We start from the raw sequence: 57,671 nt of genomic DNA, 5'->3' as shown, positions 1-57,671 counted from the left end.
CCATGCAGCAGAGGGCCGGCGGCCGACTCCGTGCTAGCGACTGGCCAGCAGGGCGGCATGCTGCTCGGTGGTGAGCCCGAAGTGGCCGGGATAGGCCAACCAGACCGGCATGCCTTCCTTGGGTAGCCAGAGGTGGCGGCCCAGCTCGGTCCAGTTGGACGGAAAGTGAAAATCCGATCCCACCGAGATGTAGAGGTCGTGATCCTTCGCCCACTGGCCCAGGTTGGCCCGCTCCTGCGGGCTCTGCTGGGGCAGTGACACCTCCATGGCATCGCCACCGGCCGCCTTGAAGGCCACCAGCAACCGCTTGATCCACTTGGCGGTGAGATCGTAACGGCTGGGATGGGCCAGTACCGCCAACCCGCCTGCGGCGTGAATGGCAGTGATGGCCTCGCTCATCTCGGGCCACTCGGCCGGGGCATAACCCTTGTTGCCTCGGCTCAGGTACTTTTTGAATACCTTCTGCATGTTGTCCGCCACCCCGCGCGCCACCAGCACACGGGCAAAGTGGGCCCGGGTCACGGCGGCATCACCGGCCAGCGCCTTGGCCTCTTCATAGGTGCCGGGGATCAGGCACTTCTCCAGACGGCGCCCTATTTCCAGTGCGCGCGCCTCGCGGCGAGCACGCTGCCCCGCCAAAAACGCCACCAGCTGCGGATTTTTTTCATCCACCCCCAGCGCCACGATATGAATTTCGTGATGCTCCCAGCCGGTGGAGATCTCGACCCCGCTCACCAGCCGCAGCGGCAGTTGCTCGGATGCTATGGTTCGGCGCACCTCATCAAGCCCATCAAGGGTATCGTGGTCAGTGACTGCTAACACCTCGACCTGTTTTTCGGCGGCGCGGCGCACCAGTTCGGCCGGGCTCAACACACCGTCGGAGGCAGTGGTATGACAGTGAAGATCGAATCTCATCAGGTTATTCCGCTCTCATGATCAGGTCACCATCGGTGAAAGAAGGCTAAAAAGCGACTTGACTTGGCCGCGGCTTTATCGTTTTCTGTAGGCACTTCATTGCAAACAAAATTTTACAGGACTCTATCATGCAAACGACTTCCATCCTGACCATCTGGTGGTGGCACACTCCCTGACATGCGGGCGTGTGGTCGTTGCTGTATCTGTAATCTGACAGCAAATTAAGAACCCAAAGAAAAAGCCCGCTGACCCCAGCGGGCTTTTTTATTATCCGGCAAATGGACCTGTGATGAAACCGAGAATTCAGACAAGAACACTGACCTGGCGATGGCACCCCTACTGAAACCGCCTAAACCAATTTAATTTCCAAGGAATTCAATGTCATGAACATCGGTAAAAAGCATCACACGCAAGGGAACGCACTATGACCGTCAATACGACTCGCTTGCCCCTGGGTGAATTCGATACCCTCAAGCTCAACGCCCCCTATGTGGCCGACCCGCTGGCGCTCTACACCCGACTCTGCCAGGGTCGCCCCAACAACCTGCTGCTGGAATCGGTGGAGATCGACTCCAAGGCGGGCAAGCAGAGCCTGCTGCTGGTCGATGCCTGCCTGCGCATCGAATGCCGGGGCCGCACAGTGCGAGTGCGCACTCTGAACGACAACGGTGCCCAGTTGCAGAGCCTGCTGGCCGAACGCTTGCCCGCCGTTATCAACCAGACCCTGGTGGATGGCGAGCTGCAGCTCGACTTCCCGGCCTCCGATCGGGAACAGGATGAAGACTCTCGCCTCAAGGGGAGCAGCGTGCTGGACGTGCTGCGCACCCTGCAACAGGAGCTGCAGTGCCAGTTGGGCAAAGAAGCATTGTTTATGGCGGGCAGCTTCGCCTACGACCTGATCGCCTCCTTTGAAGATTTGCCGCAGGTGCCGGAGGGGAGCAACAACTGCCCCGACTACTGCTTCTATGTGGCCGAGACCCTGATCACCATCGATCATATCGAGCGCACCACTCAACTGCTGGCCTGCATCTTTGGCGGCGACAGCGACGAGAGCCAGGTGGAAGACAGATATAGCCGCCTGAGCGATCGGCTCACCGACTTCAAACAGATTTGCCAACAAACCCTGAGCGCCGAGCTGGCCACCCAGCCCCTCACCGGCGGCATGAGCGTGGACAAGGGCGACAAGCAGTTCTGCGCCGAGGTGGAGAAGCTCAAGGGCTTCATCCGCCGTGGCGACATCTTCCAGGTGGTGCCGTCCCGCTGCTTCTCCCTGCCCTGCCCGAACCCGCTGGCCGCCTATCGCCGCCTCAAGCAGACCAACCCCAGCCCCTACATGTTCTACGTGCAGGATGAGGGCTTCACCCTGTTTGGCGCCTCGCCGGAGAGCGCGGTCAAGTTCTGCGCCGCCAGCCGCGATGTCGAGATGTACCCCATCGCCGGCACCCGTCGCCGTGGCCTGAACCCGGACGGCAGCATCAACCGGGATCTGGATGGCCGCATCGAGCTGGAGCTGCGCCAGGACGAAAAAGAGGTGGCCGAGCACCTGATGCTGGTGGATCTGGGCCGCAACGACATAGCCCGCATCTCCGAGCCCGGCACCCGTTACGTCAAGGAGTTGCTGAAAGTTGATCGCTACAGCCATGTGATGCACCTGGTCTCCAAGGTGGTGGGCACCTTGCGTTCAGACCTTGACGCCCTGCACGCCTATCAGGCCTGCATGAACATGGGCACCCTCACAGGTGCCCCCAAGATCCGCGCCAGCGAGCTGATCCGCATGGTGGAGGGCAAGCGCCGCGGCAGCTACGGCGGCGCCGTCGGCTACATCAACGGTGCAGGCGAGATGGATACCTGCATCGTCATTCGCTCGGCGTTTGTCAAAGATGGGGTGGCCCATGTGCAGGCCGGCGCCGGTGTGGTCTATGACTCCAAACCCCAGGCCGAAGCGGACGAGACCCGCGCCAAGGCGGCCGCCGTGCTGGCCGCCATCGCCGCCAGCCATGGCACCTCACTGCAAGCCCTGAGCGCCCAGCAGGAGCAACATAAGGACGTGAGCCATGACTAACATCTTCCTGCTCGATAACTTCGACTCGTTTACCTACAGCACCCAAGCCGACCAGTTCCGCACTTCGAAGGAGCAGCATCATGACTAATATCTTCCTGCTCGATAACTTCGATTCATTTACTTACAACCTGGTGGATCAGTTCCGCTCCCTCGGTTATCCGGTGCGGATCTACCGCAACAGCCTGCCAGCGAGCCGCATCATGAGCGAGATCGCCGCCTGCGAAGGGGATGCCGTGCTGGTGCTCTCGCCGGGGCCGGGCGCGCCTCACGAGGCGGGTTGCCTGATTGATCTGATCAAGCTGGCTCGTGGTCAGGTGCCCATCCTCGGCATCTGCCTCGGCCATCAGGCCCTGTGCGAAGCCTACGGCGGCACAGTCGGCGCGGCGGGTGAAATCGTCCACGGCAAGCGTTCCCTGATTGAGCACAACGGCCACGGCGCCTTCGCCGGTCTGCCGAGCCCGCTGCCGGTGGCGCGCTACCACTCGCTGGTGGCCACCTATGTACCGGAAGAGCTGACTGTGATTGCCCACTATCAGGGCATGCCCATGGCCATAGAGCAGCAGGACGACAGGGTGCTGGGCTTCCAGTTCCATCCCGAATCCATCATGACCTCGGAAGGGGCCCGCCTGCTGACCCAGGCGCTCGCCCATATCACCCGTCCAGTTAGCAGTGTGCGGTAAGGAGACCAACATGCATCATCATCTCAACACCCTCTATCAGGGTCAGTCTCTGAGCCGTGAAAGTACCCGCGACGCCTTCGGCCAGGTGGTACGTGGCGAAGTGGATCCCATAGTGCTGGCGAGCCTTCTGACCGCCCTCAAGATCAAGGGAGAGACCCCGGAGGAAATCGCCGGCGCCGCCGAAGCCCTGCTGGCGGAGGCGCGCGACTTCCCGCGTCCGGACTACGAGTTTTGCGACATAGTCGGTACCGGTGGCGATGGCCTCAACACCATCAACGTCTCCACCACCTCGGCACTGGTGGCCGCCGCCTGCGGCCTGAAAGTGGCCAAGCACGGCAACCGCTCGGTCTCGAGCAAGTCGGGCTCGAGCGACTTGCTGGACAAGATGGGCATCAAGCTCGACATGAGCCCGGCGCAGGCGCGCCATTGTCTGGACGAGCTCGGCATCTGCTTCCTGTTCGCCCCCCAGTACCACGCCGGAGTGCGCCACGCCATGCCGGTGCGCCAGGCCCTCAAGACCCGCACCCTGTTCAACGTGCTGGGGCCGCTCATCAATCCGGCCCGCCCCACCTATCAGCTGATGGGCGTCTATGCCCCCGAGCTGGTGCGCCCCATCGCCGAAACCCTGCTGGCACTGGGTCTGAAAACCGGTATGGTGGTTCACGGTGCCGGGCTCGACGAGATTGCCATCCACGGCCCGACCCAGGTGGCCCAGATCCGTGACGGCGAGATCCGCGAATTCATGATCACCCCGGCGGACTTTGGCCTGGAAACCTATCCGGTCAGCGCCATTCAAGGGGGCGAGCCTGAAGAGAACCGCGCCATCACGGCCGCCATTCTGGCAGGGAAAGGCACTCCGGCTCACAACGCCGCCATCGCCGCCAACGTGGCCCCCCTGCTGCTGATGGCAGGCAAGGCCGCAGACCTCAAGAGCGCGGCGGCCCAGGTGCTGGCGGTGCTGGCGAGCGGCAAGGCAGCGGAGCTCGCCGCCCGGCTCGCCACCCTGAGCCATCAGGAGGCATGATGTCAGCCACGAACCAGCACGGCACTCACCCAGAACGCCCTCAGGGCAGTACCCAGTTTCGCAAGGATAACGAGATGTCAGACCTTATTGCCCCCCATGCCTTCCTGAACATGGCCTCCATCAACCAGACCATTCTCGGCAAGATAGTGGCGGCCAAGCAGGAGTGGGTCGCCGCCCGCAAGCTGGCTCAGCCTCTTGAAAGTTTCAAGGACGAACTGACCCAAAGCGATCGGGATTTTGTCGGTGCGCTCAAGGCCGGTTCCACCCGCTTTATTCTGGAGTGCAAGAAGGCCTCCCCCTCCAAGGGACTGATCCGCGACGATTTCAGCCCGGAGGCGATCGCCGACATCTATGGCAAATACGCCACCGCCATCTCGGTACTGACCGACGAGAAGTTCTTTCAGGGGGATTTCGCCTTCCTGCCGCGAGTGCGCGCTAGGGTCAGCCAGCCGGTGCTCTGCAAGGATTTCATGATTGACCCCTATCAGCTCTATCTGGCCCGCCACTATCAGGCGGACGCCATACTGCTGATGCTCTCCGTGCTCACCGACGAGGGCTATCAGGTCCTGTTCGCGGTGGCCAGGGAGCTGGGTCTCGGCGTGCTGACCGAGGTGAGCAATGAAGAGGAGCTGACCCGCGCCATCGCGCTTGGCGCCCCCGTGATTGGCATCAACAACCGGGATCTGCGCGACTTGAGCGTGGATCTGAACCGCACCAAGCAGCTGGTCGCCCGCATCCCGGCGGATCGGGTAGTGATCAGCGAATCTGGCATCAAGGATCGCACCCAGGTGGCCGAGCTGCGCCACCATGCCAAGGGCTTCCTGGTGGGCTCCTCCCTGATGGAGGAAGCCGATCTGGAGGCCGCGGTACGCAAGCTGGTGCTGGGTCAGAACAAGGTATGCGGCCTGACCCGTGCCGAAGATGCCGCCGCCGCCCATCAGGCTGGCGCCGTGTTCGGCGGCCTCATCTTTGTGGCGAAAAGCCCGCGCTACGTGGATATTCCCGCCGCCCGCACCGTGATGGCTGGTGCGCCGCTCTCTTACGTCGGGGTATTTCGCAACGCCCAGCAAGAGACCATTGCCAAGACGGTGGAGGCGCTCGGGCTCGCCGCGGTGCAGCTGCACGGGGAGGAAGATGCCGCCTATATCGACAACCTGCGCACGCTGCTGCCGGCGACTTGCCAGATCTGGAAAGCCGTAGGCGTCTCTCTCGGCAAAGAAAGCGGCGAACCCCTGCCCGCCCTCGACTTCCCGGTGGATCGCCTGCTGCTGGATACAAAAGTCGGCAGCCAGAGCGGCGGCACGGGTCAGGCGTTCGACTGGGCCATGCTGGCCGATCTCGATAAAGCCAAGCTGATGCTGGCAGGCGGGCTCAATCCCGACAATGCCCTGCAGGCGGCGCAGGTCGGCTGCCTCGGCCTTGATTTCAACTCCGGGGTAGAGAGTGCCCCGGGCCAGAAGGATGCACACAAGCTGGCGGCCGCCTTTGCCGCCCTGCGCAACCTGTAACGCAACCCTTTTTGATGTTTCGATTTAGCTAATACAAGGAAGAAGCCATGACCCTGCTCAACCCGTTTTTTGGTGAATTTGGCGGCATGTATGTGCCCCAAATCCTCATCCCCGCGCTGCTCCAGCTGGAGAAGGCCTTTGTCGATGCCAAGGAAGACCCGGCCTTTATCGCCGAATTTCAGGAGCTGCTGACCGAGTATGCCGGTCGCCCGACCCCGCTCACCCTGACCCGCAACCTGACCAAGGGCACCAAGACCCGCCTCTATCTGAAGCGTGAAGACCTGCTGCACGGCGGCGCCCACAAGACCAACCAGGTGCTGGGTCAGGCGCTGCTGGCCAAGCGGATGGGCAAAACCGAGATCATCGCCGAGACCGGCGCCGGTCAGCACGGCGTGGCCACTGCACTGGCCTGCGCCCTGCTCGGCCTCAAGTGCCGGGTCTACATGGGTGCCAAGGATTGCGAGCGCCAGAAACCCAACGTGTTTCGCATGAAGTTGATGGGCGCCACCGTCATTCCGGTGCACTCCGGCTCCAGCACCCTCAAAGATGCCTGCAACGAGGCGCTGCGCGACTGGGCTGCCAACTACGACAACGCCCACTATCTGCTGGGTACGGCCGCCGGTCCGCACCCCTTCCCCACCATAGTGCGGGAGTTCCAGAAGATGATCGGCGAAGAGGCCAAGGCCCAGTGCTTCAAGAAAGAGGAGCGGCTGCCCGATGCGGTGATCGCCTGCGTCGGCGGCGGTTCCAACGCCATCGGCATGTTTGCCGACTTCATCGACAACCCTGAGGTGCGCCTGATCGGGGTCGAGCCGGGTGGTCACGGCATAGAGAGCGGCGAGCACGGTGCGCCGCTGGGTCACGGCAGCAAGGGGGTCTTCTTTGGCATGCACTCCTACCTGATGCAGGACAAGCAGGGGCAAATTCAGGAGTCCTACTCCGTCTCGGCGGGGCTCGATTTCCCCTCTGTCGGCCCGCAGCACGCCCACCTGGCCTCCATCGGCCGCGCCGAGTATGTCTCCATCACAGACCGGGAGGCGCTGGACGCCTTCCAGGAGCTGGCCAAATCCGAGGGGATTATCCCGGCGCTGGAGTCCTCCCACGCGCTGGCTCACGCCCTCAAGATGGCCCGCAGTGAACCGGAAAAAGAGCAGGTGCTGATCGTCAACCTCTCCGGCCGTGGCGACAAAGATATCTTCACCGTTGCCGACATCTTTGAAAAAGAAGGAACCTTGTCATGAACCGTTACGCACAACTCTTCTCCCGTCTGGATGCGGTCAATCAGGGCGCCTTTGTGCCGTTCGTGATGCTGGGTGACCCGACCCCAGAATTGTCGCTGGCCATTGTCGATGCGCTGGTCGAAGGGGGCGCCGATGCCCTCGAGCTCGGCATTCCCTTCTCCGATCCGGTAGCGGACGGCCCCACCATTCAGGGCGCAGCCCTGCGGGCGTTTGCCAGCCACACCACCCCGGACGACTGCTTTGAGCTGCTCGGCCGCATCCGCGCCAAGTACCCGCAGCTGCCCATTGGCCTGCTGGTTTACGCGAATCTGGTTTATGTGCGCCACATCGACGGCTTCTATGAGAAGTGCCAGCTGGCAGGCGTGGATTCGGTGCTGGTGGCCGACGTGCCGGTGCAGATGTGCGCCCCCTACAAGGCAGCGGCCGACAAGTTCGGCATCGACAGCATCTTTATCGCCCCGCCCAACGGTGACACCGAGACGCTCAAGGCAGTTGCCGAGCTTGGCTCTGGTTACACCTACCTGGTGAGCCGCGCCGGCGTAACCGGTGCCGAGACCAAGGCCGGCATGCCGGTGGATGGCCTCATCAACACCTTGCGCGAGTTCAATGCCCCCCCCGCCCTGCTCGGCTTTGGCATCAGCGAACCGGCCCAGGTGCGCGAGGCCATCAAGGCCGGCGCCGCCGGTGCCATCTCCGGCTCCGCCGTGGTGAAGATCATCGAGACCCACCACAAAAACCCGGAGCATATGCTCACTCGCCTGAAAGAGTTTGTGGAAGGGATGAAGGCCGCGACCAATCGATAGGGAATGGCATTGGCCAAATGCCATTGGCCATGTCTGCAAAAAGGGAGCCTGATAGGCTCCCTTTCTATTTCCTGCTTGTTGCCGCTCCCTGCGTCTTTGTCCCCTCTCCCCTTGGGAGAGGGCCAGGGTGAGGGAACCCATAATCCCCCAGCGTTATCGAATCGTAGGTTCGAATAGCGCAGCGTATTCGGACGTTCGCGGATTGGATGTGATGGTGCGGCTTCACCGCGCAACGCCCTCGAAGGGGTTTCGCCCGCCCTTCGGGCGTGGGCGAGTGACTTTTCTTTGCGTGGCCAAAGAAAAGTCACCAAAAGAAAGGCCACCCCCGCCAAGCCGCCCGCCTGCGGCGGATTCCCTCATCTCGATCTCTGGGTCGGACGGTTCACCGCAGATGGTACATCCCTGTACCAACTGCGGCTGCGCCGTCATCCCTGACGGCGCCCCTGACCCATTGAGCACGACTCGGCGGCTTGGAGGGGGATCAAAACCGAGCCAATCCTCGGCCTCCCATCTAACCGTAGACAAACACCCTCTCCCTTCGGGAGAGGGTTGGGGTGAGGGGTATTTCCACACAATCCACTAACCCAACAGCTCACTTAAACAGCAGCTTCTTACTAATTAGTTGAACCGGTTCAGATTTCTATCAACGCCCTCTTTCAATGTCTCAGTCAGGCCCCTTATGATAGCCAAACGACAATCCATCTCTCAGGAACGCGTAATGGCAGTGATTGTTGATATCTCGCAGGTTAAAAGCAGCGGACTGGGGGTTGTCACTCAGGGGCGGTAGCGTGGTTTTTTGTAGGTTGGCGCAGAGCGTAGCGAAGCCCAACAGGCGAGCATTATTGCGCCAACCAGATCGGGATAAACAAGGATGTGGCAGATCCGTAAAACAGATTTTCAGATATATTCGCGGTAAATGTTGGTCTTCACTTCGTTCAGCACCAACCTACGATTTTTAGCCCAACATACGTGATAATCACTGTTAGCCCATTTTAGAGGAAAATTTGATGTCCTATGTAGGTCGGTCCGAAGGGAATATTCTCTCGCATTGTTGGTTTTATGAGTCTGCAAGACGCTCTATTCTAAATGAAGAGTTGGGAGAAATATGTGGTGGTATCACGGTCTTAACTCTAACCGCATTCATGGTTGAGAGTTACATCAATTACTGCTGCGAGAGTGTTTTTGATATAAAGACAAGGGTCAATGAAGTATTAGACGATGACGGCAATGAAGTTTTCGAACGAATCGATAATCTCCCGAAGGATCTAAATTTAGAAGAACGTGTTGCTATTGGCTATGGTTTCAAAGGGCAATTTGATGAATTAGTTTCAAACCTAAGCGGGAAATTGCACGGCAATAAAAAGGCTAAGTTTGAAAAGTTGCTAGCAAATGAGTCAAGTGAAAATATTACTTTTAACTCCATCGATGATGAGTTGCGTTTTTCTCCAATTGCGAAGTTTGATGCAGTAAGCAGTGTCATTTATACGGATGAAATATCGAGATTAAAACATCTTGAAATAGTAAAGAATTTATTTAAGTCCAGGAATTTACTTGCGCATGGTAAGTCAGAGTTCTGTACTCAAGAATTCCGTATAAGTAGTGATAAACCTCTTGAACCTAAACATATCCCTTTATTGAAATCTTCTTGGCAAGAGCAATGTTCTCTTCGTAATGCCAAAGAGATCCATGAGTTAAGTTGTGATATCATCCGCTACATAAGTAAACAAGCTTTTAAAAATTCAAGACCTTTCAGTATGCCTTGCCAACTTACTGCAGTTACAATGGGCTAACAAACTGTTTAAGAATGATTCGTATACTATGCTTCGGTTTTTGTGATTATGGTGTTATACGGTAAGTTGGTAGTGGTGCTGGCGACCCCTTAAGCGGACGTTAAATGACGAGGAATAATTTTGAAGTTTTTACGACCAAAGTATTTAGGTAGTTTCCTGTTTATAGTGTTCATTGGGATGTGGCTTACAAAAGTGTACCAATGGCTAACTGTGCCACTGCTTGGTTCTTTTATCTTATTGATGATCGCAATATTGGAGTCAAAGCATGAGCGATTTGTGAAAGGAACGTCTCTTATTTTATTTGGGATCTTCTTTGGGATATTCCTTCCTGAGACTTTAATTCCAAATCCGGACATTGCCAAGCAATTGCCACCAGATATGGTTGGGAATATAGAAATATTCAAGAACCTTGCAGTATTTTCGTGTTCTGGTGCAGGGGGAAGTATTATTGCTGGTCATGCTGAGCGTTTCTTAGCCGATGTTGAAAAATCAGAACCTCAAAAAATTAGTACGATCGATCATTCAAGTCAAATACAAGCACTACATATAGAAATAATGAAGCTTAGGCGTTATTTTTTTATTTTTCTGGGGTTGTGGTATTTCTGTTAACATCGCTACTAGTTGTAAATGTCATTTAAAAAACTATTCAGGAGGAATTCGTAACGCGTGGGATTTTTACCATGCATTAGTTCAAGTGATTAAGGTGGTATGCGGTGGCTTTGGTATTGTGTTGCTCATCCCTTAACAAGGCGTTAGCTTTTTAATTGAGTTTGGTAGTAAATGATAAAAAGAGACTTTGATTTTATAGCAATTTTAGTCGCTGAGTTTTTTCAGCAAAAACATATTACAAAGCGCCTAGAATTGATTAAATCAAAAACGATTACTGGTTGGGAAGTTTGGCTACAAATTGAGTTTTCAGTATTTCTAGAAGCTCATTTAGAGGTTGCATATTGGGAGCGAGAATTTCAATACTCTATCGATCGAAGAAAAGCTCGACATCGTGAGCACATGGCTATTGACTTTATTATTCGTAAAAAGAACGCAGTACGAGGTCAGTATATTGCTCTTGAAATAAAACAGAACTCCAGTGTCAAATCGTGTATTCGTGGTATGATGGAGGATACGCATAAGGTAGCTTTAGTTAAGGGATCTCACGATAACTTAAGGAGTATGTGGACGTTGGGTATCCATCCAAACATCGACGAAGGCATGCTCAAAGATATTGTGTATCAATATGCAGAATGCCTTAATGTAAGGCTTATTTCAAGTTGTGTAGTTACACAACCGATAGGTATGACAAAGCTTGCTTACACGCTCTTCTAAAACTAATAAGCAGTTCCAGAGGGATTCGCAACGTGTGGTATTTTTACTATGCATGGCGTTTAGTGTTTACGGTAGTATGCGGCGGCACCGGTATTTCATTGCTTACACTTTAATAGCGCGTTAGGCAACAGAGGAAATATGAACCAAATCTGGAACACCCACCTTTCTGGGCAAGGCGTAGCATAGCCAACATTCAAAATGATGGGTGTCCCAGCGCTGCTGCATCTCAGCCCCAAAAGTTAGCGTTGGAAGATTTGAGAAGTTGCATGACAGAAATCAGCCGAAAAACAAAACAACTGGCCACACTCTGCTTTTCCCTGTTTCTGATCAGACTCGGATTTCGTGCATTTGGCTATGACCTGCTTTATCACAATCCGAATGATCCCTACGGCATATCGGATTTGATTGAAGGAGTGTTAACCCTCATTTATCTGGTAAGCCTGGGTCTTTGCATAGTACATGTGTTGCGGGTATTGCTACGGCACTGGGATCAAGGTGCCTTGGGGGCCTCAACCCTGCTCGCCTGCTCGCCCTCTGCGCAGTGCAGTGGCACAGCTATGACTATCTTCATCACCTGGCCACCAGTCTCAGCATTCACTGACGACCCCGGCCCCACACCCGCCATCCCATCAACACCAGCATTAATACAACCCCCGGTAGCCAGACCCAGTAGAGCTCGGAGAGGATCACTGCCTCACCTCGGGCGGTCAGATAGGCCTCCAGCTTGAAGGGGGCGACCCGGATCACCTGCCAGGGAGCGAAGAAACGCTCGTCACGCCACGGCCAGAGCCAGCCAACCCCTTTGCCACCGGTGGTGAGCGAATCGAGCAGGCTGTGGGAGAGTAGCGAGACCAGCAAAAACGACCAGACGGTGGCGGCGCTGGCCCGAAATTGGCGATGAAACAGCATGGCCAATGTGGGCAGGGCAAAGGCGAACAACAGGGAGTGGGTAAAGCCGCGATGGCCAAAGACATGGCCGTAGGCGACCCCCAGTTTAAAGGCAAGCACGTCGGCATCGGGCAGCATGGCGATGGCGACACCAGCCAACAGCAGGCGCGGCGGGATAATCCGGCTGCCAAGCCCCAGCCCAAGGCAGAGAGGGACGGCGGCGTGGGTGACGATAGTGGGCATAGGATGAAGCTCCAACTGCAAACGTGCGTCTACCCTCCCCCCGCTCGGTGAAGTGAACGTGAAGTGCACTACGGCTCTGCAAGCGAGTCCATCCCTGCCCCTCGGCCATCCTCCAGATCATCCCTCACCACCTTTTTCTCTAAAAAGTGAACCTCTCTACACTTTTCTCTAGCAACCAACACCGAGACCATCAAAAGTGCAGTATCGTACACTTTTGATTGTTGTTTGCCCTTACCATGAGTTAAGGTGTAATAACCTACACTTTTTTCGTGTTCATGATGACAGACGCATCGTTGAAAACCACCCCGAAAGCACTGGATCCCGCCTCGCTGGGGCTGGCGATCCGCGAGAGACGCAAGGCCGCCAAGATGACACAGGAGGTGACGGCCTCACTGTGCGGCATCTCCAAGAAGACCCTGATCAAGATCGAGAAGGGGGGAGATGTCTACCTCTCGACCCTGCTGCAGGTGATGAACGCACTGGGACTGCGCTTGCAACTGGTACAGGAAGCGGGATCACAGGTAACGAGCGACAGCAGCCAATCAGAGGTCGGTGATGATGAGTGGTTCTGAGCACCATCAGCTTGAACTTCGGCTGGGTAACCAGCTGATCGGTCATCTTGAATATGACTCCCAACGGGATACTTTTCAGCTCGGCTATACACCTGCATGGCAAGCACGCGGATTCCCGCTCTCACCACCGCTGGCGCTGGATGGCTCGGCCAGCAGCGCCCAGATCCGGGCATATCTCGGCAACTTGCTGCCAGAAAATCGCGGGCTGGAGCACCTGATTGAGGCGCTCTCCGTTTCGCGCAGCAATCTCTTTGCCCTGATCCACGGCATTGGCCGCGATGTATCCGGAGCTGTCACCTTTACCCTGTCCGCAGAGTCCGACATTCCCACCCACTTTCGCCCCATCACCCCAAAGGAGTTGATGCTGCGACTCGATCAGCCCGAGATCTGGCCGCTGGAAGTCTGGGATGGTCGCCCCCGACTCTCGGTTGCGGGTGTGCAGGCCAAGCTCAACGTGCTGCGACTCGAGGGGGCGCTGGGATTTGGCGAGGGCGAACTCTGTTCCACCCACATCCTCAAGTTCGAGCATCACCCTCATCTGGTGATCAATGAATTTGTGACCATGCGGCTGGCCGCGTTGCTGGGCATGCCGGTCGCACAGGTTGAACTGCACACATTTGGTCAAGATGAGAAGTCCCACCGAGGCTTGCTGGTGGAACGGTTTGATCGGCGTCTTGATGAAGATGGCTTGAGGGTTCGCCGTCGCCACATGATCGACGCCTGTCAGGGGCTGGGGTTCCCCGTCACGCGAAAATATGAACGCAACTTCGGTGACGGGCGGGATGTGGCCCATATTAGGGAAGGGGTGAGCCTGCCACGACTGTTCAGCCTCAGCGCCCTTTGTGTCAATCCGGCGCAAGCCAGATTGAACATGCTGCAATGGCTGCTCTTCAACCTCTGCGTCAACAACCATGATGCCCACGGCAAGAACTACAGCTTCTTCGTCTCGCGGGCAGGGCTGACGCCCACCCCCTGGTACGATCTGGTCAATGTGGGGCTTTACTCCGAGTTCAACCAGCATCTGGCCATGGCCATAGGCGACGAGTTTACCCCCGAGGCGGTCAACGCATGGCAGTTGCTGGAGATGGCCGAGGCGTGTGATCTGCCCAAACGCCTGTTGCAACAGACCTTGCACAAGATGACCAACGACATCCTCCTTCATCTGGATGCCGCCATCGCCCTGGATGAGGCAGACAATCCCGCCGAGCTGGCTTATCTGGCACGCTACCGAGATGACGTTGAGCGTCGCTGCCGCCATTTTCAGGAACAGGCTGCGCTGTTGCCCGACCTACAGCTGTAACCAACGCAACGAAAAAGGCCCCCTCTTGCCATTGGGCAAGAGGGGGCCTTTTGTTCGGGCCGCCGACTAACCGGCTATTGCATCAAGCTATCAGGCCAGCGAGACAAAGATCCCGGCCAGGGTGGCGCTCATCAGGTTGGCCAGGGTCGCCGCCAACACAGCCTTGAAGCCCATATTGGCCACATCGTGGCGGCGCTCCGGCGCCATGGTGCCGATGGAGCCAAGCTGCACCGCAATGGAGCCCAGATTGGCGAAACCGCACAGCGCGAAGGTGATGATGATCTGGGTGTGGGCGCTCAAGCCCTCCTTGATGTTGGCAAAGTCCAGATAGGCGACGAACTCGTTCATGATCACCTTCTGGCCGATCAAGGATCCTGCCGCCATCATCTCGCTGGCGGGCACACCGATAAGCCAGGCGACAGGCGCAAACAGATAGCCCAGCAGCTGCTGCAGGGAGAGATGGGCCCAGCCTAACCACTCGCCTACCGTGGTGAGACCGGCGTTGATCATGGTGATGACGCTGACAAAGGCCAGCAGGATAGTGCCGATGGCCACGGCGATCTTCATGCCGTTCATGGCGCCGCCCGCCAGCGCATCGATGGCGTTGCTGTAGTCGCTCTTGTCGAGGGTGATCTCGGCCTGATCGCTCACCTGTTGCTGCTCCGGCACCAAGAGCTTGGCCATCAAGAGGCCCCCCGGCGCCGCCATAAAGGAGGCGGCGATAAGGTATTTAAGATCCACCCCCAGACCGGCGTAACCGCCCAGCACGGAGCCAGCCACCGAGGCCATGCCGCAGGTCATCACCGCAAACAGTTCGGAGCGGGTCATGCCGGCGAGGAAGGGGCGAATAAGCAGCGGCGACTCCCCCTGCGAGAGGAAGATGTTGCCGGTGGCCACCAGGGATTCGGCGCGGCTGGTGCCGAGCAGGCGATGCACCGCGCCGCCCAATACCCGGATCACCCACTGCATGATGCCGAAGTGGTAGAGCACGGCGATCAGCGCGCTGATAAAGATCACCAGCGGCAGCACCCGCACGGCGAAGATAAAACCGTTGCTGGCCAGATCGCCAAACACGAAGCGGATGCCACTGTCGGCAAAGCCGAGCAGGGCGGAGACGCCATTGCTCATGGCACCGAGCATGATTTGTCCGGGGGGGAAATAGAGCACCAGGGCGGCAAAGCCGGTTTGCAGGGCGAGCGCCCCCAGCACGGTTCGCCAGCGGATGGCTCGGCGGTTTTCACTGGCCAGCCAGGCGATAAACATCAGGGCCAGCATACCGACCAGACTCAATAACAGTGTCATCTTGCACCTATGAAGAGAGGAATTTCATATGGCAAGTCTGCAGACAGGCGTCGCGGGGGAACCGGCGGGAGAGGTGCCGACCCACGCGACACGCAGACCACAAACCTACAGGTTAGTGGCGGGTCCCATCCTGGGGTCATTCACGTTCCGGGTGACAGCATGTATCGGGTGACGCCAGCGCCGTCGCAGGGGGAGATGCGGTCGGGTGGCAGGTCGGGCGGCGATGCTACAGTGATCGCCGTCACAGAAAAAGCGGTAAAACGATTGGCTTAGGCAACTTTTTCACCCCGGACAGGGGCTCGCCCGAAAACGCGGCAGGATTGACCCGCAAGTGAGCACAAGCCCAATGAGCGCCAGCCAGCAGGGTCCAGCAGCTCGGCAGACGGCACAGGAGAGAGGCACAGACCCCATCCCCGGATAACCGAATCGGTTCACGTTTTTTTCATCTGAAAAGGAGTAGAGTAGGCAATCACCAAGTTTATGTTTTTATTGGAAAAGCCCCTACGGGTCATGCAATGGCATAGCGCCCTTAACCCCAAGTGGAACGCCATGATGAAGAAAACCGCGATTGCCCTGACCCTGGCCAGCCTGTTGGCTCTGCCAGTGTTTGTCTCCACCAATGCCTGGGCTGCTCCGGTGCGCTCCCTGCAAAAGGAGCAAAACTACGACCAGTACATCAGCAAGCGCCAGGTGGTGGATCAGCTGCTGGCGGATGCCTGGCAGATCTTCAAGTCGCCGGCCCGCATCTCCACCGCCGGCTTCACCGCCAAGATGCCGAGCAACATGGAGCAGGTCACAGAGCTGCTGCTGCAGGCCTATCAGCTCGAACCCTATCGCACCGACCTGCTGATCTCGGCGGCCAACGCCCAGATTTACAACGGCAACGTGGACAAGGCCATAGGCCTGTTCGAGCAGGCGCTCAGCACGGCGCCGGACGACATAGATCTGCTCACCTACCTGGCCACCTGGCAGACCTTCAAGCAAAACCCCGGCGCCGCCCAGGCATACCAGAGCAAGCTGGCGACCCTCAATCCCGGCCGCGCCGCCGATCTGCAGCGCATCCTGGATACGGTGGCCCGCGTCAACGCCACCCCGCTGAAAGAACAGGGGGAGCGTTCACCCAAGCCGGGCAACCGGGCCATCGTCACCCTGGGCTATGCCCTCAACCCCGATGGCAGCATGCACGACATACTGCTGGGCCGGCTGGAAACCACCCGCTCCCTGGCCCAGGCCAACCCGGCGGCGCTCATCATACTGACCGGCGGCGTGCCCCAGAACCGCCAGACCGAGGGCAAGCTGATGGCGGACTGGCTGGTGAAGAAGGGCATAGATCGCTCGCGCATCATAGAGGAGAACTACGCCACCAGTACGGTGGAGAACGCCCTCTACAGCGGCTACGCCCTCGCCCGCCACCAGATCCAGTACGCCACCCTGGTGAGCTCCGCCAGCCATGTGCGCCGGGGCCAGACATTGCTGGAGATCGCCTGCTGGCAGAGCGGCCCGGCCGGGATCCAGATAGACAGCGTCAGCTACCCGGACAAGTCGCTCTCGACCCTGGCCAAGGTGAGCGACAGCGAGTTGCTCGGCATCTACCGCGATGCGCTGCGCACCTATGGGCTGTGGAGCTACCGCTCGGCCCCGCTGATCGAGCGCTGATTAGCGCACCAGAGCCTTCACCGAACATCAGACCCGCCAATATGGCGGGTCTTTATTATTGCCAGCAATATGACTCCTTCAATATTCATAAACCGGGCAAGCATAGCCATAAACCTGTATTGGATGCTGACAATATCAGCCTGCCATTGCCAAGCGGCGAATATCAACCCCTCATATTGAGATATATAAATAACCGCATTGCGTTACCGTTCTTTTTCTAAGAACCATAACTCATCACCCATATATTTTTATTCTTTCATTGTCGCCCGGATAAATGGAAATACTGCGGCTCCATTACCCCGATACGGAGCAGTACCATGACAGGAAAAGGATATTCCCTCTGGCTGGCGGCCCTCGCCATCATCAGTTTGCAGGCCAACGCCGTCGAGGTGACTGTGGCCTATCAGACCTCCGCCGAGCCGGCCAAGGTGGCCCAGGCCGACAACACCTTTGCCCGCGACAGCGGCGCCGAGGTGAAGTGGCTCAAGTTTGACAGTGGCGCCAGCGTGGTGCGGGCGCTCGCCTCCGGCGACGTGCAGATAGGCAACATAGGCTCCAGCCCGCTGGCGGTGGCCGCCAGCCAGCAGGTGCCCATAGAGGTGTTCCTGCTCGCCTCCAGGCTCGGCAACTCGGAGGCGCTGGTGGTGAAACCGGATCTCTCCTCCCCCCAGGCACTGGCCGGCAAACGCATCGCCGTGCCCTTTACCTCCACCACCCACTACAGCCTGCTGGCCGCCCTCAGACACTGGGGCCTGGATCCGGCCAGCCTGCAGATAGTAAATCTGCAGCCACCGGCCATCATAGCCGCCTGGCAACGGGGTGACATAGATGGCGCCTACGTCTGGGCACCGGCCCTCAATGAACTGACCAGGGAGGGCAAGGTACTGACCGACTCGGCCCAGGTGGGCGAGTGGGGCGCCCCCACGCTCGATGTATGGGTAGTCCGCAAGGAGTTCGCCAAGGCTCATCCCGAGGTGGTGCAGGCCTTCGTCAACAGCACCCTGGCGGCCCAGCGCGGCTATCTGGAAAACCCGGCAGGCTGGCTGGCACAGCCGGACAACCTCGCCAAGCTGGCAAAGCTGAGCGGCGTACCCGCAGCAGAGGTGCCCGGGCTGGTCAAAGGCAACACCTACCTGACTGCCCGCCAGCAGAGCGACGAGCTCGCCGCGCTGGTAAACCGGACCATAGTGGACACGGCCCGCTTCCTCAAGGAGCAGGGCAAGGTGCAGACCGCCGGCAGCGATTACAGCCAGTACGTGACCGACCGTTTCGTCAAGGCCCAGGCCCGCTGAACGACCCCAAATGACCAGGAGGCCGCCATGCTGCAACTCACTCACCTTTGCGCCGACTACGACGGCAGACGGGTGCTCGACAACATCAACCTGACGCTGGACGCGGGGGAGCTGATGGTGGTACTCGGCCCTTCCGGCTGTGGCAAGACCACCCTGCTCAACCTGATCGCGGGCTTTCTCACCCACCATCAGGGCCAGATCAGCCTGCTGGGCAGGCCGGTGACCGGCCCCGGCGCCGAGCTGGGTGTGGTGTTCCAGCACGAGGGGCTGCTGCCCTGGCGCAACGTGCTGGACAACGTGGCCTTCGGGCTGCAGCTGGCCGGCCTGCCGCGCCCCGAGCGCGAGGCCAGGGCGCGGGCCATGCTGCGCAAGGTAGGGCTGGAGGAGGCCCACGCCAAGCCCATCTGGCAGCTCTCCGGCGGCCAGCGCCAGCGGGTCGGCATAGCCCGCGCTCTTGCCACCCAGCCGCAACTGCTGCTGCTCGACGAACCCTTCGGCGCCCTCGATGCCTTCACTCGCGAGCAGATGCAGACCCTGCTGCTGCGCCTGTGGCACGAGCAGCGTCGCCAGGTGCTGCTCATCACCCACGACATAGAGGAGGCGGTATTCATGGCCACCGAGCTGGTACTGCTCTCCCCCGCCCCGGGCCGGATCACAGAGCGGCTGACCCTGGATTTTGGCCGCCGCTTCGCCGCCGGTGAGTCGTGCCGCAGCATCAAGTCGGATCCGGCCTTCATCGAGCGGCGCGAATACGTGCTCGGCCGGGTCTTCGCCGAGCGGGAGGTGTTTGCATGACGGCCGCCCTCTCCTCCTCGGCGGTCCCCGCCAACGTGCGCCTGCGCTGGCCCCTGCCACGCAGGCTTGGCTTGAGCCTGCTTAGCCTGACCGCCCTGCTGGCCCTCTGGTGGCTGGTGGCCCGGCTCGGGCTGATAAGCCCGCTGTTTTTGCCGCCCCCCGAGCAGTTGCTGCACCAGTTCATTACCATAGCCGGGCCGCAGGGCTTCATGGATGCCACCCTGTGGCAACACCTCGCGGCCAGCTTGCAGCGCATCCTGATCGCGCTGACGGCGGCGGCCCTGTGCGGGGTGACTGTGGGGATTGCCATGGGGCTGAGCCCCACGGTGCGCGGCATGCTGGATCCGCTGATCGAACTCTACAGACCGGTGCCGCCGCTCGCCTATCTGCCGCTCATGGTGATCTGGTTTGGCATAGGCGAGACCTCCAAGGTACTGCTCATCTATCTCGCCATCTTCGCACCGGTCGCCATGGCAACCCTGGCGGGGGTACAGAGCGCCCAGCAGGTGCGGCTGCGGGCCGCCCGGGCACTGGGCGCCACCCGCTGGCAGGTGTTGTGGCACGTCATCCTGCCCGGCGCCCTGCCGGAAATCTTGACCGGGCTGCGCATCGGGCTCGGGGTCGGCTGGTCCACCCTGGTGGCGGCCGAGCTCATCGCCGCCACCCGCGGCGTGGGCTTCATGGTGCAATCCGCCGGCGAGTTTCTCGCCACCGACGTGGTGCTGGCGGGCATTCTGGTGATCGCCCTGATCGCCTTCATTCTGGAACTTGGTTTACGTGCGCTGCAGCGTCGCCTGACGCCGTGGCATGGAGAAGGACTATGAGCAATACCCTGCACATCACCCCCCTTGGCACCCATATCGGCGCCGAAGTCAGCGGCATCCGTCTGGCCGGATCCTTGAACGAGATCCACTTCGAGCAGCTCCATCAGGCCCTGTTGATCCATCAGGTGCTGTTCTTTCGGGATCAGCCCATCACCCCCCTGGCTCAGCGGGCGCTGGCCAACCGCTTCGGCGATCTGCACATCCACCCCGTCTATCCCCATGCGCCGGAGGCCGAGGAGATCATAGTGCTCGACACCCACCACGAGAATCCGCCGGACAATGACAACTGGCATACCGATGTGACCTTCATAGAGACGCCACCGGCGCTGGCCATCCTGGCCGCCAAGCAGTTGCCGCCGGTTGGCGGGGACACCCTGTGGGCCAGCGGCATCGCCGCCTTCGAGGGGCTCTCCCCCAGGCTGCAACAGCTGCTGGCGGGACTGGAAGCCGAGCACGACTTCAGCAAGTCGTTCCCGGCCCATCGTCACAACGGCAGCCCGGCGGAATATGGACGCTGGCAGGAGGCGGCGGCCCGCCCCCCCCCCTGCGCCACCCTGTGATCCGAACCCATCCGGTGAGCGGCCGCCAGGCCCTGTTCGTCAACGAAGGCTTCACCACCCGCCTGCCCGATCTGCCTGCGCGGGAGAGCGAGGCGCTGCTGGCCTTCCTGTTCGCCCACATCACCAAACCCGAGTATCAGGTGCGCTGGCGCTGGCAGGAGAACGACATCGCCATCTGGGACAACCGGGTCACCCAGCACTATGCCAACGCCGACTATCTGCCGGCCCGGCGGGTGATGCACAGGGCCACCATACTGGGAGACAAACCCTTCTGGCGGGCCTGGTGAGCACGCGGGTATAACCGGCACTCCCTTCATGCCACATGGCCTGTTTAGCGACATTTATTGATCCCGATAAAAATAACGGGGCGCTATGCGGGCCATTATTTTCAAACAACCCAGTTAATGACGCCAAATTATTTTCACCGACATACATTGAAATATTTCCATACAATTACCCACTGCTATTTTTTTGAGTCCATCACGTAACATGCCCGGGTTCAGGCAATATGATGGAAACAAAAAAATGAAATACACGCTGATGATATCTTTGCTGGCGCCGGCTCTGCTGGCGGGCTGCGATCTGGAAAAGAAAGAGGAAGCTCCCTTCAAGGCGCGGCATATCACCGCCGCTTATGACACGGGCAACATCTGCCGCCAATTGCGGCAGGGGTGGCAGGAGGATGGCGTCGCCGTACCCGCCAGCCAGGTCAGTTGCCACTACCTGACGGTGCCGCTCGATTACGACAAGGAGTGGGTCCAGATCAAGGAGACCAAATGGGAGAAACGCCCTGCCCCCGCCCCGGCTGCCACTTTCCTCTCTGGCAACACAAGCCGCTTCTCGACCCCCTCCTGGTCAGGCAACCCCATCCGGGGCGAGATCAAGCAGGAGACCCGCACGGTCAAGGGGGACACCATAGACCTCTTCTATGTGCACTATCGCGCCACCGGCGACTATCGCGGCACCCTCTTCTACAACCCGGGCGGCCCCACCTCGGCCACCCCGGATCTGGGTATCCTGCTCGACATGCTGCGCAGTGCCAACCCCGCCATCCTGGCGCACTACGACATAGTCACCCTGGATCCTCGCGGGGCCGGTTACAGCGCGCTCGGGCATGAACTGCGCAGCTGCCTGCTGACGGACAAGAGCGGCATCCGGCCGGACATGACCCCGGCGCAGCTCGCCCAGATCTTTGCCAGCCGGGACAAGGGCGCCCTGCCGGCGCTCGAGAGCGGTGACGATCAGGGCAAGGCCTTCGGCACTGCGCTGCGGGAGCGCTGCGACGAGCCGTTGAAGCTGCATGCGCCGCACCTGGGCTCGCGGGCCGTGGTCGAGGACATGGAGCGACTGCGCCAGCATCTGGGGCACGACCGCATCACCCCCATCACCTTCTCCTACGGCACCCGCCTCGCCGCCCTCTATGCCGCCCGCTACCCGAGCCACGTGGCCAACCTGGTGGTCGACTCGCCGATGTCCCCTGCCGAGAGCCGCTACCCGGCCATCTTCCGCGGCGATGCCGAGAATGCCAATCGCATCCTTGCATGGCGCTTCGGGGCCGAGGCGCTGCAGCGCAGCATGGCGGTGACCCGCCAGGTGCGCGACAGCGGCCGCTATGTGGACAACATGGGCAATGTGCTCGACCGCGCCCACTGGGAAGCTGTGATGAGCGATGCCATCAGCGGCAGCCAGCACTATGATCAGCTCGCCTTCTGGCAGCAGGATGATGCAGGCCCCCTGCTGACCCGCCTCGCCAAGGAGCAGGCCGACGAGACCCCCTACCAGGATCTGCTGGAAATGCCCTTCTTCAGCGCCATCCACTGCACCGACAACAGCGAGCCCTATGGCTGGCAGGCGCTGGACCCGGAAGATGCCGCCTTCCAGGGGGCCGGCGCCCTGCTGCTGGCCAAGAGCTTCAACACCTGCGCCGACTGGCCTTATCCGCGCCAGCCCATCACCACCTACGGCGCCGGCGAGATAAAGCTCCCGAATGATGCCAGGGCCCTGGTGCTCGGCGCCGAGTACGATCCCAATACCCCCTTCGCCGGCGCCCGCCAGATGCAGGCCGCCTTTGGCAGCGCCGCCCGTCTGGTGCGGGTGGAGCAGAGCAACCGGCACGGCCAGCTGCACTCCTCACAGTGCGCCAGAGACGCCCTCAGCACCCTGCTGCTGGGCGATGCCGCGAGCCTGCCCGCCGAGCAGCCCTGCCTGGCCGACTGAGCTCGCCCCTACTGAACACAGTCCCGCTGAGCACAATCCAACTGAATACTGCCCAACAAAAAGCCCGCCGAATTGGCGGGCTTTTGCATGCTGGCAGACGCCGTTAGACGGCGACCAGCCGCTCCAGATCGCTGCGCGTGAGGCGCTTGCTGTCCACCTTCACATAGAGCGAATGCTCGGCTGGCGCCAGCAGCACATCGCTCACCCCGTCACAGGCGCGGATCTTCTGCTCCAGCGCCGGGCTCGCCTCGACCCCTGCCGGCAGCACTATGCGCAGGCTGCTCACATAGGGGGGCTCCTGCATGGTGAGGCTGACCCCCAGCCAGGCCAGGGCCAACAGGGCGCAACTGCCAAACACCAGCACGCCGCCGCCTAGGCTGTAGAGCAAACCACCCAGGCTGCCGCCTATGGCCACCCCGATGAACTGGCTGGTGGAGTAGACCCCCATGGCGGTGCCCTTGTAACCCGGTGGCGACTCCTTGCTGATGAGTGACGGCAGCAGCGCCTCCATCACGTTGAAGCCGATGAAGAAGAGCTGCAGCCCGGCGAGCAGGCCCCACAGCTGCAACCCGGCCTGCCACAGCACCACTTCGGCGATGAGCATCACCAGCACGCAAGCCTGGAATACCCGCTTCATCTGGCGGCGTTTTTCGGCATAGATGATGAAGGGCACCACGCTGACAAAGGCGACCAGCATGGTGACCAGATAGGCCTGCCACTGGCTGTCACGGGGCAGACCGGCCTGCTCCAGCAGCGGCGGCAGCGCCACGAAGCTCGACATCAGCAGGGTGTGCACGCAGAGGATGCCGAGGTTGAGTTTGAGCAGGCGCGGGTTGGTGAGCACTGTGCGCATCCCGCCCCTGACCATGCTGGACTCGCGATTGAGCAGGTGACCGGTCGGGGTCGGCACCAGCCAGAGGGTGATGGCTATGCCCCCCAGCGCCAGCAGGGCGATGAGCCAGAACAGACCGGACAGCCCCAGCGCGTGGGTGATGAGGGGGCCCGTCACCATGGCGATGGCGAAGGTGATGCCAAAGCTCACCCCGATGAAGGCCATCGCCTTGGTGCGGTTCTGCTCGCGGGTGAGATCCGAGAGCAGCGCCATGACGGCCGCCGAGATGGCGCCGCTGCCCTGCAGGGCACGGCCGAGGATGACGCCCCAGATGGAGTGGGTCAGCGCCGCGATCACGCTGCCCAGCGCAAACATCAGCAGGCCGCCGACGATGAGCGGCTTTCTGCCGATGCGATCGGAGAGCAGGCCGAACGGGATCTGGAACAGCGCCTGGGTCATGCCATAGATGCCGATGGCAAGGCCGATCAGGGCTTCGGAGGCGCCCGCCAGAGACATGCCATAGGTGGTCAGCACCGGCAGCACCATAAACATGCCGAGCATGCGCAGGGAGAAGACGGAGCCGAGCGCCCAGGTCGCGCGGCGCTCGCCCCTCGTCATGGTGAAATCATTCATGATGGCCTCGATAGGTCAAAGAGAAGGGAGACGCAAGGGGTGGATGACGCAAGGCGCGTCACACCCGAACAGCGGGAAAAGTGCCCCGCAGGGCGGCCCCATAATAACAGAGCCGGGAAGGTTCCCGGCTCTGGATTTCATGCATTTAGGGGTGCAGTTCACACTATCAGGGCAGCATGCTCACCAGCACGGGAGTCGCGTCCGGCTGGAAGTCCACCGACATCATCACGCTCAGGCAGGTGATGGTGACGATGGAGAACATGTCCGCGTCAGGATCACGGCAGCATGCTCACCAATACCGGCGTCGCGTCCGGCTGGAAGTCCACCGACATCATCACACTCAGGCAAGTGATGGTGACGATGGAGAACATGAACAGCTTGCGGGCCCAGAGGGAGTCATCGACCGCCTGCTTGTAACCCGACAGCGCCATGCCCAACCACCAGACGCTAACCGCAGTGGCGACGATCAGATACTTGTAACCGGCGTAACCGCCGAGGAACAGCATCAGGGTCGGCACCATGAAGGCCAGTATGTAGAGGGTGATGTGGTGTTTGGCCACGACAATCCCCTTCACCACCGGCAGCACGGGTATGTTGGCGGCCTGGTAATCCTTGAAGCGGAAGATGGCAATCGCATAGGAGTGCGGCATCTGCCACAGGCTGAAGATCGCCAGCAGGATCAAGGCACCCGAGTCGAACTGACCGCTCACGGCGCAGTAACCGATGACGGGTGGCGCGGCGCCGGAGAGGCTGCCGACCAGGGTGCCATAGACGGAGTGACGCTTCATGTAGAGGCTGTAGACCCCCACATAGACCAGGAAGCCCAGCACTGCCAGCAAGGCGGCCAACGGATTGGCCGCAAAGTAGAGCAGTGCAATGCCCGCAACGCCCAGCGCGCTCGCATACCAGAGCGACACACCGGGGGCGATCAGCCCCTTCACCAGGGCGCGGTTCTTGGTGCGCTCCATGATGCAGTCGATGTCCCGGTCGATGTAGTTGTTGAACACACAACCGGAGGCCACCACCAGGGAGACACCCACCATGGTCAGGATGAACAGGGGCACGTCCAGGCTCCCCTTGGAGGCCAGCAGGAATCCCCCGATAACCGAGATGAGGTTACCGAAGATGATGCCCGGCTTGGTCACTTGCAGGTATTGCTTCATCATCACATCAAGCCGCTCAGTGAACCATCATGTTGATGTTGAGGTTGTACATGATCCACAGGGAACCCACGACCACGATGGCGATGATGAGCACGGTAAACACCAGTGCCACCAGGTTCCAGCGCTCCTCTGACGAGGTGTTCATGTGCAGGAAGTAGATCAGATGCACGAAGATCTGCACCACCGCCATGGCCACCACTGTGCCCAGCACCATGGCGTGGGAGGCGGAGCCATCCATCACCATCCAGAAGGGGATCGCGGTCAGGATGAGTGACAGCACGAACCCTGTCATGTAGGACTTGACGCTGCCGTGGCTCGCGCCGTGATTGTCAACGGAATGACTCATTACATGACCCCCATCAGATAGACCACGGTGAAGACGCAGATCCACACCACGTCCAGGAAGTGCCAGAACAGGCTCAGGCACATCAGGCGAGTACGGTTGTGCTCGGTCAGCCCCTTCTTGCTGATCAGCACCATCATCACGATGATCCAGACCAGGCCACTGGTCACGTGGATCCCGTGGGTACCGACCAGGGTGAAGAAGGCGGAGAGGAAACCGCTGCGCTGCGGGCCGAAGCCCTCGGCGATCAGATGGTGGAACTCGTAGATCTCCATGGCGATGAAGCCGGCGCCAAGCAGGAAGGTGACCAGCAGCCAGGTATTGACCGCGGAAACCTTGTTCTTGTTCATGGCCAGCATGCCGAACCCGAAGGTGATGGAACTCAGCAGCAGCAGCATGGTTTCGGCGAACACGAACGGCAGCTCGAAGATGTCCTTGCCGCTCGGGCCGCCGGCGGTGCCGTTGACCAGGACTGCATAGGTTGCGAACAGGGTCGCAAACAGGATGCAGTCACTCATCAGGTAGATCCAGAAACCGAACACCTTGGTGGCACCGGCATCATGGTGCCCATGATCGTCATGGGCGCCGTGAGTGTGATGTAGAACGTCAGTCGCCATGGAATTAAGCCACCTTGTTGATATTGTCGAAATGCTGACCTTCGATGCGCTCGATCTCGTCAACCTGCACGTAGTAATCCACGTCCTCATTGAAGCTGTGGACGATCCAGGTGGCTATCATGCCGACGAAGCCGGCGATGGCCATCCACCAGATGTGCCAGATCATGGCAAAGCCGAACACCACGCTGAAGGCGGCGATGATGACACCGGCACCCGAGTTTTTCGGCATGTGGATGGGAGCGTACTGGGCCGGGCGCAGGAAGGCAGAACCGTCTTGCTTGGCTTCCCAGAAGGCATCCAGACCTGTGATCTTCGGCTCGATGGCGAAGTTGTAGAAGGGCGGCGGTGAAGAGGTCGACCACTCCAGGGTACGGCCACCCCAAGGATCGCCAGTCAGATCGCGGTTCTTCTCGCGGTCACGAATACTGACCACCACCTGGATCACCTGGCACAGGACGCCGATGGCGATCAGGCCGGCACCGCAGGCAGCCACTACCAGCCAGCCGTGGAACTCGGGATCTATGTTCTGGCTGACCCGACGGGTCATGCCCATGAAGCCCAGCACGTAGAGCGGCATGAAGGCCACGAAGAAGCCGGTGATCCAGAACCAGAAGGCACGCTTGCCCCAGACCTCATCCAGCTTGAAACCGAATGCTTTGGGGAACCAGTAGGTGATACCGGCGAAGCAACCGAACACCACGCCGCCGATGATGACGTTGTGGAAGTGGGCGATCAGGAACAGGCTGTTGTGCAGCACGAAGTTGGCGGCCGGCACGGAGAGCAGTACCCCCGTCATGCCACCCACGGTGAAGGTGATGATGAAGCCGACGGTCCACAGCATGGGCGAGGTGAACTCGATGCGACCGCGGTACATGGTGAACAGCCAGTTGAAGATCTTAACCCCGGTCGGGATCGAGATGATCATGGTGGTGATGCCGAAGAAGGCATTCACGTTGGCACCCGATCCCATGGTGAAGAAGTGGTGCAGCCAGACCACGAAGGAGAGCACGGTAATGGCGATGGTCGCCCACACCAGGGAGGTGTAGCCGAACAGCTTCTTCTTGCAGAAGGTCGCCACCACTTCGGAGAAGATCCCGAACACCGGCAGCACCAGGATATACACCTCGGGGTGACCCCAGGCCCAGATCAGGTTGATGTACATCATCATGTTGCCACCCATGTCATTGGTAAAGAAATGGGTACCCAGGTAACGGTCTGCGGTGAGCAGGGCTATGGTGACGGTCAGGATCGGGAAGGAGGCGATGATCAGTATGTTGGCGCACAGGGCGGTCCAGGTGAACACCGGCAGCCGCATCATGGTCATGCCGGGGGCACGCATCCGGATGATGGTGGCAAAGAAGTTGACACCGGTCAGCAGGGTTCCCAGACCCGAGATCTGCAGACTCCAGATCCAGTAATCGACCCCGACCCCGGGACTGAACTCCTTGCCCGACAAGGGCGGATAGGCCAGCCAGCCGGTCTGGGCAAATTCACCGACCCCGAGGGAGACGTTGATCAGCACCACGGCGGCGGCGGTAAACCAGAAGCTCAGGTTGTTGAGGAAGGGGAAGGCCACGTCACGGGCACCGATTTGCAGCGGCACCACTATGTTCATCAGGCCGATCACCAGTGGCATGGCCACGAAGAAGATCATGATGACGCCGTGGGCGGTGAAGATCTGGTCGTAGTGGTGGGGCGGCAATATGCCCTCGCCACCGGCCGAGGCCATCACCTGCTGGGTACGCATCATGACCGCATCGGCAAAGCCGCGCAGCAGCATGACCATGCCCAGGATGAGATACATGATACCGAGACGCTTGTGATCCACAGAGGTGAACCACTCTTGCCACAGATACTGCCACTTGCCGAAATAGGTGATCAGCCCGGCGATGGCCAGCCCGCCCAATAAGATAGCGGCTATCGTGACCATGATAATGGGTTCATGGTACGGGACAGCGTCGAGCGTTAATTTTCCAAACATCAATTATTCCTCGGATCCTGCTTTCACACTCTTGTCATCCATCGGCATGGCCATATGCCCGGCATGATCCATTTGTGCATCATGGGTCATCTCGTCATGGTCCATTGCTTGATGATCCAGGGTGTCGCCATGCTGCATGGCACCTTCGTGGGCCATGCCCTGGTGCTCACCCGGTTTCATGTCACCCATGAACTTGTTGATCACGTTGACGAACAGGGCCGGGTCGGCACTGGCGAAATACTCCACCGGATTGTTCTGGCTCTGCTTGGCCAGGGCCTCGAACTCGGCCATGGTGGCGAGCATCTTGGGTGACTGTTTCACCTTGGCGACCCAGGCATCGAAGTCGGCCTGATCCCGCGTGGCGATGGCCTGGAACTTCATGCCGGAGAAACCGGCGCCGCTGTAACTGCCGGAGATCCCCTTGTACTGGCCCGCCTCGTTGGCGATGAGATGCAACTTGGTCTGCATGCCCGCCATGGCGTAGATCTGACCGCCCAGCTGGGGAATGAAGAAGGAGTTCATCACAGTGTCTGAGGTCACCCGGAAATTGACCGGGGTATTGACCGGGAAGGCCAGTTCATTGACCGAGGCGATACCCAGTTCCGGATAGACGAACAACCACTTCCAGTCGAGGGAAATAACATCGACCTGGATCGGTTTGACGTCCGATTCCAGCGGTTTATAAGGATCCAGCGAGTGGGATGTTTTCCAGGTAATGACCGCCAGGATGGCGACAATAATGACGGGTACAGTCCAGACGACCGCTTCAATCTTGTTGGAGTGAGACCAATCCGGGGTGTATTTGGCATTGGTATTGGATGCTCTGTATTTACGAGAGAATACCACTGCCATAATAATCACAGGGATCACTACAATTAACATCAGCCCGATGGCCGTTAATATCAGTGATTTCTGTTCCAGACCAATCTGCCCTTTGGGGCTCATTAGAGCCATGTCGCAACCACTGAGCAAGCCGGTTGTCGCGAGCAACAGCAAGGCGCCCAAGCCCCTTTTTACATCAGGTCTCATGCCGTTTCCTCATCTTCGCAAGGCGTAAAGTTGTAATAAAAACGCATCATTCTATTGCATCGGGGGGGGATGTGAACAACATGAAAAATTAATCCCGAACTTGTGTGCGGTTTGGGATTTCCCTGTGAAGCATGTTAATGCCTTGACGGCAAGGCATTTATCAAATCCCACAAATCACAAACTCATCATTAACAGACCATATTTCATCCAATTGTTGTTGATTGAATAGACAGATAGCTGCTTCACCCTATATTTGGCAGGGTTAAATCGCCCCGCTCGTTGCTATTTGTATAAAATATCGACGCTATTTTCGGCGCCGCCGCCGAACAGACAGATCATTGAGTGGAACTCAATCCGGACCATAATTAATCAAATTAAACTCTAATTAATTCCATGGATTTGATGGGGCCATAGTCCGCAAAGATGCATATTGCATGCATTTCCAGGGGCCGGATCCATCACAGGACTCATCATTTTGTTTAATAAGTTATTATCAAAGCCATGGACTCCATCCGGATATGGCGTTAGGTTGCGCCCCTTCGTTACCAAGCCAGTCACGAATTCAACCCTATCCCATTTCCCATTTGACTCTTCATACAACAGGGATTGCCATGAGTATCACACGCAGAGACTTTCTCAACGGCGTAGCCATAGCGATTGCGGCCGGTGTCGCCCCCATCAATCTGCTGCAAGCGGCGCAAGGCGGCAACGCGCTGGCCGACAAGACGCTGGCCTATCCGCCCGCCCTCACCGGCCTGCGCGGCAACCATCCGGGCTCCTTCGAGCCGGCCCACAGCATAGCCCGCGACGGCAAGCAGTATGACTTCGCCAATGTCCCCCTCGAGGGGGAGTACGATCTGGTGATCGTCGGTGCCGGCATCAGCGGCCTGGCGGCCGCCTGCTTCTATCAGCAATTGCTCGGCGCGGACAAAAAGATCCTGCTGCTCGACAACCACGACGATTTTGGCGGCCACGCCAAGCGCAACGAGTTCACCACCCCCGATGGGCTGCGGCTGGGCTACGGCGGCAGCGAATCCCTGCAATCGCCGCGCTCCGTCTACAGCCCCATTGCGCTCGGGCTGCTCAAGGCGCTCGAAGTCAACATCGACGAGCTGGCCAAGGGCTTCCAGCAGACCTTCTACCCGGATCTGGGGCTCAGCCGCGGCGTCTACTTCGACGAGCAGCACTTTGGCGTCAACAAGGTGGTGAGCGGCGATCCGGGCCACAACGTGGCCGACGACATCCCCCGCGATCGCTTGAACGGCCGCCCGCTGGCACAGTTCATCGGTGACTTCCCGCTCGACGAGAGCGACCGTGCGGCCCTGCTGGCCCTGCACGAAGAGAAGATCGACTACCTGAGCGGCATGAGCCGGGAGGAGAAAGACCTCTGGATGACCCGCAACAGCTACACCAGCTTCCTGCGCGACAAGGTGGGGCTCAGCGAGCGGGCGATCACTTACTTCCAGCAGCGCACCAACGACTTCCAGGCGGTCGGCATAGACGCCACCGCCTGCGCCGATGCGCGTCTCTGTGCCCTGCCGGGCTTCAACGGGCTGGATCTCACTCCCCTCGATGCCGAGGAGCAGGCGGAGCTGGACGATCCTTACATCTTCCACTTCCCGGACGGCAACGCCGGGCTGACCCGCTTGATGGTGCGCAAGCTCATTCCGCAGGTGGCCCCCGGCCACACCATGCAGGACGTGGTGCTGGCCAAGTTTGACTACGGCAAGCTCGACGTGGCGGAGCACAAGGTGCAACTGCGCCTTGGCAGCACGGCGCTGCAGGCCAAAAACGTCCGCCTCGCCGATGGCAAATCGGCGGTGGATGTCACCTACATCAAGGAAGGGAAACTGCATCGAGTGCGGGCCAAGCAGTCAATCATGGCCGGTTACAACATGATGATCCCCTACATGGTGCCCGAGCTGCCGGAGCCCCAGAAGGAGGCGCTGCGCCAGAATGCCAAGGCGCCGCTGGTCTACACCAAGGTGGTGATCAAGAACTGGCACGCCTTCGTCAAACTCGGCGTGCACGAGGTCTATTCACCGGCGGCCCCCTACAGCCGGGTCAAGCTGGACTACCCGGTCAACCTCGGCGGCTACGAGCATCCCAAGAGCCCGGATCAGCCCATGTGCCTGCACATGGTCTATGTGCCGACCCTGCCGGGCAGCGGCCTCTCGTCCCGCGAGCAGTCCCGCAAGGGGCGCGCCATGATCCTCGGCATGCCGTTCGAGCAGCACGAGCAGATGATCCGCGAGCAGCTGCAGGGGATGCTGGGCAGCGCCGGTTTCAACCACCAGCAGGATATCCTTGCCATCACGGTCAACCGCTGGTCCCACGGCTACTCCTACATCACCAACACCCTGTTCGATGACGAGGCGCAGTGCGAAAAATGGATTGAGCTGGGTCGTCAGCCCATAGGCAACATCACCATAGCCAACTCCGACTCGGACTGGAGCCCCTACGCCCACTCCGCCATCGATCAGGCCTGGCGTGCGGTCAACGAGCTGGTCGCCATGCAGAAGGGAGGTGCCCAATGAACCGCGCCCTGTCACTGACCGCCAGCGCCCTGCTGCTGGCCCTACCCGCCCTGGCTACACAGGCAACGCCTGCCATGTCGGCGGGGGAATATGTGGCCAAGCTGGGGGATTGCGCCGCCTGTCACACCAGCGAAACCAGCCAGCCGCTGGCTGGCGGCAAGGGCTTCCCGACCCCGATCGGCACAGTGTTTTCCACCAACATCACCCCCGACAAGAGCCACGGCATCGGCAACTACAGCCTGCCGGAGTTCATCAAGGTGATGCGCGAAGGGGTGGCCCGGGATGGTCATCGGCTCTATCCGGCCATGCCCTACACCGCCTACGCCAAGATGAGCGACACAGATCTCGGGGATCTCTACCAGCATCTGATGAAGGAGGTGCAGCCGCTGGCGGTGGCCAACAAGGAGAGCGACATCCCCTGGCCGCTCAACATACGCTGGCCGCTGATGGGCTGGAACTGGGTCTATCACGATGACAGCCGCTTCACCCCGGTGGCGGGCAAGAGCGAGCAGTGGAATCGCGGCGCCTATCTGGTGCAGGGTGCCGGTCACTGTGGCAGTTGCCACACCCCGCGCGGACTCGGCATGCAGGAGAAGGCGCTGACCGAGGCGGACCCCCTCTATCTGAGCGGCGCCACCCTGGATGGCTGGTATGCCCCCGACATCCGCGGCACCCGCTACGACAAGCAGGCGCTGATCGATCTGCTGAAAACCGGTCGCAGCCAGCATCAGGCCGTCTCCGGCCCCATGGCGGAAGTGATCACTCACAGCAGCCAGTACTTCAGCGACGCGGATCTGGCCGGCATAGCCACCTATCTTATCGAGATCGGAGATAATACGCCGCCAGCCCAGGGCAACCGGGCCTACGCCAACGCGGGCGGCAAGGCGGACTATGCCATGTACTGCTCCACCTGCCACGGGGTCAACGGTCAGGGCAATGATGGAGTGATTCCATCTCTGGTGGGCAACCAGACAGTGCTGGCCGACGATCCGGCCAGCCTGCTCAACGTGCTGCTGTACGGCGCCGAGACCCCCATTACCCAGGGTCATATCGGCTACCGCATGCCGGGTTATGGCTGGACCCTCAACGACGAACAGGTGGCCGGGCTGGTCAACACATTGCGCGCCTCCTGGGGCAATGAAGGGGTGGCCATCAAGCCGGCCACCGTCAAGGCCCAGCGCGCGCTGCACGAATAAGCCTGCGCCGCACCACCTCTGCCATAAAAAAACGGGCCTCCAGTGGAGGCCCGTTTGTTGTGTGCGAGCGCGGCGTCAACCCTTGCGCGGTTTTGAGCCCGGCAGGGGCGCCGTCGGCTGGCGGTAATCGGCATAGGGGAAGACATTGCGAAAACGCTGGGCCACCGGCTCGGGGATGGAGCGGGAGAAGACCAGCTTGACGCCGTCTCCGTCACGCTGACCCAGAATGCGGCCCCGCACCGTCTCGTGGCGCAGTATCTGCTTGGCATGCTCAATGAACGCGGGAGACACCTTGCCCCGCTTGACCACCAGCTTGCCCGGCGCAAGCCGGATCTCGAACAGGGCGCCCCGTCCCAGCTTCATCAACCACCAGATCAGGGCAATCGCCACCAACAAGGATAACCAGGCCATCTATTTCCCTCCTAACGACTCGATATCCACACGCAGGTCAGGCCATCTCGGGCCCTTCCGGTCGCGCCATGGCTGCCAGTATAAGCCGCCATTGCCCCCGATTGTTTGGCGGGGATCACAGCCGCAGCGTCATTTGAGCGCCACTCAGCAATCCTTGCCCCAGGCCACCAGCGTCTCGCGATAGAGTGCCAGCAACGCCTGATCCCGCACCGCCACCCCGACCTGCTGGGCACGATAGTCGGCCCAGCCGTCGTGGGGATGGGACTTGCCATCGAATTTTTGCAGGGTATGGCCGATGGCCGGGCCCTCGTTGATGACCCGCACCGGCCCTTCCCGCAGGGTGAACAGGGTCGGATCTATCACGTAGGCGATGGCGGAGGGATCGTGCACGTGGCAGCCATCCAGACCGATGCGCTCCGAGTAGAAACGCAGGTAGAAGCGGCTCACATCCCACAGGAAGCGGCCCGGCTCACCCGCGTCATCGCGCAGCGCATCCAGATAGGCGCTGCTGAAGAAGCTCTGCTGGGTCACGTCCAGCCCTATGATCACCACGGGCCAGTCGGCGGTAAACACCCGGTCGGCGGCATCGGGATCGTCGTGAATGTTGGCCTCGGCATAGGGGGTCACGTTGCCGCGATGGCCGTTGACGCCAAAGGCGCCCCCCATCACCACCACCTGCTTCACCAGGGTGGTGATCTCCGGCGCCTCCTGCAGTGCCAACGCCAGGTTGGTGAGCGGTCCTATGGTGACCAGGGTGATCTCGCCAGGCGCGGCCTTTACCGACTCGACGATATATTGCCAGGCGGGTCTGGGATCCGCCGTGATGGTCACCTCCCCCGCCTCCACGTCCCCCAGTCCGCTCGGGCCGTGCACGACCGTGGTCGGCCCCACCGGCTCGCGGCGCAGCGGGGCCACGGCTCCCTTGGCCACGTCCGCCTTCATGCCATATTTCTGCTTGAGCCAGAGCGCGTTGCGGGTGCCGTTGTCTATGGTGGCATTGCCAAATACCGTAGTGATGGCGAGCAGCTCGATGGCGGGATGCGCCTCGGCAAACAGTATTGCCATGGCGTCGTCGATACCGGGATCCGTATCCAGAATGATTTTGTGGGCCATGGGGCCTCCAGACAGCAAGAGAGTTGCCAGTGTAGCGACCTCCCGCCCGTTTAACAGCGCAGGGATCACAGCCTGAGGGTTTCCCCCGACCCGGCCCCGTCGAGTGGCGGCATTTTGAGCAGGCCAGGTGGCAGACGGGCCAATGCGCCTAAATAGTGGCCAACCGGACGAACGCGAAGCGCCGCTGCCTTGTGAGCCGGCCTGGGGGATGATATCACTTGGCCTCATTGCCCCTTCTCTCACTCCACTGCCGAGGCGCCATAGTGATCACCCTGATTAAAGAGTCTGACCAGCTGAAGATGCCCTGGAAGAACAAGCAGGGCACCACAGCCCAGATCCTCATCGCCCCCAAGGGCGCCACCCTGGACAAGCTCGACTTTGACTACCGGCTGAGCTCGGCCCCCATCAAGGCCGCCGGCCCCTTCTCCAAATTTCCCGGCTATCAACGCATCCTGCTGCCCATCAGCGGCGCCGGCTTCGTGCTCAACGGCCATCCCTATGCCACCTTAGAGGCGGCCCACTTCAGCGGAGACGATGAAACCCACTGCGAGCTGCTGAAAAAAGAGGTGACGGATCTGGGGCTCATCTACGATCCCGCGCGCATCGGCGCCAACGTGCGGGTGCTCAATCTGCCCTTCCCGCTTAGCCTCAGTCTGGAGGCCGACAAGACTTACCTCTGCCACCTGCTGAGCGGCCAGCTCGACGTTGAGGGCCAAGCCGTCGCGGTCAACGAGACGCTGGTGGTCACGGGGGAAGAGAGCATACGACTGGAGTGCCAGAAGAAGACGGCCATCGCCTTCTTTACCTTACAATCAATTATTTAATAAATTTAACCTTTGGGGCCATGGTCAAAAAACACTCCACCATATTGAATCTTATTAATGGTGGAGTAATATGGATCTCTCTATGTTTTTGTGATGAGAGATCCTATGCAATACACATTTGATGGGTTTGAAACACCACCTGAACACACCACTGAAGAAGAAAAAAGCAATCAACAACTTCAGAAAAGAATGAGAGATATTCTAGAAGAATTTCAATATGTTGAAGATAATCATCTATCGACACACAAAACATTCAAGTCTAGAGTGCCTTATGAAGATCTCTATGGACTTAAAGCCATAAGTGCTTTTGTAATTAACCACCCAGTTGATGGATTAACTCGAATAGAGCCTCATCAACAACAAGTCTCCGGCTCTGTTGACCGCAAATTTCCTTTCTTTTTACAAAGTGCGTATAAAGCCCCCGAACCAAATGTCATTATTTTAATCGAAGGCCAAGGCCATAAAAAGGCCGCCTTCGAATGGTTAAAATCTGAATCAGCCAAATACACCACCAAAAATATCAAATGCTATGACTTGGCAGAATTTGCACTTTGGCTCTGACCTCTTAGATCAGCGCTTGGGGGCGCGGCCCCCGCTGTCGAGACAGGCCTGCATGCTGTCGTAGGGAACATAATGCTTGGTGCGGCTGTAGTAGGTGCCGCCCTGGGGGTGGCAGATGCCGCTCCTGCTCTTCTTGACCGGGGGCTCTGCCGCCAGCGCCAGGGCGCACACCAGCAGCAGGCAACAGCTGACCACCCATTTGACTGCTCTCATCACCCACATCCATTCTGAGTCTGGGGCGACAGGCCCCGCTTGCGGCCTATTCTATCCCGTCCAGGACGCGGCCACTCCTCGCCAGATCACGAAATGAACCATTCATTCAATCGCTTGGCTCCTCTGCACCGCGCGATCGACACCAGGTATCCGCACCATAAAAAAAGCCGGGGCAGCCCGGCTTTTTCTTCATGACCACCCGACAAGCGCTTTAACCGATCTTGAAGGTGCCCTTCATCATGGCGAAGTGGCCGGGGAAGGAGCAGAAGAAGGTGAGGTCTTTGCCGGCCAGGCCGTCGGTCTTGAAGGTGACGCTGGCGCTCTCGCCACCACCCACCAGCTTGGTGTGGGCCAGCACGCGCGGATCATCCTTGGGCAGGTAGTTGTTGTCGGCACCGGCACTCATGCCTGCGGTGGCCACGGCCTGATAGTCGGCGGTATTCGCCAGCGCCCAGTTGTGACCCATGGCGGTCACCGGCATCTTGCCGGTGTGATTGAGGGTCACGGTCACCTCTTTGCAGGTGGCAGGTACGCTCATCTCTTTGAGGTTGTACTGCATGGCATCATTGCCTTCGATGACCAACGCGCACTCATCGGCCAGAGCCGGGGCAGCCAGGGTACTCAGAAACAGCAGGGTAATCGCCTTTTTCATCATCCTCTCCTTTGATTGGCAATAGATGGCAACACGATTGCCTGCAGGCTGGCGCCGGACTGGCAAAGATGCTGTCAAAATCGACCTTATTCTACTCAAATGTAGTCAATCGGCTATGGCTTTAGTGCAAAGCTGCGGGTCAGGTCACCAGATTGACCATATTCATAACAGACGCTGAACCTGAATGGATACGCATCAATCCCTCCCCCGGCCCACCCCTGTTTAATTTTCTCCCGCCATTTTCCACACGGCCACTCGCCAGCCGCCAGCCGCTTGGCTAAGCTGGCGGCCCATGGCACCAGGCCCTGTTCAAGATAGAGATATTGCTTATGTCGTTTCCCCCGGTATTGGCCCTGCGCGGCCTCTTGCTGACCCTGGTACTGGCGCTGACCGCCTGCCAGCCTGCACCGACCCAGACCCGCATTCAGGGCAAGACAATGGGTACCTATTACGTGGTGACTGTGAGCGATCCCTTCCCGGGGGGCGAGCCCGCGCTGCAACAGGAGGTCGATTCCCTGCTGGCGCGGATGAACCACGAGATCTCCACCTATGATCCGAATTCCCTCATCTCCCGCTTCAATCAGAGCACGGGCAAGCCGCCCACTGTCATTCCGGCGGCCATGGCCAGGATAGTGCAGCAGGGCATGGATGCCGGGCACCTCACCCAGGGCAAGCTGGACGTCACAGTGGGGCCGCTGGTCAACCTGTGGGGATTCGGCCCGGACAAGCGCCCGCTCAAGCGGCCAGATGCCGGGCAAATTGCCGCAGCCCGCCTCAAGGTAGGCATAGACAAGCTGAGCCTGACGCCGGAGGGGGATCACTTCCTGCTCGGCAAGACAATCCCGGCGCTCTACCTCGATCTCTCCACCCTGGGTGAGGGGGCCGCCGCCGACGAGATAGCCGGCCTGCTCGAGAGCAAGGGGGTACACAACTACCTGATCGAAGTGGCCGGCGCCGTGCGCAGCAAGGGCAACAACGGCAAGGGCAACCCCTGGCGGGTGGCCATAGTCGAGCCGTCCGATCAACCGGGGGCCTTCTCCGATGTGGTGAGCCCGAACGGCATGGCGCTCAGTACCGCCGGCAGCTATCGCAACTATTACGAGCTTGATGGCCAGCGCTACTCCCACATCATAGATCCCGCCACGGGCGCGCCTGTGACCCACAAGCTGGTCTCCGCCAGCGTGATCACCCCGACCGCACTGGAAGCCGATGCCCTCGACACGGCGCTCATGGTGATGGGGCCCGAGCAGGCCATGGCCTTCGCCAGGGAACACCAACTGGCCGTCTACCTTATCGTCAAGACAGAGCAGGGATTCGAAGCCAGATTCACCCCCCAATTCGCCCCCTATCTGATCCCCAAACAGCCATAAAAACGAGGCCCCGCCGTGCGGGGCCTCGCTGTTTTCAAGTTGGCACTGCACGATGGGAATGTGGTGAGGCGCCGGGGTCACCGTCTGTTTGGGCAGCTCGGCCTGGTACTGGCATGTATTCTCGGCGACATCAAGCCAGTGACCGCCGACAAGGTGCTTCCATGCTAATCCCCGCAGCCGGCCGGCTCGGCCGACTGACGCGCCACCCGGCTGCCCGCCCCGTAGAGGACAAACACCAGCACGCAAATCGCGGTCATCACGGCGAACAGGGCCGGGCCGCCCCACACCTGCAAGAGCCAACCCCCCACCAGAGGCGAGAGCGCCCAACCGAGCCCGGCCAGGGCACTTGCGCCAAAGTAGCTCCCCTTGAGGTGAGCCGGCGCCATCTCGTCGATGAGCACGTTGAAGAGCGGGAACAGCACCGCCTCCCCCACGCTCAGCACGAACACCGCCACCAGCCAGGGCCACAGCAGGGCCGGACTAGACATGGCGAACAGCACCTGGGCGGCCGCCATCAGCAGGATGGAGAACTGCAACCGCAGGCTCACTCGCCAGCGCCGCGTCAGGTGCAGCAACGGAAATTGCAGGGTGATGATGGTCACTGCATTGGTGGCCACCAGCAGGGCCACCAGGGTCTCTACCTCAGGGGCACCGGCGCGGACCAGGTACTGGATCAGCGGCGACTCCACCTGGGCGTAGACCAGCATCATCAGCAGATTGGCGAGGATAAACAGCATGAAGGCCCGATCCCGTCCCACCACCTTGAGCATGGCCCCCAGCGTGAGGCCGGCATCCGGCCGGCCGACGCACTCGCGGCGAAAGCCGAGCAGGAAGGCGATGCCGAGCAGACCATAGCTGACGGCCGTCACCACGAAGGTCTCCTGGCGCGCGCCTAGCCCTACCATCACGCCGATGAGGGGCCCCACTCCCGCCCCCACATTGAGCAGGAAGTAACGCAAGTGCTGAGCCAGCTCCCGCTGCGCCTTCTCAGGCAGCAGATCCCCCATCAGCGCCTTGCCCGGGGTGTCGATGAAGGCATAAGAGAGGCCGGAGCCGAATACCCCGAGGGCAATGAGCCAGAGGGAGTGACCAAACCCAAGCAGCAGGTAGGCGCCGCACGACAGGGCGCAGCCGAGCAACAGTATGGTGCGCCTGCCGAGCCTGTCGGAGAGCCAGCCAACATAGAAACCGATGAGGCAGGAGAGCACAGCCGCACCGCCCAACAGCATCCCGATGCCGGACGCCGACAGGCCATACTCCCGGTAGAGCAGAATGGAGAGAAAGGGCCAAACCATGAAGAAGCTGGTGCGCACCATGAAGGTGCCCAGGATCACGATCCAGACTAGCGGAGGAAAGGGAGGTAGGCGCATGGGAACTCCTTGTCACGCAATGACAGCATATTCGCAGGGGAAAGCATTCAGTGGTATCAAAAGGCACCTATCGACACAAGCCCTACCATGAAAAAAGCCGCCCAAAGGGATGCTCTCTGAGAGGACCGGCAGGCGACCTCATCGTCAAGACCGAACAGGGATCCGCCGCCCGTCATCCCCCCCGGTTCACCCCCCTCTCTGGTCCAGAAGAAATAATGAACGGCGGAACTTCGCGGAAAAACCGCGGCGCCACCCCATGTTCAATTGCCTGTCTGCGCGCTTTGGTGGCACACTTCTGTTATCCGCCCGTAGCGCCCTGACCCAGACAGATGCAGACACCGGAACCCGAGCCAGAAAAAAAAGCCCCGCCCAAGCCCAAGCGCATTCTGCTGGTCAACGAACAGCGATCCTTTCAGGTGATGATGAAGGCGATGCTGATCAACATCGGCATCAGTCGCATCACCTATGTCAATTCGGCCGAGGAGGCCAGACGTCGCTGTCAGAAAGAGACCTTTGACATCTACCTGCTCGATTACGAACTGGGGGTCGGCGAGAACGGCCGCCAGTTGCTGGAGAGCCTGCGGGATCAGAAGCTCATTCCCCCCCAGAGCGTGGTGATCATGGTGAGCGGCGACAGCTCCCGCGCCATGGTGTTGAGCGCGCTGGAGGCCGAGCCCGACGAATACCTGATGAAGCCCTTCTCCCAGGAGCAGTTCTCGTTTCGTCTCAAACGCGCCCTCGCCCGTCGCCTGGCGCTGGAGAGCGTCTTCATCGCCCTCGCCCAGGACGATCTGCCCACCCTGCTGGCCGCCTGCGCCGAACGGGCCGATGCGGTGCCGCGCTTTGCCAACTTCTGCCGCTGCCTGCAGGCCGATACCCAGCTCAAGCTGGGGCAGGCCAAGGAGGCGCGCAGCCTGATGCGCCAGCTGCTGGCCGGCCAGGAGAACAGCTGGGCCCGACTGACCCTGGGCAAGGCGTGCCATACGCTCGGACTTAATGAGGAGGCGGTGAGCCACCTGCAGGCGACCCTCAAGAATACCCCGCTGATGGTGGAGGCCCACCTCTGGCTGGCGGAATCCCAGCTGGCACTCGGCAATGACGAGCAGGCCCAGCAGGAGCTCAGACGGGCGGTGGACATCTCCCCCCAGTCGGTACAGCTCTCCCGCCGGCTGGCGGAGGTGTGCCTGCTGCGCCACGACTACGCCCAGGCCAAGGACGTGCTGCTGTCGCTCATCGACTTGTCGCGCAACTCCATCCATCGCACCCCCCACTATCTGGGGGCCTATATCCAGGCGCTGACCCTGTACGCCCTCAACAGCAACGACATCTACCACATAGCCAACCTGCAAAAGCAGGTGAATTCGGCCCTCTCGCGCATTCGCGATTCGCTGATGATGTCGGAGTTCAACTACCCGGTGTTCGAGCAGATCTGCCAGGCCAGGGTGCAGATCGCCCTGGGCGAGCTGCTCAAGGGCAAGAAGATGCTCTATCGCGCCAACCAGAACTGGCTCGATCAGCCGGGTACCATGCCCCCCAGCCTGCTGGGCGAGACCATACTCGCCCTCTACCAGCTCGGCGAATTCGAATATGCCGAGACGCTGCAGGCACTGCTGGCGGAGGATGAAGACAGGCTGCTCACCACCTGCATCCAGGCCACTCGCGACGACAAGACGGTGCTCGAACGCCGCCAGCGTTACCAGCAGCTCAACGAACTTGGCATCAAGGCCTACCAGAGCGGCGAACTGGAGCAGGCCCTGGGCCACTTTCGCGAGGCGCTGCGCCGGGCCCCCGCCAATACAGGTGCCGCCCTCAACAAGATCCAGGTGCTGCTGCAACTGATGCAGAAGAACCGCAAGAGCCCGGAGTTTGGCGCCGAGTGCAAGGAGACCCTGGAGGTGCTGGACGGCATCCCCTTGAACCCGGCACAGCAGGATCGTTTTCGCAAACTGCGTCAGGAGTTTACCCAGCTCAGTTGACCCCGGCCACGGCCCGCTCGCCTATGCTGATACAGACTCGGCGAGGGGAGGAAACAGACGATGGCCATGTGTCGATATCTGGTGGCGGACGGGCGCCACTGCAGCGAGGAGGCGGAGGAGCACGAACTGTGCCGCTGGCACGATCCCCACGCCGATCATCAGAGTCCCCATACCGCTCGCGAGCTGGAGCACTACATCCAGCAAGGGGGTCTGTGCCACGGCCTGCAACTGGCCCGCGCCAACCTGGCCGGCCTCAACCTGGTGAAGAAGGGGGCCCCGCAGGGCTTCTTGCTGGAACAGTGCAACTTCTATCGCGCCAACCTGCAGGGAGCTCACCTCTACGGCATCCGCATCAAGGGCGGCAGCCTGATGAAAGCGGATCTCAGCGAAGCCAACCTGCACTGCGCCGAGCTCGACGACGTCAACCTGCTCGGCATTCGCTGGCACAACACCCGCCTCGACAACCTCAATACCGGCAAACGGCTGATGCAGGAGCGTCGCGGCCGCAAGGAGCGCGATCCCGTGCAGGCCCGCATCTGGCTGAAGGAGGCCGAGGAGACCTACCGGGATCTGCGCAAGGCCTCGGAGGCCCAAGGCATCTTCACCATGTCCGGCCGCTACATACAGCAGGAGCTCACCATGCGCCGGCTGCAGCTGCCGCTCTGGTCGACCCAGCGTTTCACCTCCTGGATCGTCGATCTCTTCTGCGGCTACGGCGAGGCGCCCATGCGGGTGGTGCTCTTCTCCCTGCTGCTCATCTTCATCTGCAGCATCTTCTACTTCTTCTTTGGCCTGAGCTTCAACGGCAACCACCTCATCTACCGGCCAGACGCCCCCCTGGAGCAGAACGCCATCTTCCTGCTCGAGTGCCTCTATTACAGCGTGGTGACCTTCACCACCCTGGGTTACGGGGACTTCACCCCCATAGGCCTGTCACGGCTCTTCGCCGCCTTCGAGGCCTTCACCGGCAGCTTCACGCTGGCGCTGTTTGTGGTGGTGTTTGTCAAGAAGATGACTCGCTAAAAACCTATCCACGATCTTGCTGCGAGGCCGTGATCAAGGCTCATGTGCTGCTCGGAATCCTCATGTATCCATATACATTCCGGTTCCTGCGCTGCGCTTCACCTTGCTGACAGCCTCTCGCGACAGCTCGTGAACAGGTTACCGATAGCCCGGCACCTGAACTTGCATCCAGGGCGGATTCCTAGTCCAATAGCGACTTATAAAAATGACATGAGCATCCCGGACATGAAGATCATCTCTTTCAATATCAATGGCCTGCGCGCCCGTCTTCATCAGCTGCAAGCCATCATCGACAAACACCAGCCGGATGTGATCGGCCTGCAGGAGATCAAGGTGCACGACGAGGCCTTCCCGCTGGCGGATGTGGAGGCCATGGGGTATCACGTGGAGTTCCACGGCCAGAAGGCCCACTACGGGGTGGCCATCATGAGCAAGCAGAAACCGGTCGAGGTGCAAAAAGGCTTCCCCACGGATCCGGAAGATGCCCAGCGCCGCATGATCATGGCCACCTTCAAGCGCGAAGATGGCTCCCTCATCAAGGTGATGAACGGCTACTTCCCCCAGGGCGAGAGCCAGGACCACGAGACCAAGTTCCCGGCCAAGCAGAAGTTCTACGAGGATCTGCAGCACTATCTGGAGACCCACCACACCCCGGACGATCAACTGGTGCTGATCGGCGACGTGAACATCTCCCCCACCGATCTCGACATCGGCATCGGCGAGGCGAACCGCAAGCGCTGGCTGCGGGATGGCAAATGCTCCTTCCTGCCCATAGAGCGGGAATGGATGGAACGGCTGAAAGGGTTCGGCCTGACCGACACCTTCCGCGCCGCCAACCCCACCGAGTGCGAGCGTTTCTCCTGGTTTGATTACCGTTCAAAGGGCTTTGACGAGAATCGCGGCCTGCGCATCGACCTCATCATGGCCTCCAACGCGCTCAAGGACGCTGTGACCGAGACCGGCATCGACTACGAGCTGCGCGGCATAGAGAAACCCTCGGACCACGCCCCCATCTGGGCCTGCTTCGCCTGATGACGACACACAGTGGGGACGTTTGACGCCCCCACTGTGACCCGGCCCCCACTTCCCCGTCCTTTTCCTTCTTATAATGCCCACCAGACCACCCGTGCCGTGCGCAACGCTTATAGTGAGTGCGTCCGTCACCGGGACACAAGTTGTCGCTGGCTCGCCTCTCTGCCGCCATTGGCACTGATAACTTCCATCCCCGAGCAGCTTGGGTTCAATATTCGTGCTCTATCATGAAAAATTGTCAGTAATCCAATGAGTTGAATTTGTAACCATGCTGTTGATGATGTCAGTTCAGAAGAAAGGTGTGCACGGCGATCGCGATCCATCCAACAGGAGTGTGATGATGAAGGTGCAAAACGTCAGGGAAGATAGGTTCAAGCGTTGTGGTATTGCCCTGGCACTGGCCAGCCTGTTGACCGCCTGTGGCGACGAGCCGACCGCCGGTGCCCAGGCACTGCCTCCCGTGCCCGTGGTGGTGGCCGAGGTCAAGCTGACCGATGTGCCCCTGACCGCCGAGATGGTGGGTGAAACCGCCGGTTTTCGCGAGATCGATGTCCGCTCCCGGGTGAGCGGCATACTGCTCAAACGCACCTATGTGGAAGGCCAGCCGGTCAGCGCCGGCCAGGAGCTGTTCCTGATCGACCCCGAGCCCTACAAGGTGGCGCTGGAGCAATCCAGAGGCACACTTGCCCAGGAGCAGGCTCGTCTCAACAAGGCCCGCGCCGATCGGGATCGCATCATCCCCCTGTTCAAACGCCAGGTGGTGAGTCGCAAGGACTATGACGACACCATAGCCAACTACGAGGCCGCCATCGCCAGCCATCAGGCGGCCCAGGCCAAGGTGAAGGAGGCGGATCTCAACCTCAGCTACACCCAGGTCACGGCCCCCATCAACGGCATGGCGAGCAAGAGCTCCCAGTCCGAAGGCAGCCTCATCTCCACCAGCGGCGAAAATGGCCTGCTCACCACCATCACCCAGTTCGACCCGCTCTACGTCAACTTCTCCTACTCGGAGCAGGATCGTCTCAACTTCGAGAACTCGGTGAAAAAGGGATTGATTGAGGCCAAGGATGCCACCAACTGGCGCACCCACATCCGGCTGGCTGACGGCTCCGTCTATCCAGAGGCGGGCAAGCTCAACTTCTCCGACAGCCGGGTCGATCCCCAGACCGGCACCATACGGGCCCGCGCCATCTTCGACAACAAGAAGGGCGCCCTGCTGCCCGGCCAGTTCGTGCGCATGACCATCGATCTGGGGCTTCGCAAGAACGCCATCCTGGTGCCGCCGCGGGCCATAGTCCAGTCCCAGGCCGACCGCATGGTGATGGTGGTGGATGCCGACAACAAGGTGGTGCCAAGGCCGGTCAAGCTGGGTTCCGTGGTCGACAGCGGCGTGCTGATCGACAGCGGGCTCGCGCCCGGCGAACGCTACATAGTCGAGGGGTTGATGAAGGCCCGTCCCGGTTCCGTGGTCAAGCCGGTTTCGGCCGCCGAGATGAAGGCCATCAGCGCCAATATGGTCAGCCAGGCCGCGGCCAAGTAAGGAGTTCGTATGTTTTCCAAGTTCTTCATCGAACGCCCCATCTTCGCCAGCGTGATCTCCATCATCATAGTGCTGGCTGGATTGGCGGCGATGCGATCCCTGCCCATAGAGCAGTATCCGCAGATAACGCCGCCGGTGGTGTCGGTGACTGCCTTCTACCCGGGCGCCACCCCCGAGGTGATCTCCCAGACGGTGGCCGCACCACTGGAGCAGCAGATCAACGGCGTGGAGCGGATGCTCTACATGCAGTCCGGTTCGGCCTCCAACGGCCAGATGAACCTCAACATCTATTTCGAGATCGGTACCGATCCGGATCAGGCCACCATCAACGTCAACAACCGGGTCTCGGCCGCCATGGCCCAGCTGCCGGAAGAGGTCAAAAAGCAGGGGGTGACGGTCAAGAAGAAATCGACCTCCATACTGCAGGTAGTGACCCTGCAATCCCCGGGCGGCACCTTTGACACCACCTATCTGTCGAACTACGCCCTGCTCAACATCATCGATGAGCTCAAGCGGATTCCCGGGGTCGGTGATACCACATTGTTCGGCGGCACAGACTACGCCATGCGCATCTGGCTGCGGCCGGACCGGCTGGCCCAGCTCGAGCTCACCCCGAGCGACGTGATCGGCGCCATCCGCGAGCAGAACACCCAGTTCGCGGCCGGCAAGATAGGCGCCCAGCCCACCACGGCCCCCATCGACTTCACCTACACGGTGCAGACCAAGGGGCGCCTCGAGGATGTGAAAGAGTTCCAGAACATCATCATCCGCTCCATGCCGGACGGCTCGAAAATCCGGGTCAAGGACGTGGCCCGGGTCGAGCTCGGCGGCAAGGACTACGACCTGCTGGCCAAGGCCAACGGCAAACCCGCCATCGGCATCGCCACCTACCTGCAACCGGGCGCCAACGCCGTGGCGGTGGCCGATCAGGTGCATGCCACCATGCTGCGCCTCAAGGAGCGCTTCCCCCAGGACATCGAGTACCAGATCCCCTACGACACCACAGAGTTCGTGAAGATCTCCATCGAGGAGGTGGTACACACCCTGTTCGAGGCGATCCTGCTGGTGTTCGTGGTGGTCTACCTCTTCCTGCAGAACTTCCGTGCCACCCTGATCCCCTGCATCGCTGTGCCGGTATCGCTGATCGGCACCTTCGCCGGCATGCTGGTGCTGGGCTTCTCCATCAACCTGCTGACCCTGTTCGGCATGGTGCTCGCCATCGGTATCGTGGTGGATGACGCCATCGTAGTGCTGGAGAACGTCGAGCGGATCATGCAGGAGAAGAAGTGCTCGCCCAAGGAGGCCGCCATCCTCGCCATGCAGGAGGTATCGGGCCCCGTCATCGCCATCGTGCTGGTGCTGTGCGCCGTCTTCCTGCCGGTCGCCTTCATGGGCGGCATGACGGGGGTCATGTACAAGCAGTTCGCCATCACGGTCGCCGTGTCGGTGGCCATCTCAGGCCTGGTGGCGCTGACCCTGTCACCGGCCCTGTGCGCCGTGCTGCTAAAAGAGGGCCACCACAAGCCGGCCCGCTTCTTCGTCTGGTTCAACAACGCCTTCGATGGCCTGACCCGTCGCTACGTGCGCGGGGTCGCCTTCCTCAACCGTCGGGTCGGGGTGGCGTTCACCATCATCGCCTTCATCCTGGTCTCCATCTACGGCTTGCTGCTGAAGGTGCCCGGTGAGCTGGTACCGAACGAAGATCAGGGCTACCTGCTCTCCGCCGTCATGCTGCCGGATGCGGCCTCCCTCACCCGCACCCAGGCGGTGGCGAACGACTTCGACCGGATGGCGATGGCCAACCCCAACGTCAAGGACGTCATCACCTTCTCGGGCTTTGACATCCTCTCCAACGCCATCATCAGCAACAGCGGCATCAGCTTCATCACCCTCAAGGACTGGAGCGAGCGTCAGGGCACGGGGCAGGACTCCTTCTCCCTGGCCAAGACCTTCCAGGGCATGAGCCTGATGGGGCTGGCGGATGGCTTCGTCGCCTCCTTCAACCCGCCGCCCATCACCGGCATGTCCACCACAGGCGGGCTGGAGGCCTACCTGCAAAACCGCAGCACCGGCAATGCCCAGGCCTTCTCGGCCGAGGTGCAGCGCTTCCTCGAGGCGGCCAAAGAGCGTCCCGAGTTCACCAGCGTCACCTCCACCTATCGCGCCAACGTGCCCCAGGTCTATCTCGATCTGGATCGCGAGAAGGCCAAGGCGCTGGGGCTGCCCATCAATGCGGTGTTTGACACCATGCAGGCCACCTTCGGTCAGGTCTATGTCAACGACTTCAACCAGTTCGGTCGTACCTACCGGGTGCAGTTGCAGTCCGAGGCGGACTACCGCGCCAAGAAGAGCGACATCCGCAATGTCTATGTGCGCTCCGACAAGGGGGAGATGATACCGCTCAGCAGTCTGGTGACGGTCCGTGATGCCACAGGCCCCGAACTGGTGGAGCGTTTCAACATCTTCCAGGCGGCCAAGATCATGGCGCAGCCGGCGCCGGGCTACAGCTCCGGCCAGGCCATAGCGGCGCTGGAGGCCGTGGCCGACGAGTCCCTCGGCAACGACGCCAAGCTGGAGTGGACCGGCTCCGCCTATCAGGAGAAGGCGGCCGCCGGCAGTGCGGGCACCGCGTTCGGCTTCGGCATAGTGATGATCTTCCTCATCCTGGCGGCCCAGTACGAACGCTGGAGCCTGCCGTTTGCGGTGATAACCGCGGTGCCGTTTGCCCTGTTCGGCGCCCTGCTGGCCACCTGGCTGGTGGGCCTCACCAACAACGTCTACTTCCAGATAGGGCTGGTGACCCTCGTCGGGCTGGCGGCCAAGAACGCCATCCTAATCGTGGAGTTCGCTGTGATGAAGCACGAGGAGGGAATGAGCCTCATCGAGTCGGCGCTGGAGGCGGCGCGGCTGCGTTTTCGCCCCATAGTGATGACCTCGCTCGCCTTCATCCTCGGCTGTGTGCCGCTGGTGACCTCGAGCGGCGCCGGCGCGGCGAGCCGTCACGCCCTCGGCTGGCCGGTCATCGGCGGCATGCTGGCGGCGACCTTCATCGCCATCTTCTTCATCCCGCTCTTCTTCCGCCTCATTATGAAGCGATCGGAGCGACCCCGCGCCCCCGTGCCCCAGCAGAAACAGTGACACAAGCCCCCGCCGATGCGGGGGCTTTTCTATACCTCGGCTCATCTGTCGCCCCCTCCTTGTGCGTCCATCTGCGCCTCCCATCCAGGCAACCCCTTACCTCCTCAGACAAAGCGCAGGCGGGATCACAACCGCGCCGATTGGCTTGTACTCACCTTGACCTTACTCTCAATGTAAGGTTTACAGTGACCCCAATCATCATCAGGACATGTCCATGCTGTCATCGAGATTGCCCACTGAGCGCATTGCCCGGCTGTTGCTGGCGCTCATGCTCATCTGCAATCTCACCCTCTGCATCAGCTGGCACGGGGCCGAGATCATCTCCCCCGCCATGGCGACCGGCAGCGACGACGCAACCATGAGCGCGACCGCCATGCAGGGGCTCGCCTGCCACACAATGACACCCGATGATGGCGCGCAGGGCGATGCCATGAACCAGGGGGAGTGCCAGATGCACGGCGGCCTCACCTCGCCAACCGGTGCCGGTCTGCCACTGCTGGCCGCGCTGCTGACCCTGCTCGTTCTCCCTTTGTTGCTGCTGCCCCATCTGGGGGTCGCCAGCCATCTGTTCGATCACTGGCTGCGGGATCCCTTCCTGCGATCTCGCGGTACTCACCCTCCCTCCTGGCCCCGCCGACATCTGATGCTGTCGGTGCTGCGCCATTAGAAAGCGCTTCTCTCGCGTGCTCGCGGCAAGGCTCATCTTGTCGCCTGCGCACGCCCTTGCCTGACCCTGTCACGACTGGCCATGCCAGTCATCACAGGGAGCCGTGCGCGCTGACACAGCTGCGCCCCGTTTGCCGCCCTGCCCGTGTGTGCTGTCGTGATAACGACAGCCAGGTGCCACTCTGGCGCACTTGTCACCACGACAGCCCGGCGGCCTGACAGAAGAGAAGAGATATGATGTCATCTGCCCGCATTCCCGGACACAGTGCCAAGCACTGCGTCGAACCAAGTGCCACCAGCCTCCCGCAGACAGGAGGTGTGCGATGAGCCAGAAACTGCTGGTCGCTGCCCTGCTGCTCGCCCTCGGGGCCGGTGGCGGCTACTGGGTAGCCAAACAGACGACCGACGGCGCCAGCGCCAAGGAGAAGACGCCGCTCTACTGGGTCAACCCCATGGATCCCCGCGACAAGCGCGATGCCCCCGCCAAGGACAACATGGGGATGGACTTCATCCCCGTCTATGAGGAGAAACAGGGTGGCTCGCCCGGCACCATCACCATCAGCCCCGAGATCCAGCAGAACCTGGGAGTGCGGCTCGCCAAGGTAGAGAGGCTGCCCATCCACCAGCAAATCGAGACCGTGGGTTACGTCGGCTATGACGAAGACAGGCTGGAGGCGGTCAACGCCCGCATGGCGGGCTGGATCCGCACCCTCGCCATCAAGAGCGAGGGGCAGAGGGTCAGCAAGGGGAGCCTGATTTACGAGCTCTACGCCCCGGATCTGGTCAACGCCCAGCACGAATACCTGCTGGCGCTCGGCGTAAGCAATACAAAAGGCACCGCCAACCCGCTGCTGCTGCGCGCCGCCGAGGGCAAGCTCAAGTCCCTGCAGGTACCGGCGGACCAGATAGCCGCCCTCAAGCGCAGCCGCCAGGTGCGTGAGACCATCAGCATCTATGCCCCCAGCAGCGGCTATGTGTCGGAGCTGAAGGTGCGCGAAGGCCAGTACGTGGAGCCCGCCGCAGCGCTCTTTAACATCAGCACCCTCAAGCAGGTGTGGGTGAGCGCCGAGGTGTTCGAGCGCCAGGCGGCCCAGCTGAAGGTGGGGGATCCTGTCACCATGACCCTGGATTACGCCCCCGGTCGCAGCTGGCAGGGCAGGGTGGATTACCTCTATCCGACCCTCGATGCCGCCACCCGCACTCTCAAGGTACGGCTGCGCTTTGACAACCCGGACGAGTTCCTGAAACCCAACATGTTTGCCAAGGTGAGCATCCGCACCGGCAAGGGTGAACCCCAAATGGTGGTACCGAGCGAAGCCGTGATCCGCACCGGCAACCAGAACCGGCTGGTGCTGGCGCTGGGGGATGGCAGCTTCAAGTCGGTGGCCGTCACCCTGGGCGCCCAGTTTGGTGACAAGGTCGCCATCGAGGAGGGGGTGGAAACGGGTGACAGCATAGTCAGCTCGGCCCAGTTCCTGCTCGACTCCGAATCGGCCATCGACTCGGACTTCCAGCGCATGACGGCGGTGCGCCCCACCCAGGTGTGGACCCAGGGCGAGGTGCAGGGGATCACTCTTGCCAACCGCACCCTGACAGTCTCCCACCAGCCTATCCCCGAGTGGCAGTGGCCCGCCATGGAGATGGATTTCACCGTGGCGGACGACGTCGACATGACCAAGCTCGCATCGGGCCAGACCCTGCATCTGCAGGTGGAACAGCAGGGGGACGAGTACCGCATCACCAGCATCCATATCGAGGATGCCCCCGCCAACAGCGCCGCGCCTGCCAACGATGACATGACGGACATGGAAGGCATGGACCATAGCCAGCATGATATGGGAGCCAAGCAATGATCCCTTCCATCATTCGCTGGTCGGTGGGCAACCGCTTTCTGGTGTTGCTGCTGACCGTCATGCTCACCGCCTGGGGGCTCTGGTCGGTCAAACAGACCCCGGTAGACGCCCTGCCGGATCTCTCCGACGTGCAGGTGATCATCAAGACCTCCTACCCGGGTCAAGCGCCCCAGGTGGTGGAGGATCAGGTCACCTACCCGCTCACCACCGCCATGCTGGCGGTGCCGGGCTCCACCACGGTACGCGGCTACTCCTTCTTCGGCGACTCCTTCGTCTACGTGCTGTTTGACGACAACACGGATCTCTACTGGGCCCGCGCCCGGGTGCTGGAGTATCTGAGCCAGGTCGCCCCCAATCTGCCGGCCGAGGCGAAACCCCAGCTGGGCCCGGATGCCACCGGGGTAGGCTGGGTCTATCAGTACGCCCTGGTAGACAGAAGCGGCAAGCACGATCTCAGCGAGCTCACCTCGTTGCAGAACTGGTTCCTGAAATACGAGCTGCAGACCGTCAACGGCGTCTCCGAAGTCGCCACCGTCGGCGGCATGGTGCGCCAGTATCAGGTGCGGGTCGATCCGGACAAGCTGCGCGCCTACGGCATCCCCCTCTCCCTCATCCAGACCGCCATCGAGCAGGGCAACCAGGAGACAGGCGCCTCCGTCATCGAGATGGCGGAAGCGGAATACATGGTGCGCTCCAACGGCTATCTGAAGAGCGTCGAAGACCTCAAGCAGATCCCGCTCGGCACCCAGGTCAGGGGCGCTCCCCTGCTGCTCGGCGATGTGGCGGATGTGGTCACGGGCCCCCAGAGCCGGCGCGGTATCGCCGAGCTCAACGGCGAAGGGGAAGTGGTGGGCGGCATCATAGTCATGCGCTATGGCGAGAATGCCCAGCACACCATAGACGGGGTCAAGACGCGGCTGGCAGAGCTGAAGAGCAGCCTGCCACAGGGGGTGGAGATAGTCACCGTCTACGACAGATCCGATCTTATCCAGCGCGCCATCGACAACCTCTCCGGCAAGCTGCTGGAGGAGTTCGCCGTGGTGGTGCTGGTCTGTCTGGCCTTCCTGTTCCACCTGCGCTCGTCCCTGGTGGTGGTCATCACCTTGCCCATCGCCATCCTGACCGCCTTCATCGTCATGCACCTGCAGGGGATCAACGCCAACATCATGTCCCTTGGCGGCATCGCCATCGCCATAGGCGCCATGGTGGACGGCGCCATAGTGATGATCGAAAACGTGCACAAGCATATGGAACGGGAGGCATTAACGGACAAGAACCGCTGGCGCATCATCACCGAGGCAAGCATCGAAGTGGGGCCCGCCATCTTCTTCTCCCTGCTCATCATCACCATGAGCTTCTTGCCGGTGTTTGCACTGGAGGCGCAGGAGGGACGCATGTTCCATCCGCTCGCCTACACCAAGACCTACGCCATGGCGGCGGCGGCCGGGCTCTCCATCACGCTGGTGCCGGTGATCATGGGGTATTTCATCCGTGGCAGGGTACTGGCCGAACAAGCCAACCCCCTCAACCGTGGCTTGAGCCAGGCCTATATCCCGCTGCTCAAGGCCGTGCTGGCGCGCCCGAAAACCACGCTGGCCGCCGCACTGCTGGTGACGGTGGCGGGCTTCTGGCCACTCCAGTATCTGGGCTCGGAGTTCATACCGCCGCTCGATGAGGGGGACATAATGTACATGCCCACCACGGCGGCCAACATCTCGGTGGGCAAGGCGCGGGAAATATTGCAGCAGACCGACAAGCTCATTCGTACCGTGCCCGAGGTGCAGAACGTGTTCGGCAAGGCGGGGCGCGCCGATTCGGCCACAGACCCCGCCGATCTGGTGATGATGGAGACCAGCATACAGCTCAAGCCCCGCGACCAGTGGCGCCCCGGCATGACGCCGGAGAAGCTGAAGGAGGAGCTCGACTCCCTCATTCGCTTCCCCGGCCTCACCAACGCCTGGGTGCCCCCCATCAAGACCCGCATCGACATGCTGGCCACCGGCATCAAGACCCCGGTCGGCATCAAGATAGCCGGGCCCGACCTCAAGGTGATCCAGCAAGTCGGCCAGCAGCTCGAGCAGATCGTCGGCAAGGTGGCGGGGGCAGCGTCTGTCTACGCAGAACGGGTGGCCGGTGGCCGCTACGTCAAGGTGGATATAGACCGGCTCAATGCCGCCCGTTATGGCCTCAACATCGCCGACGTGCAGGCGGTGCTCGCCACCGCAGTGGGCGGCATGGACGTGGGCCAGACCATAGAGGGGCGCGAGCGCTACCCCATCAACCTGCGCTATCCCCAGAGCTATCGCGACTCAGTAGCCAGCCTCGAACTGCTACCTCTGATCACCCCGAGCGGTGCGCGCATCGCGCTGGCGGACGTGGCCCGCGTCTACATCAGCGACGAGGCCCCCATGCTGCGCAGCGAGAATGCGCGCCTGAACGGCTGGGTCTACGTGGATATTCGCGGTCGCGACATCGGCACCTTCGTCGCCGAGGCCAAGGTCGAAGTGGCCAAGCAGCTGGTGCTGCCGGCGGGCTACGCCCTCACCTGGTCCGGTCAGTACGAATACATGGAGCGGGCCAAGGCGCGCCTCGCCTACGTGGTGCCATTAACCATCGCCATTATCGTGCTGCTGCTCTATCTGGCGTTTCGCCGCATGCAGGAGGTGTTGCTCATTCTCACCACACTGCCACTCGCCGTGGTGGGCGGGATCTGGACCATCTGGCTGCTGGATTTCAACCTCTCGGTGGCGGTGGGAGTGGGCTTTATCGCCCTGGCCGGGGTGGCGGTGGAGACGGGCGTGCTGATGCTGGTCTACCTCAACCACGCCTGGGATGATCTGGTAGCCCAGGGCAAACCGGACAAGGCGGGCCTGCACCAGGCCGTGATCCACGGCGCCGCCCTGCGCCTGCGCCCCAAGATGATGACTGTGGTGACCATCATCGCGGGTCTCTTGCCCATCATGTGGAGCCAGGGCACGGGCTCCGAGGTGATGCAGCGCATAGCCGCCCCCATGATAGGCGGCATGGTGAGCGCTCTGGTGCTGACCCTGCTGGTGCTGCCCGCCGCCTACTACCTGTGGCGCAGCCGAGGCCTTGGCAAGAGCGCGCACCAGGCAGCCGAATAACCCGAATCTACAACCGATTTTGAATAAACGACTGAAGGAAAACATCATGAATTACAAGACGCTGACCCTGACATTGCTGCTTGGCCTTGCCTCTCTTCAGGCCCAGGCCGAAATGACCATGAGTCACGAGGGGCACGATATGGCCCAGATGGAGGGGATGGATATGCAGGCGATGGGAGAGAGCGTGATGACCAAGGGGGTCATCAGCCGTATCGACGAGGCCAGCGGCAAGGTGGGGATCAAACACGAGGCCATCGACAACCTCAAGATGCCCCCCATGACAATGGTGTTCCTGCTGGCCGATCCAGCCCTGACCAAGGGGCTCAAGGTGGGGGATGCGGTGCGCTTTCACGCCGAAAACCCGGCCGGCAAGCTGACGGTCACCCAGTTGCAGAAGCGGTAAAACGACCGACGTGAAACTGGAATATGGAAGGCGGACACCCTCCGCCTTTCATATTCCCTTTCTTTATTCTTGATGCCCCCCAACCGGATTATGGTCAAACATCCAAATATAATTCAACAAAGACCTTGGCAAGCAGGCTGGATATATAACCACGAGCAGTTATTTGCATTTAAAACAATGGTGAAACACTGACAACAAAGTTAATAAAACAAGCTTGGCAGCCATTCAGTTTATATTCAGCAAAAAACAGTCATCTCACCTTATTATCAGGACTCCTTATTCATAACCGGAGTCACATCAGACCAATAAAATAAAAAACCGATAATGTCATCCAAGATAACCCTGTATGAGAGCAAGGATATTGCTTTCGGCTCTACTGCGCTCTTGTAGAGATCAATAAGGATATTATATGAAACATCACACCCTGTTCGGCGCGATCCCGCTGCTGTTTGCCGGCGCTGCCATGGCACAAACACCAGAAATAACCGCCTACTATCTGAGTGGCTCGGATGCCCCGGCCAATACACCTGGCTACTATGCATCACTGGACAATCTGGAAACCTTGAGTAATCAGGTGGCCAGTCAAAAGAGCAATTTCAACAAGCTGGTACTGTCATTTGTCCAACCCAGCCTGGTCAATTACACGCAAAATGACCTGGCCTGCACCGGATTGTTTGGATATATCTGCGATACCACAACCCAAAATAATCTGGCTGATAATAATAAATCCATCGCCGACTTTTCCCAGCTCAGGGATATTATCAACACCTTCAAACTCCATGGCGTCGAGACCTATATTGCCGTCGGGGGCTGGAACTTCAGCTGCATCCCGGAATACTACGATGTCACGGCGGGCAAGGTGGATGCCTGTGGCCCGGCCGGAGAGCAATACGACTCCTTCCCCAACCCGGGCCCCCGCAACCGCTTCGACAACCCGATATCCGGCCAGGCCGCGGATCAGGCGTATCGCAACGTGGTTCAGCTGGCCAATGACCTCGGCGTGGCAGGCATTGATCTGGACTACGAGGAGTTCTGGCACGCGGATCTCAACGCCTACAGCTGGCGGCTGACGCCGGATTCGGTGCAGCCGCCGGCCGGCAACGTGGAATACCTGGACACGGCCACCCTGATGAGCAGAGGCAAGGGAGTGCGGGTCTATAACGACAGCATGCAACTCAATCCCGCCGAGCAGCCCTATCCCAGGATCATGCCGGACACGGTCGACAAGTTTGCGGCCATCATGCGTTCCCTCTACCAGGCCATCGATGCCATCAACCCCGAGCTGGCACTGAGCACGGCGGCCCCCGCAACAGGCGGTATCCCAAACATGTCGGCCAACTGGGGCAGCAATGCCTATACCAGCAATACCTATGGTGGTGCCTGGTGGGGCGGTAATTTATATGGCCTGATTTACAATACCGCGCTGCAATATCCGGATCTGGTCGATCGACTCAGTACCATTGGCATAATGTCATATGACCTGAGCGAAACAGACTGTGGGGGCGACACCAATATTCCGTGCGATCTGGCAGGACAGGTTGATTATTATTACGGGGCCTTCTTCAGCTGGCTGAAATCCGGTGACACCATACGACCTGGGCACGCAGTGGTAAAAGGATCGCCGAGTTATGCCAGCGCCGCCATTCAACCGCAAAAATTGCTGATAAGTCCAGCCATCACGGTCGGATTTGAAGTTGGCAGACCGGCGACAGGCAATTTATTGCTGAGCAAGGATCTTCTCACGGATATCGCCACGCGCACGGCCAGATATTCACCATCCGGCATGATCATGTGGGATCTGTATAAAGACAAACGCCATGATGAACCTATGGGCGGCTGGGATCCTGTATGGGCCCGTCCCAATGATGTGTTGACCGCAACCTGTCATATCATGGGATTAAGTGGCGAACAATATGATTGCGCCAGTACGGTGCCGACTCCCTGACCCCATCACCTTCAATATACCTTGATCACATCATGCCGGTGCACCTTGCACCGGCATGTCTCTATTACGCCGCACTAATGACGCCACATTCGGGCACAAGCCGATATTATCCAGGCCGGTGTGAGCCCGCAGAGGCAATCCATCCGATGCCTTGGCGCTTCGCCCGTCCTGATGACAAACAGGCCGGGCCCCTGACCCGGCTTGCATTGCGCCATCAGCGCGGCTCACCCGTTCGGATAAGCCTGGGCTATGTTGGCCTGCGCCACCCCCATCAGCTGGGCCGAGATGTCCTGCAGCACATAGAGGTCGCGGCGACGGGTCCAGGGTTGATCGGATTGCTCGTCATACCAGACGGGCAGTTCGATCCCCTCCGGGGCATGGCTCGCCACATTGCGGGCACGGCAGGTGATGATGCAGCGTTTGACGTGGTCGCGGTGACCTATAACGGCCGCCATGCCGAGGCTGGCCGGGTCTTGATCCTGGGTGTGCTCCTCAATAATCTTTTTAACCACATCATCCGTGCTCAGATAGATAAGCTTGCCAGCGTCATCCCAGTAAGGCTCGATGGAGATGATATCCGTGGTTGGAATATCCCCATAAGCTTTAGAGTCCAGGAAGCGGGCTATCTCCCACTGCACATACATGGGTACCGGCTTTTGCCGATAGAGGGCGGCGCAACAGGCGGCCAGAGCCTCGTTCATGGGGCCGGGTTCGGCCAGCTCATCCGGGTTGCCCGAGGCGTTGGGGCGGTTGCCAAAGGCAAAGGCTATTACGCAGTTGACGCTGTCGATGACGACCCGGGACGGCGTCATGTTGAAGCAGGCCTCCTCGATGAAGGGGGCCAGCCGGCGGGCAGTCTGCTCGTCGTGCAATTCGGCGCTCAGCCGGTCTGTCAGGGTAGTGCTAAAGTCGACCGGGCTCCCTTCGCTGTCGTTGCTGCTGTTGCACCCGGCCAGGGTGGCGACCAGGGGGGCACTCAACAACCCCAGGGTGACTCTGCGTCTGTGCTTGTCCATAACGGCTCCTTTTGTTGATATCCAAGGCTGAAAGTCAGCCCGTTGGAGTCCATACCGTACGGAAAAAACAGGGCGAGAAAAGTCAGAAAGGGATGCAGAGGGGCGTAACGTGCA

General features: G+C 60.4%; 48 protein-coding genes. 33 read left to right on the top strand and 15 right to left on the bottom strand.

The features are described 5' to 3' along the window. Positions 1–33 precede the first annotated feature (33 nt). Positions 34–915 carry an RNase RNM gene (gene rnm, locus ACM3N8_RS10075; RefSeq protein WP_241326313.1) on the bottom strand — a complete coding sequence of 294 codons (882 nt, stop codon included), beginning with the start codon at positions 913–915 and terminating at the stop codon, positions 34–36. 424 nt (positions 916–1,339) lie between these two features. Between rnm and ACM3N8_RS10070 the strand changes: the two genes are divergently transcribed. The 9 genes from ACM3N8_RS10070 (at position 1,340) to ACM3N8_RS10030 (ending at position 11,346) form a co-directional block, all read left to right on the top strand. Continuing rightward, positions 1,340–2,977, top strand: coding sequence for an anthranilate synthase component 1 (locus tag ACM3N8_RS10070; RefSeq protein ID WP_290017577.1), 1,638 nt, complete (start codon positions 1,340–1,342; stop codon positions 2,975–2,977). 80 nt (positions 2,978–3,057) lie between these two features. Further along, positions 3,058–3,657, top strand: a complete 600-nt coding sequence (locus ACM3N8_RS10065; RefSeq protein ID WP_005319135.1) for an aminodeoxychorismate/anthranilate synthase component II — start codon at positions 3,058–3,060, stop codon at positions 3,655–3,657. Positions 3,658–3,667: 10 nt separating this feature from the next. Then, positions 3,668–4,681: an anthranilate phosphoribosyltransferase gene (gene trpD / locus ACM3N8_RS10060; protein WP_043134228.1), complete on the top strand. Its 1,014-nt coding sequence runs from the start codon at positions 3,668–3,670 to the stop codon at positions 4,679–4,681. Beyond that, entirely contained in the window at positions 4,681–6,189 is a 1,509-nt protein-coding gene (trpCF, locus tag ACM3N8_RS10055; RefSeq protein WP_290017581.1) for a bifunctional indole-3-glycerol-phosphate synthase TrpC/phosphoribosylanthranilate isomerase TrpF, read from the top strand. The genes trpD and trpCF overlap by 1 nt, the downstream gene beginning before the upstream one ends. A gap of 47 nt (positions 6,190–6,236) precedes the next feature. Further along, positions 6,237–7,430 (top strand): tryptophan synthase subunit beta, encoded by a 1,194-nt coding sequence (trpB, locus tag ACM3N8_RS10050; protein WP_290017583.1) that lies wholly within the window; start codon positions 6,237–6,239, stop codon positions 7,428–7,430. Then, complete coding sequence (gene trpA, locus ACM3N8_RS10045; RefSeq protein WP_290017584.1) at positions 7,427–8,233, top strand: tryptophan synthase subunit alpha; 807 nt, start codon at positions 7,427–7,429, stop codon at positions 8,231–8,233. Before trpB ends, trpA begins: the two co-directional genes overlap by 4 nt. A 1,007-nt stretch (positions 8,234–9,240) precedes the next feature. Next, the gene (locus ACM3N8_RS10040) at positions 9,241–10,023 is read left to right on the top strand and encodes a hypothetical protein (RefSeq protein ID WP_290017586.1); all 783 of its coding nucleotides are present in this window, start codon (positions 9,241–9,243) and stop codon (positions 10,021–10,023) included. Between the two features lie 120 nt (positions 10,024–10,143). Continuing rightward, positions 10,144–10,632, top strand: coding sequence for a hypothetical protein (locus tag ACM3N8_RS10035; RefSeq protein WP_290017587.1), 489 nt, complete (start codon positions 10,144–10,146; stop codon positions 10,630–10,632). Between the two features lie 171 nt (positions 10,633–10,803). Further along, positions 10,804–11,346 (top strand): hypothetical protein, encoded by a 543-nt coding sequence (locus ACM3N8_RS10030; protein WP_416016061.1) that lies wholly within the window; start codon positions 10,804–10,806, stop codon positions 11,344–11,346. A gap of 594 nt (positions 11,347–11,940) precedes the next feature. Here the strand turns inward: ACM3N8_RS10030 and ACM3N8_RS10025 are convergent. Beyond that, positions 11,941–12,477 carry a metal-dependent hydrolase gene (locus ACM3N8_RS10025; RefSeq protein WP_416016060.1) on the bottom strand — a complete coding sequence of 179 codons (537 nt, stop codon included), beginning with the start codon at positions 12,475–12,477 and terminating at the stop codon, positions 11,941–11,943. 278 nt (positions 12,478–12,755) lie between these two features. Here ACM3N8_RS10025 and ACM3N8_RS10020 point away from each other — a divergent pair, with 278 nt between their 5' ends. Together ACM3N8_RS10020 and ACM3N8_RS10015 are read left to right on the top strand one after the other, a co-directional pair. After that, on the top strand, positions 12,756–13,049 hold the full coding sequence (locus ACM3N8_RS10020; protein ID WP_290017591.1) for a helix-turn-helix domain-containing protein: 294 nt from the start codon (positions 12,756–12,758) through the stop codon (positions 13,047–13,049). After that, a complete protein-coding gene (locus ACM3N8_RS10015) occupies positions 13,036–14,349 on the top strand; it encodes a HipA domain-containing protein (protein WP_290017593.1) in 1,314 nt (437 codons plus the stop codon). The genes ACM3N8_RS10020 and ACM3N8_RS10015 overlap by 14 nt, the downstream gene beginning before the upstream one ends. A 90-nt stretch (positions 14,350–14,439) precedes the next feature. On the opposite strand, the gene ACM3N8_RS10010 is transcribed toward ACM3N8_RS10015, so the two are convergent. Then, positions 14,440–15,651: a NupC/NupG family nucleoside CNT transporter gene (locus ACM3N8_RS10010; RefSeq protein WP_416016059.1), complete on the bottom strand. Its 1,212-nt coding sequence runs from the start codon at positions 15,649–15,651 to the stop codon at positions 14,440–14,442. 552 nt (positions 15,652–16,203) lie between these two features. Between ACM3N8_RS10010 and ACM3N8_RS10005 the strand changes: the two genes are divergently transcribed. The 7 genes from ACM3N8_RS10005 (at position 16,204) to ACM3N8_RS09975 (ending at position 22,995) form a co-directional block, all read left to right on the top strand. Next, a complete protein-coding gene (locus ACM3N8_RS10005) occupies positions 16,204–17,307 on the top strand; it encodes an ElyC/SanA/YdcF family protein (RefSeq protein ID WP_274454353.1) in 1,104 nt (367 codons plus the stop codon). Positions 17,308–17,624: 317 nt separating this feature from the next. Then, positions 17,625–18,599, top strand: a complete 975-nt coding sequence (gene tauA / locus ACM3N8_RS10000; protein WP_416016058.1) for a taurine ABC transporter substrate-binding protein — start codon at positions 17,625–17,627, stop codon at positions 18,597–18,599. 27 nt (positions 18,600–18,626) lie between these two features. Continuing rightward, positions 18,627–19,394, top strand: coding sequence for a taurine ABC transporter ATP-binding subunit (gene tauB / locus ACM3N8_RS09995; RefSeq protein ID WP_416016057.1), 768 nt, complete (start codon positions 18,627–18,629; stop codon positions 19,392–19,394). Next, a complete protein-coding gene (tauC, locus tag ACM3N8_RS09990; protein WP_416016056.1) occupies positions 19,391–20,218 on the top strand; it encodes a taurine ABC transporter permease TauC in 828 nt (275 codons plus the stop codon). Before tauB ends, tauC begins: the two co-directional genes overlap by 4 nt. Then, positions 20,215–20,778 carry a TauD/TfdA family dioxygenase gene (locus ACM3N8_RS09985; RefSeq protein WP_416016055.1) on the top strand — a complete coding sequence of 188 codons (564 nt, stop codon included), beginning with the start codon at positions 20,215–20,217 and terminating at the stop codon, positions 20,776–20,778. Before tauC ends, ACM3N8_RS09985 begins: the two co-directional genes overlap by 4 nt. After that, the gene (locus ACM3N8_RS09980; RefSeq protein WP_416016054.1) at positions 20,775–21,065 is read left to right on the top strand and encodes a TauD/TfdA family dioxygenase; all 291 of its coding nucleotides are present in this window, start codon (positions 20,775–20,777) and stop codon (positions 21,063–21,065) included. Before ACM3N8_RS09985 ends, ACM3N8_RS09980 begins: the two co-directional genes overlap by 4 nt. Positions 21,066–21,303: 238 nt before the next feature. Beyond that, the gene (locus ACM3N8_RS09975; protein ID WP_416016053.1) at positions 21,304–22,995 is read left to right on the top strand and encodes an alpha/beta hydrolase; all 1,692 of its coding nucleotides are present in this window, start codon (positions 21,304–21,306) and stop codon (positions 22,993–22,995) included. A 103-nt stretch (positions 22,996–23,098) separates the two neighbouring features. On the opposite strand, the gene ACM3N8_RS09970 is transcribed toward ACM3N8_RS09975, so the two are convergent. The 6 genes from ACM3N8_RS09970 to cyoA all read right to left on the bottom strand — a co-directional run bounded on the left by ACM3N8_RS09970 (position 23,099) and on the right by cyoA (position 29,593). After that, positions 23,099–24,460, bottom strand: a complete 1,362-nt coding sequence (locus ACM3N8_RS09970; protein ID WP_274453792.1) for an MFS transporter — start codon at positions 24,458–24,460, stop codon at positions 23,099–23,101. A gap of 275 nt (positions 24,461–24,735) precedes the next feature. Next, positions 24,736–25,629: a heme o synthase gene (gene cyoE / locus ACM3N8_RS09965; protein WP_043134248.1), complete on the bottom strand. Its 894-nt coding sequence runs from the start codon at positions 25,627–25,629 to the stop codon at positions 24,736–24,738. A gap of 10 nt (positions 25,630–25,639) precedes the next feature. Next, positions 25,640–25,969, bottom strand: a complete 330-nt coding sequence (locus ACM3N8_RS09960; protein WP_025327639.1) for a cytochrome o ubiquinol oxidase subunit IV — start codon at positions 25,967–25,969, stop codon at positions 25,640–25,642. Continuing rightward, positions 25,969–26,583, bottom strand: a complete 615-nt coding sequence (locus ACM3N8_RS09955; RefSeq protein WP_416016052.1) for a cytochrome o ubiquinol oxidase subunit III — start codon at positions 26,581–26,583, stop codon at positions 25,969–25,971. The genes ACM3N8_RS09960 and ACM3N8_RS09955 overlap by 1 nt, the downstream gene beginning before the upstream one ends. A 4-nt stretch (positions 26,584–26,587) precedes the next feature. Continuing rightward, positions 26,588–28,564: a cytochrome o ubiquinol oxidase subunit I gene (cyoB, locus tag ACM3N8_RS09950; RefSeq protein WP_043134253.1), complete on the bottom strand. Its 1,977-nt coding sequence runs from the start codon at positions 28,562–28,564 to the stop codon at positions 26,588–26,590. Positions 28,565–28,567: 3 nt separating this feature from the next. Then, positions 28,568–29,593: a cytochrome o ubiquinol oxidase subunit II gene (cyoA, locus tag ACM3N8_RS09945; protein ID WP_084214134.1), complete on the bottom strand. Its 1,026-nt coding sequence runs from the start codon at positions 29,591–29,593 to the stop codon at positions 28,568–28,570. A 611-nt stretch (positions 29,594–30,204) separates the two neighbouring features. Here cyoA and ACM3N8_RS09940 point away from each other — a divergent pair. Both ACM3N8_RS09940 and ACM3N8_RS09935 read left to right on the top strand, forming a co-directional pair. Continuing rightward, positions 30,205–32,130: an NAD(P)-binding protein gene (locus ACM3N8_RS09940; RefSeq protein ID WP_416016051.1), complete on the top strand. Its 1,926-nt coding sequence runs from the start codon at positions 30,205–30,207 to the stop codon at positions 32,128–32,130. Continuing rightward, complete coding sequence (locus tag ACM3N8_RS09935) at positions 32,127–33,326, top strand: c-type cytochrome (protein WP_416016050.1); 1,200 nt, start codon at positions 32,127–32,129, stop codon at positions 33,324–33,326. Before ACM3N8_RS09940 ends, ACM3N8_RS09935 begins: the two co-directional genes overlap by 4 nt. A gap of 75 nt (positions 33,327–33,401) precedes the next feature. Here ACM3N8_RS09935 and ACM3N8_RS09930 read toward each other — a convergent pair whose 3' ends face one another. Both ACM3N8_RS09930 and ACM3N8_RS09925 read right to left on the bottom strand, forming a co-directional pair. Next, positions 33,402–33,737 (bottom strand): DUF3634 family protein, encoded by a 336-nt coding sequence (locus tag ACM3N8_RS09930; protein ID WP_416016049.1) that lies wholly within the window; start codon positions 33,735–33,737, stop codon positions 33,402–33,404. A 144-nt stretch (positions 33,738–33,881) separates the two neighbouring features. Beyond that, positions 33,882–34,850 carry a nucleoside hydrolase gene (locus ACM3N8_RS09925; protein WP_274453789.1) on the bottom strand — a complete coding sequence of 323 codons (969 nt, stop codon included), beginning with the start codon at positions 34,848–34,850 and terminating at the stop codon, positions 33,882–33,884. Positions 34,851–35,113: 263 nt separating this feature from the next. Between ACM3N8_RS09925 and ACM3N8_RS09920 the strand changes: the two genes are divergently transcribed. Then, positions 35,114–35,674: a HutD family protein gene (locus ACM3N8_RS09920; protein ID WP_416016048.1), complete on the top strand. Its 561-nt coding sequence runs from the start codon at positions 35,114–35,116 to the stop codon at positions 35,672–35,674. Between the two features lie 105 nt (positions 35,675–35,779). Next, positions 35,780–36,235: a PD-(D/E)XK nuclease superfamily protein gene (locus ACM3N8_RS09915; RefSeq protein WP_416016047.1), complete on the top strand. Its 456-nt coding sequence runs from the start codon at positions 35,780–35,782 to the stop codon at positions 36,233–36,235. Between the two features lie 9 nt (positions 36,236–36,244). Here the strand turns inward: ACM3N8_RS09915 and ACM3N8_RS09910 are convergent, their stop codons facing one another. Next, positions 36,245–36,448: a hypothetical protein gene (locus tag ACM3N8_RS09910; RefSeq protein ID WP_043556742.1), complete on the bottom strand. Its 204-nt coding sequence runs from the start codon at positions 36,446–36,448 to the stop codon at positions 36,245–36,247. A gap of 211 nt (positions 36,449–36,659) precedes the next feature. Then, positions 36,660–37,100, bottom strand: coding sequence for an azurin (gene azu, locus ACM3N8_RS09905; RefSeq protein WP_416016046.1), 441 nt, complete (start codon positions 37,098–37,100; stop codon positions 36,660–36,662). Positions 37,101–37,429: 329 nt separating this feature from the next. On the opposite strand from azu, the gene ACM3N8_RS09900 reads away from it, so the two are divergent. Further along, positions 37,430–38,470 (top strand): FAD:protein FMN transferase, encoded by a 1,041-nt coding sequence (locus ACM3N8_RS09900; RefSeq protein WP_416016045.1) that lies wholly within the window; start codon positions 37,430–37,432, stop codon positions 38,468–38,470. 164 nt (positions 38,471–38,634) lie between these two features. On the opposite strand, the gene ACM3N8_RS09895 is transcribed toward ACM3N8_RS09900, so the two are convergent. After that, positions 38,635–39,840 (bottom strand): MDR family MFS transporter, encoded by a 1,206-nt coding sequence (locus ACM3N8_RS09895; RefSeq protein WP_290021604.1) that lies wholly within the window; start codon positions 39,838–39,840, stop codon positions 38,635–38,637. Between the two features lie 329 nt (positions 39,841–40,169). Between ACM3N8_RS09895 and ACM3N8_RS09890 the strand changes: the two genes are divergently transcribed. From ACM3N8_RS09890 to ACM3N8_RS09845, 10 genes are all read left to right on the top strand, one after another. Beyond that, the gene (locus tag ACM3N8_RS09890; protein ID WP_043134270.1) at positions 40,170–41,816 is read left to right on the top strand and encodes a tetratricopeptide repeat-containing response regulator; all 1,647 of its coding nucleotides are present in this window, start codon (positions 40,170–40,172) and stop codon (positions 41,814–41,816) included. A gap of 60 nt (positions 41,817–41,876) precedes the next feature. After that, positions 41,877–42,839: an ion channel gene (locus ACM3N8_RS09885; RefSeq protein ID WP_043134271.1), complete on the top strand. Its 963-nt coding sequence runs from the start codon at positions 41,877–41,879 to the stop codon at positions 42,837–42,839. Between the two features lie 225 nt (positions 42,840–43,064). Next, positions 43,065–43,871, top strand: coding sequence for an exodeoxyribonuclease III (gene xthA / locus ACM3N8_RS09880; protein WP_042871215.1), 807 nt, complete (start codon positions 43,065–43,067; stop codon positions 43,869–43,871). Positions 43,872–44,211: 340 nt separating this feature from the next. Then, on the top strand, positions 44,212–45,411 hold the full coding sequence (locus ACM3N8_RS09875) for an efflux RND transporter periplasmic adaptor subunit (RefSeq protein ID WP_098983336.1): 1,200 nt from the start codon (positions 44,212–44,214) through the stop codon (positions 45,409–45,411). 9 nt (positions 45,412–45,420) lie between these two features. Continuing rightward, positions 45,421–48,549, top strand: coding sequence for an efflux RND transporter permease subunit (locus tag ACM3N8_RS09870; RefSeq protein WP_416016044.1), 3,129 nt, complete (start codon positions 45,421–45,423; stop codon positions 48,547–48,549). 214 nt (positions 48,550–48,763) lie between these two features. Further along, entirely contained in the window at positions 48,764–49,216 is a 453-nt protein-coding gene (locus ACM3N8_RS09865; protein ID WP_416016043.1) for a hypothetical protein, read from the top strand. A 322-nt stretch (positions 49,217–49,538) separates the two neighbouring features. After that, positions 49,539–51,068, top strand: coding sequence for an efflux RND transporter periplasmic adaptor subunit (locus tag ACM3N8_RS09860; protein ID WP_416016042.1), 1,530 nt, complete (start codon positions 49,539–49,541; stop codon positions 51,066–51,068). Continuing rightward, positions 51,065–54,193: an efflux RND transporter permease subunit gene (locus ACM3N8_RS09855; RefSeq protein WP_416016041.1), complete on the top strand. Its 3,129-nt coding sequence runs from the start codon at positions 51,065–51,067 to the stop codon at positions 54,191–54,193. Before ACM3N8_RS09860 ends, ACM3N8_RS09855 begins: the two co-directional genes overlap by 4 nt. A 46-nt stretch (positions 54,194–54,239) precedes the next feature. Then, positions 54,240–54,596 carry a copper-binding protein gene (locus ACM3N8_RS09850; RefSeq protein ID WP_416016040.1) on the top strand — a complete coding sequence of 119 codons (357 nt, stop codon included), beginning with the start codon at positions 54,240–54,242 and terminating at the stop codon, positions 54,594–54,596. A 409-nt stretch (positions 54,597–55,005) separates the two neighbouring features. Next, on the top strand, positions 55,006–56,541 hold the full coding sequence (locus tag ACM3N8_RS09845) for a toxin (protein WP_416016039.1): 1,536 nt from the start codon (positions 55,006–55,008) through the stop codon (positions 56,539–56,541). Positions 56,542–56,765: 224 nt separating this feature from the next. Here ACM3N8_RS09845 and ACM3N8_RS09840 read toward each other — a convergent pair whose 3' ends face one another. Then, entirely contained in the window at positions 56,766–57,557 is a 792-nt protein-coding gene (locus ACM3N8_RS09840) for a hypothetical protein (protein ID WP_416016038.1), read from the bottom strand. Between the last annotated feature and the right edge of the window lie 114 nt (positions 57,558–57,671).

The organism is Aeromonas sp. A04, assembly GCF_047780465.1.
Taxonomy (GTDB): Bacteria; Pseudomonadota; Gammaproteobacteria; order Enterobacterales; family Aeromonadaceae; genus Aeromonas; species Aeromonas bestiarum.
This window is presented reverse-complemented; position numbering and strand designations above follow the sequence as displayed.

What these genes read in the sequence shown, in the direction of transcription:
- trpB (WP_290017583.1), top strand. Translation starts at nt 6,237, where the DNA reads ATGACCCTGCTCAACCCGTTTTTTGGTGAATTTGGCGGCATGTATGTG.
- ACM3N8_RS09985 (WP_416016055.1), top strand. Translation starts at nt 20,215, where the DNA reads ATGAGCAATACCCTGCACATCACCCCCCTTGGCACCCATATCGGCGCC.
- ACM3N8_RS09890 (WP_043134270.1), top strand. Translation starts at nt 40,170, where the DNA reads ATGCAGACACCGGAACCCGAGCCAGAAAAAAAAGCCCCGCCCAAGCCC.
- ACM3N8_RS09860 (WP_416016042.1), top strand. Translation starts at nt 49,539, where the DNA reads ATGAGCCAGAAACTGCTGGTCGCTGCCCTGCTGCTCGCCCTCGGGGCC.
- ACM3N8_RS10010 (WP_416016059.1), bottom strand. Translation starts at nt 15,651, where the DNA reads ATGACACTGTTATTGAGTCTGGTCGGTATGCTGGCCCTGATGTTTATC.
- trpD (WP_043134228.1), top strand. Translation starts at nt 3,668, where the DNA reads ATGCATCATCATCTCAACACCCTCTATCAGGGTCAGTCTCTGAGCCGT.
- ACM3N8_RS10005 (WP_274454353.1), top strand. Translation starts at nt 16,204, where the DNA reads ATGAAGAAAACCGCGATTGCCCTGACCCTGGCCAGCCTGTTGGCTCTG.
- cyoA (WP_084214134.1), bottom strand. Translation starts at nt 29,593, where the DNA reads ATGAGACCTGATGTAAAAAGGGGCTTGGGCGCCTTGCTGTTGCTCGCG.
- ACM3N8_RS10030 (WP_416016061.1), top strand. Translation starts at nt 10,804, where the DNA reads ATGATAAAAAGAGACTTTGATTTTATAGCAATTTTAGTCGCTGAGTTT.
- ACM3N8_RS09850 (WP_416016040.1), top strand. Translation starts at nt 54,240, where the DNA reads ATGAATTACAAGACGCTGACCCTGACATTGCTGCTTGGCCTTGCCTCT.
- ACM3N8_RS09870 (WP_416016044.1), top strand. Translation starts at nt 45,421, where the DNA reads ATGTTTTCCAAGTTCTTCATCGAACGCCCCATCTTCGCCAGCGTGATC.
- cyoB (WP_043134253.1), bottom strand. Translation starts at nt 28,564, where the DNA reads ATGTTTGGAAAATTAACGCTCGACGCTGTCCCGTACCATGAACCCATT.
- xthA (WP_042871215.1), top strand. Translation starts at nt 43,065, where the DNA reads ATGAAGATCATCTCTTTCAATATCAATGGCCTGCGCGCCCGTCTTCAT.
- ACM3N8_RS09895 (WP_290021604.1), bottom strand. Translation starts at nt 39,840, where the DNA reads ATGCGCCTACCTCCCTTTCCTCCGCTAGTCTGGATCGTGATCCTGGGC.
- ACM3N8_RS09930 (WP_416016049.1), bottom strand. Translation starts at nt 33,737, where the DNA reads ATGGCCTGGTTATCCTTGTTGGTGGCGATTGCCCTGATCTGGTGGTTG.
- ACM3N8_RS09915 (WP_416016047.1), top strand. Translation starts at nt 35,780, where the DNA reads ATGCAATACACATTTGATGGGTTTGAAACACCACCTGAACACACCACT.
- ACM3N8_RS09910 (WP_043556742.1), bottom strand. Translation starts at nt 36,448, where the DNA reads ATGAGAGCAGTCAAATGGGTGGTCAGCTGTTGCCTGCTGCTGGTGTGC.
- ACM3N8_RS10070 (WP_290017577.1), top strand. Translation starts at nt 1,340, where the DNA reads ATGACCGTCAATACGACTCGCTTGCCCCTGGGTGAATTCGATACCCTC.
- ACM3N8_RS10020 (WP_290017591.1), top strand. Translation starts at nt 12,756, where the DNA reads ATGACAGACGCATCGTTGAAAACCACCCCGAAAGCACTGGATCCCGCC.
- ACM3N8_RS09885 (WP_043134271.1), top strand. Translation starts at nt 41,877, where the DNA reads ATGGCCATGTGTCGATATCTGGTGGCGGACGGGCGCCACTGCAGCGAG.
- ACM3N8_RS09875 (WP_098983336.1), top strand. Translation starts at nt 44,212, where the DNA reads ATGAAGGTGCAAAACGTCAGGGAAGATAGGTTCAAGCGTTGTGGTATT.
- ACM3N8_RS10065 (WP_005319135.1), top strand. Translation starts at nt 3,058, where the DNA reads ATGACTAATATCTTCCTGCTCGATAACTTCGATTCATTTACTTACAAC.
- tauA (WP_416016058.1), top strand. Translation starts at nt 17,625, where the DNA reads ATGACAGGAAAAGGATATTCCCTCTGGCTGGCGGCCCTCGCCATCATC.
- ACM3N8_RS09900 (WP_416016045.1), top strand. Translation starts at nt 37,430, where the DNA reads ATGTCGTTTCCCCCGGTATTGGCCCTGCGCGGCCTCTTGCTGACCCTG.
- tauC (WP_416016056.1), top strand. Translation starts at nt 19,391, where the DNA reads ATGACGGCCGCCCTCTCCTCCTCGGCGGTCCCCGCCAACGTGCGCCTG.
- ACM3N8_RS09975 (WP_416016053.1), top strand. Translation starts at nt 21,304, where the DNA reads ATGAAATACACGCTGATGATATCTTTGCTGGCGCCGGCTCTGCTGGCG.
- ACM3N8_RS09960 (WP_025327639.1), bottom strand. Translation starts at nt 25,969, where the DNA reads ATGAGTCATTCCGTTGACAATCACGGCGCGAGCCACGGCAGCGTCAAG.
- ACM3N8_RS09845 (WP_416016039.1), top strand. Translation starts at nt 55,006, where the DNA reads ATGAAACATCACACCCTGTTCGGCGCGATCCCGCTGCTGTTTGCCGGC.
- ACM3N8_RS10025 (WP_416016060.1), bottom strand. Translation starts at nt 12,477, where the DNA reads ATGCCCACTATCGTCACCCACGCCGCCGTCCCTCTCTGCCTTGGGCTG.
- ACM3N8_RS09865 (WP_416016043.1), top strand. Translation starts at nt 48,764, where the DNA reads ATGCTGTCATCGAGATTGCCCACTGAGCGCATTGCCCGGCTGTTGCTG.
- ACM3N8_RS09955 (WP_416016052.1), bottom strand. Translation starts at nt 26,583, where the DNA reads ATGGCGACTGACGTTCTACATCACACTCACGGCGCCCATGACGATCAT.
- rnm (WP_241326313.1), bottom strand. Translation starts at nt 915, where the DNA reads ATGAGATTCGATCTTCACTGTCATACCACTGCCTCCGACGGTGTGTTG.
- ACM3N8_RS09855 (WP_416016041.1), top strand. Translation starts at nt 51,065, where the DNA reads ATGATCCCTTCCATCATTCGCTGGTCGGTGGGCAACCGCTTTCTGGTG.
- ACM3N8_RS09940 (WP_416016051.1), top strand. Translation starts at nt 30,205, where the DNA reads ATGAGTATCACACGCAGAGACTTTCTCAACGGCGTAGCCATAGCGATT.
- trpA (WP_290017584.1), top strand. Translation starts at nt 7,427, where the DNA reads ATGAACCGTTACGCACAACTCTTCTCCCGTCTGGATGCGGTCAATCAG.
- ACM3N8_RS09935 (WP_416016050.1), top strand. Translation starts at nt 32,127, where the DNA reads ATGAACCGCGCCCTGTCACTGACCGCCAGCGCCCTGCTGCTGGCCCTA.
- azu (WP_416016046.1), bottom strand. Translation starts at nt 37,100, where the DNA reads ATGAAAAAGGCGATTACCCTGCTGTTTCTGAGTACCCTGGCTGCCCCG.
- ACM3N8_RS10015 (WP_290017593.1), top strand. Translation starts at nt 13,036, where the DNA reads ATGAGTGGTTCTGAGCACCATCAGCTTGAACTTCGGCTGGGTAACCAG.
- tauB (WP_416016057.1), top strand. Translation starts at nt 18,627, where the DNA reads ATGCTGCAACTCACTCACCTTTGCGCCGACTACGACGGCAGACGGGTG.
- trpCF (WP_290017581.1), top strand. Translation starts at nt 4,681, where the DNA reads ATGTCAGCCACGAACCAGCACGGCACTCACCCAGAACGCCCTCAGGGC.
- ACM3N8_RS09970 (WP_274453792.1), bottom strand. Translation starts at nt 24,460, where the DNA reads ATGAATGATTTCACCATGACGAGGGGCGAGCGCCGCGCGACCTGGGCG.
- ACM3N8_RS09925 (WP_274453789.1), bottom strand. Translation starts at nt 34,850, where the DNA reads ATGGCCCACAAAATCATTCTGGATACGGATCCCGGTATCGACGACGCC.
- ACM3N8_RS10040 (WP_290017586.1), top strand. Translation starts at nt 9,241, where the DNA reads ATGTCCTATGTAGGTCGGTCCGAAGGGAATATTCTCTCGCATTGTTGG.
- ACM3N8_RS09840 (WP_416016038.1), bottom strand. Translation starts at nt 57,557, where the DNA reads ATGGACAAGCACAGACGCAGAGTCACCCTGGGGTTGTTGAGTGCCCCC.